At 55.4% G+C, this 57,312-nt stretch carries 57 protein-coding genes (1 of these 57 only partly in view); 25 read left to right on the forward strand and 32 right to left on the reverse strand.

All coding sequences use genetic code 11. From position 1 onward, the window contains the following. Positions 1–276, forward strand: a 276-nt coding sequence (locus CTZ24_RS20185; protein ID WP_208723593.1) for a transposase, incomplete at its 5' end; no start/stop codon positions are given. Between the two features lie 28 nt (positions 277–304). Here CTZ24_RS20185 and CTZ24_RS20190 read toward each other — a convergent pair. Beyond that, positions 305–766: a heme-degrading domain-containing protein gene (locus CTZ24_RS20190; protein WP_208725990.1), complete on the reverse strand. Its 462-nt coding sequence runs from the start codon at positions 764–766 to the stop codon at positions 305–307. A gap of 84 nt (positions 767–850) precedes the next feature. Further along, positions 851–1,864, reverse strand: coding sequence for a LacI family DNA-binding transcriptional regulator (locus CTZ24_RS20195; protein ID WP_208725991.1), 1,014 nt, complete (start codon positions 1,862–1,864; stop codon positions 851–853). A 190-nt stretch (positions 1,865–2,054) separates the two neighbouring features. Here CTZ24_RS20195 and CTZ24_RS20200 point away from each other — a divergent pair, with 190 nt between their 5' ends. Further along, positions 2,055–3,248, forward strand: a complete 1,194-nt coding sequence (locus CTZ24_RS20200) for an L-talarate/galactarate dehydratase (RefSeq protein ID WP_208725992.1) — start codon at positions 2,055–2,057, stop codon at positions 3,246–3,248. 49 nt (positions 3,249–3,297) lie between these two features. Here CTZ24_RS20200 and clcA read toward each other — a convergent pair whose 3' ends face one another. Then, entirely contained in the window at positions 3,298–4,692 is a 1,395-nt protein-coding gene (clcA, locus tag CTZ24_RS20205) for a H(+)/Cl(-) exchange transporter ClcA (protein WP_208725993.1), read from the reverse strand. A gap of 17 nt (positions 4,693–4,709) precedes the next feature. Further along, positions 4,710–5,060, reverse strand: coding sequence for a cupin domain-containing protein (locus tag CTZ24_RS20210; RefSeq protein WP_208725994.1), 351 nt, complete (start codon positions 5,058–5,060; stop codon positions 4,710–4,712). Between the two features lie 146 nt (positions 5,061–5,206). Between CTZ24_RS20210 and glsB the strand changes: the two genes are divergently transcribed. Continuing rightward, complete coding sequence (gene glsB / locus CTZ24_RS20215) at positions 5,207–6,130, forward strand: glutaminase B (RefSeq protein ID WP_208726551.1); 924 nt, start codon at positions 5,207–5,209, stop codon at positions 6,128–6,130. A 101-nt stretch (positions 6,131–6,231) separates the two neighbouring features. On the opposite strand, the gene CTZ24_RS20220 is transcribed toward glsB, so the two are convergent. Then, entirely contained in the window at positions 6,232–7,173 is a 942-nt protein-coding gene (locus CTZ24_RS20220; protein ID WP_208725995.1) for a D-2-hydroxyacid dehydrogenase, read from the reverse strand. A gap of 179 nt (positions 7,174–7,352) precedes the next feature. On the opposite strand from CTZ24_RS20220, the gene CTZ24_RS20225 reads away from it, so the two are divergent. From CTZ24_RS20225 to CTZ24_RS20235, 3 genes are all read left to right on the forward strand, one after another. Next, complete coding sequence (locus CTZ24_RS20225) at positions 7,353–7,751, forward strand: DUF2946 domain-containing protein (RefSeq protein ID WP_208725996.1); 399 nt, start codon at positions 7,353–7,355, stop codon at positions 7,749–7,751. A gap of 30 nt (positions 7,752–7,781) precedes the next feature. Beyond that, positions 7,782–9,533 carry a DUF2534 family protein gene (locus CTZ24_RS20230; protein ID WP_244634067.1) on the forward strand — a complete coding sequence of 584 codons (1,752 nt, stop codon included), beginning with the start codon at positions 7,782–7,784 and terminating at the stop codon, positions 9,531–9,533. 110 nt (positions 9,534–9,643) lie between these two features. Further along, positions 9,644–10,924, forward strand: coding sequence for an RHS repeat domain-containing protein (locus CTZ24_RS20235; protein ID WP_208725998.1), 1,281 nt, complete (start codon positions 9,644–9,646; stop codon positions 10,922–10,924). Positions 10,925–10,991: 67 nt separating this feature from the next. On the opposite strand, the gene ahr is transcribed toward CTZ24_RS20235, so the two are convergent. Further along, positions 10,992–12,008, reverse strand: a complete 1,017-nt coding sequence (gene ahr / locus CTZ24_RS20240; RefSeq protein ID WP_208725999.1) for an NADPH-dependent aldehyde reductase Ahr — start codon at positions 12,006–12,008, stop codon at positions 10,992–10,994. A 121-nt stretch (positions 12,009–12,129) separates the two neighbouring features. Beyond that, positions 12,130–12,399, reverse strand: coding sequence for a hypothetical protein (locus CTZ24_RS20245; protein ID WP_208726000.1), 270 nt, complete (start codon positions 12,397–12,399; stop codon positions 12,130–12,132). A gap of 286 nt (positions 12,400–12,685) precedes the next feature. Here CTZ24_RS20245 and CTZ24_RS20250 point away from each other — a divergent pair, with 286 nt between their 5' ends. The 3 genes from CTZ24_RS20250 to CTZ24_RS20260 all read left to right on the forward strand — a co-directional run bounded on the left by CTZ24_RS20250 (position 12,686) and on the right by CTZ24_RS20260 (position 15,062). Beyond that, positions 12,686–13,246: a DsbA family protein gene (locus CTZ24_RS20250; RefSeq protein WP_208726553.1), complete on the forward strand. Its 561-nt coding sequence runs from the start codon at positions 12,686–12,688 to the stop codon at positions 13,244–13,246. Between the two features lie 113 nt (positions 13,247–13,359). Further along, the gene (locus CTZ24_RS20255) at positions 13,360–14,286 is read left to right on the forward strand and encodes an extracellular solute-binding protein (protein WP_208726001.1); all 927 of its coding nucleotides are present in this window, start codon (positions 13,360–13,362) and stop codon (positions 14,284–14,286) included. Continuing rightward, complete coding sequence (locus CTZ24_RS20260) at positions 14,283–15,062, forward strand: molybdate ABC transporter permease subunit (protein ID WP_208726002.1); 780 nt, start codon at positions 14,283–14,285, stop codon at positions 15,060–15,062. Before CTZ24_RS20255 ends, CTZ24_RS20260 begins: the two co-directional genes overlap by 4 nt. Before the next feature lie 2 nt (positions 15,063–15,064). On the opposite strand, the gene CTZ24_RS20265 is transcribed toward CTZ24_RS20260, so the two are convergent. The 7 genes from CTZ24_RS20265 to CTZ24_RS20295 form a co-directional block, all read right to left on the reverse strand. Further along, the gene (locus tag CTZ24_RS20265) at positions 15,065–15,460 is read right to left on the reverse strand and encodes a response regulator transcription factor (RefSeq protein WP_208726003.1); all 396 of its coding nucleotides are present in this window, start codon (positions 15,458–15,460) and stop codon (positions 15,065–15,067) included. 389 nt (positions 15,461–15,849) lie between these two features. Beyond that, positions 15,850–16,626 (reverse strand): ABC transporter ATP-binding protein, encoded by a 777-nt coding sequence (locus CTZ24_RS20270; protein WP_208726004.1) that lies wholly within the window; start codon positions 16,624–16,626, stop codon positions 15,850–15,852. Continuing rightward, positions 16,626–17,309: an ABC transporter permease gene (locus CTZ24_RS20275; protein ID WP_208726005.1), complete on the reverse strand. Its 684-nt coding sequence runs from the start codon at positions 17,307–17,309 to the stop codon at positions 16,626–16,628. The genes CTZ24_RS20270 and CTZ24_RS20275 overlap by 1 nt, the downstream gene beginning before the upstream one ends. Before the next feature lie 9 nt (positions 17,310–17,318). Further along, positions 17,319–18,038 carry an ABC transporter permease gene (locus tag CTZ24_RS20280; RefSeq protein WP_208726006.1) on the reverse strand — a complete coding sequence of 240 codons (720 nt, stop codon included), beginning with the start codon at positions 18,036–18,038 and terminating at the stop codon, positions 17,319–17,321. Between the two features lie 12 nt (positions 18,039–18,050). Beyond that, positions 18,051–18,896 (reverse strand): transporter substrate-binding domain-containing protein, encoded by an 846-nt coding sequence (locus tag CTZ24_RS20285; protein WP_208726007.1) that lies wholly within the window; start codon positions 18,894–18,896, stop codon positions 18,051–18,053. A 16-nt stretch (positions 18,897–18,912) separates the two neighbouring features. After that, the gene (locus CTZ24_RS20290) at positions 18,913–20,109 is read right to left on the reverse strand and encodes a M20 metallopeptidase family protein (protein WP_208726008.1); all 1,197 of its coding nucleotides are present in this window, start codon (positions 20,107–20,109) and stop codon (positions 18,913–18,915) included. Between the two features lie 419 nt (positions 20,110–20,528). Further along, positions 20,529–21,314: an AraC family transcriptional regulator gene (locus CTZ24_RS20295; RefSeq protein WP_208726009.1), complete on the reverse strand. Its 786-nt coding sequence runs from the start codon at positions 21,312–21,314 to the stop codon at positions 20,529–20,531. Positions 21,315–21,472: 158 nt separating this feature from the next. Between CTZ24_RS20295 and CTZ24_RS20300 the strand changes: the two genes are divergently transcribed. From CTZ24_RS20300 to CTZ24_RS20315, 4 genes are read left to right on the forward strand one after another with little or no spacing between them, the layout of a single operon-like run. Further along, entirely contained in the window at positions 21,473–23,602 is a 2,130-nt protein-coding gene (locus CTZ24_RS20300) for a TonB-dependent siderophore receptor (RefSeq protein WP_208726010.1), read from the forward strand. Beyond that, positions 23,596–24,465, forward strand: a complete 870-nt coding sequence (locus CTZ24_RS20305; RefSeq protein WP_208726011.1) for an ABC transporter substrate-binding protein — start codon at positions 23,596–23,598, stop codon at positions 24,463–24,465. The genes CTZ24_RS20300 and CTZ24_RS20305 overlap by 7 nt, the downstream gene beginning before the upstream one ends. Continuing rightward, complete coding sequence (gene fhuB / locus CTZ24_RS20310; RefSeq protein ID WP_208726012.1) at positions 24,462–26,444, forward strand: Fe(3+)-hydroxamate ABC transporter permease FhuB; 1,983 nt, start codon at positions 24,462–24,464, stop codon at positions 26,442–26,444. Before CTZ24_RS20305 ends, fhuB begins: the two co-directional genes overlap by 4 nt. A gap of 8 nt (positions 26,445–26,452) precedes the next feature. Next, the gene (locus CTZ24_RS20315; RefSeq protein WP_208726013.1) at positions 26,453–28,045 is read left to right on the forward strand and encodes a cyclic peptide export ABC transporter; all 1,593 of its coding nucleotides are present in this window, start codon (positions 26,453–26,455) and stop codon (positions 28,043–28,045) included. Here CTZ24_RS20315 and CTZ24_RS20320 read toward each other — a convergent pair. The 10 genes from CTZ24_RS20320 to CTZ24_RS20365 form a co-directional block, all read right to left on the reverse strand. Next, positions 28,035–28,724 (reverse strand): DJ-1/PfpI family protein, encoded by a 690-nt coding sequence (locus tag CTZ24_RS20320; RefSeq protein ID WP_208726555.1) that lies wholly within the window; start codon positions 28,722–28,724, stop codon positions 28,035–28,037. The genes CTZ24_RS20315 and CTZ24_RS20320 overlap by 11 nt on opposite strands. Positions 28,725–28,863: 139 nt before the next feature. Continuing rightward, on the reverse strand, positions 28,864–30,390 hold the full coding sequence (locus CTZ24_RS20325; RefSeq protein WP_208726014.1) for a sodium:solute symporter family protein: 1,527 nt from the start codon (positions 30,388–30,390) through the stop codon (positions 28,864–28,866). Then, entirely contained in the window at positions 30,387–30,647 is a 261-nt protein-coding gene (locus tag CTZ24_RS20330; protein WP_437180281.1) for a hypothetical protein, read from the reverse strand. Before CTZ24_RS20330 ends, CTZ24_RS20325 begins: the two co-directional genes overlap by 4 nt. Positions 30,648–30,749: 102 nt before the next feature. Continuing rightward, positions 30,750–31,688 carry a choline kinase family protein gene (locus CTZ24_RS20335; RefSeq protein ID WP_208726016.1) on the reverse strand — a complete coding sequence of 313 codons (939 nt, stop codon included), beginning with the start codon at positions 31,686–31,688 and terminating at the stop codon, positions 30,750–30,752. Next, a complete protein-coding gene (locus CTZ24_RS20340; protein WP_208726017.1) occupies positions 31,685–32,620 on the reverse strand; it encodes a phosphotransferase in 936 nt (311 codons plus the stop codon). The genes CTZ24_RS20335 and CTZ24_RS20340 overlap by 4 nt, the downstream gene beginning before the upstream one ends. Further along, positions 32,617–33,891, reverse strand: coding sequence for a Zn-dependent hydrolase (locus CTZ24_RS20345; RefSeq protein WP_208726018.1), 1,275 nt, complete (start codon positions 33,889–33,891; stop codon positions 32,617–32,619). The genes CTZ24_RS20340 and CTZ24_RS20345 overlap by 4 nt, the downstream gene beginning before the upstream one ends. Beyond that, the gene (locus tag CTZ24_RS20350) at positions 33,830–34,627 is read right to left on the reverse strand and encodes a DeoR/GlpR family DNA-binding transcription regulator (protein ID WP_208726019.1); all 798 of its coding nucleotides are present in this window, start codon (positions 34,625–34,627) and stop codon (positions 33,830–33,832) included. The genes CTZ24_RS20345 and CTZ24_RS20350 overlap by 62 nt, the downstream gene beginning before the upstream one ends. Before the next feature lie 126 nt (positions 34,628–34,753). Continuing rightward, positions 34,754–36,148 carry an amidase gene (locus CTZ24_RS20355; RefSeq protein WP_208726557.1) on the reverse strand — a complete coding sequence of 465 codons (1,395 nt, stop codon included), beginning with the start codon at positions 36,146–36,148 and terminating at the stop codon, positions 34,754–34,756. Between the two features lie 325 nt (positions 36,149–36,473). Further along, positions 36,474–37,442 (reverse strand): magnesium/cobalt transporter CorA, encoded by a 969-nt coding sequence (gene corA / locus CTZ24_RS20360; protein ID WP_208726558.1) that lies wholly within the window; start codon positions 37,440–37,442, stop codon positions 36,474–36,476. Between the two features lie 43 nt (positions 37,443–37,485). Then, positions 37,486–37,956, reverse strand: coding sequence for a GNAT family N-acetyltransferase (locus CTZ24_RS20365; RefSeq protein ID WP_208726020.1), 471 nt, complete (start codon positions 37,954–37,956; stop codon positions 37,486–37,488). 61 nt (positions 37,957–38,017) lie between these two features. On the opposite strand from CTZ24_RS20365, the gene CTZ24_RS20370 reads away from it, so the two are divergent. Continuing rightward, positions 38,018–38,560 (forward strand): GNAT family N-acetyltransferase, encoded by a 543-nt coding sequence (locus tag CTZ24_RS20370; protein ID WP_208726560.1) that lies wholly within the window; start codon positions 38,018–38,020, stop codon positions 38,558–38,560. Here CTZ24_RS20370 and CTZ24_RS20375 read toward each other — a convergent pair. Then, positions 38,542–38,862: an AzlD domain-containing protein gene (locus CTZ24_RS20375; protein ID WP_013511191.1), complete on the reverse strand. Its 321-nt coding sequence runs from the start codon at positions 38,860–38,862 to the stop codon at positions 38,542–38,544. The genes CTZ24_RS20370 and CTZ24_RS20375 overlap by 19 nt on opposite strands. Continuing rightward, positions 38,862–39,527: an AzlC family ABC transporter permease gene (locus CTZ24_RS20380; protein ID WP_208726021.1), complete on the reverse strand. Its 666-nt coding sequence runs from the start codon at positions 39,525–39,527 to the stop codon at positions 38,862–38,864. The genes CTZ24_RS20375 and CTZ24_RS20380 overlap by 1 nt, the downstream gene beginning before the upstream one ends. Before the next feature lie 101 nt (positions 39,528–39,628). On the opposite strand from CTZ24_RS20380, the gene CTZ24_RS20385 reads away from it, so the two are divergent. Continuing rightward, positions 39,629–40,177: a helix-turn-helix domain-containing protein gene (locus CTZ24_RS20385; RefSeq protein ID WP_013511189.1), complete on the forward strand. Its 549-nt coding sequence runs from the start codon at positions 39,629–39,631 to the stop codon at positions 40,175–40,177. Positions 40,178–40,376: 199 nt separating this feature from the next. On the opposite strand, the gene CTZ24_RS20390 is transcribed toward CTZ24_RS20385, so the two are convergent. Next, positions 40,377–41,615 (reverse strand): L-dopachrome tautomerase-related protein, encoded by a 1,239-nt coding sequence (locus CTZ24_RS20390; protein WP_208726022.1) that lies wholly within the window; start codon positions 41,613–41,615, stop codon positions 40,377–40,379. 638 nt (positions 41,616–42,253) lie between these two features. On the opposite strand from CTZ24_RS20390, the gene CTZ24_RS20395 reads away from it, so the two are divergent. The 4 genes from CTZ24_RS20395 to CTZ24_RS20410 all read left to right on the forward strand — a co-directional run bounded on the left by CTZ24_RS20395 (position 42,254) and on the right by CTZ24_RS20410 (position 46,353). Beyond that, entirely contained in the window at positions 42,254–43,597 is a 1,344-nt protein-coding gene (locus tag CTZ24_RS20395; RefSeq protein WP_208726023.1) for an MFS transporter, read from the forward strand. Between the two features lie 127 nt (positions 43,598–43,724). Beyond that, positions 43,725–44,684 carry a C-terminal binding protein gene (locus CTZ24_RS20400; protein ID WP_208726024.1) on the forward strand — a complete coding sequence of 320 codons (960 nt, stop codon included), beginning with the start codon at positions 43,725–43,727 and terminating at the stop codon, positions 44,682–44,684. Positions 44,685–44,712: 28 nt separating this feature from the next. Continuing rightward, positions 44,713–45,369: an RraA family protein gene (locus CTZ24_RS20405; RefSeq protein WP_208726025.1), complete on the forward strand. Its 657-nt coding sequence runs from the start codon at positions 44,713–44,715 to the stop codon at positions 45,367–45,369. A gap of 51 nt (positions 45,370–45,420) precedes the next feature. Beyond that, positions 45,421–46,353, forward strand: coding sequence for a sugar kinase (locus tag CTZ24_RS20410; protein ID WP_208726026.1), 933 nt, complete (start codon positions 45,421–45,423; stop codon positions 46,351–46,353). 48 nt (positions 46,354–46,401) lie between these two features. On the opposite strand, the gene CTZ24_RS20415 is transcribed toward CTZ24_RS20410, so the two are convergent. Beyond that, a complete protein-coding gene (locus CTZ24_RS20415) occupies positions 46,402–47,529 on the reverse strand; it encodes an acyltransferase family protein (RefSeq protein ID WP_208726027.1) in 1,128 nt (375 codons plus the stop codon). A gap of 571 nt (positions 47,530–48,100) precedes the next feature. Between CTZ24_RS20415 and CTZ24_RS20420 the strand changes: the two genes are divergently transcribed. The 6 genes from CTZ24_RS20420 to CTZ24_RS20445 all read left to right on the forward strand — a co-directional run bounded on the left by CTZ24_RS20420 (position 48,101) and on the right by CTZ24_RS20445 (position 52,812). After that, positions 48,101–48,868, forward strand: a complete 768-nt coding sequence (locus CTZ24_RS20420; protein WP_208726028.1) for an SGNH/GDSL hydrolase family protein — start codon at positions 48,101–48,103, stop codon at positions 48,866–48,868. 149 nt (positions 48,869–49,017) lie between these two features. Continuing rightward, positions 49,018–49,653 carry a GntR family transcriptional regulator gene (locus CTZ24_RS20425; RefSeq protein ID WP_208726029.1) on the forward strand — a complete coding sequence of 212 codons (636 nt, stop codon included), beginning with the start codon at positions 49,018–49,020 and terminating at the stop codon, positions 49,651–49,653. A 120-nt stretch (positions 49,654–49,773) separates the two neighbouring features. After that, on the forward strand, positions 49,774–50,997 hold the full coding sequence (gene zigA / locus CTZ24_RS20430; RefSeq protein WP_208726030.1) for a zinc metallochaperone GTPase ZigA: 1,224 nt from the start codon (positions 49,774–49,776) through the stop codon (positions 50,995–50,997). Positions 50,998–51,086: 89 nt separating this feature from the next. After that, positions 51,087–51,272 (forward strand): tautomerase family protein, encoded by a 186-nt coding sequence (locus tag CTZ24_RS20435; protein WP_208726031.1) that lies wholly within the window; start codon positions 51,087–51,089, stop codon positions 51,270–51,272. Positions 51,273–51,480: 208 nt separating this feature from the next. Continuing rightward, complete coding sequence (locus CTZ24_RS20440; protein WP_208726032.1) at positions 51,481–51,972, forward strand: GNAT family N-acetyltransferase; 492 nt, start codon at positions 51,481–51,483, stop codon at positions 51,970–51,972. A gap of 96 nt (positions 51,973–52,068) precedes the next feature. Beyond that, positions 52,069–52,812 (forward strand): GntR family transcriptional regulator, encoded by a 744-nt coding sequence (locus tag CTZ24_RS20445; RefSeq protein WP_208726033.1) that lies wholly within the window; start codon positions 52,069–52,071, stop codon positions 52,810–52,812. On the opposite strand, the gene CTZ24_RS20450 is transcribed toward CTZ24_RS20445, so the two are convergent. The 4 genes from CTZ24_RS20450 to CTZ24_RS20465 form a co-directional block, all read right to left on the reverse strand. Continuing rightward, positions 52,799–53,779, reverse strand: coding sequence for a PfkB family carbohydrate kinase (locus CTZ24_RS20450; RefSeq protein WP_208726034.1), 981 nt, complete (start codon positions 53,777–53,779; stop codon positions 52,799–52,801). The two genes, CTZ24_RS20445 and CTZ24_RS20450, sit on opposite strands and share 14 nt — an antisense overlap. After that, positions 53,763–54,788 carry an ADP-ribosylglycohydrolase family protein gene (locus CTZ24_RS20455; RefSeq protein ID WP_208726562.1) on the reverse strand — a complete coding sequence of 342 codons (1,026 nt, stop codon included), beginning with the start codon at positions 54,786–54,788 and terminating at the stop codon, positions 53,763–53,765. The genes CTZ24_RS20450 and CTZ24_RS20455 overlap by 17 nt, the downstream gene beginning before the upstream one ends. 17 nt (positions 54,789–54,805) lie before the next feature. Further along, a complete protein-coding gene (locus CTZ24_RS20460; protein WP_208726035.1) occupies positions 54,806–56,080 on the reverse strand; it encodes a nucleoside permease in 1,275 nt (424 codons plus the stop codon). Between the two features lie 247 nt (positions 56,081–56,327). Beyond that, a protein-coding gene (locus CTZ24_RS20465) for an MFS transporter (RefSeq protein ID WP_208726036.1) crosses the window boundary here: on the reverse strand, positions 56,328–57,312 show its 3' portion. The gene runs 326 nt beyond the window's last position; only the last 985 of its 1,311 coding nucleotides appear in the window; its start codon lies off the right edge, out of view; its stop codon occupies positions 56,328–56,330.

A 57,312-nucleotide genomic window follows, 5' to 3' on the forward strand; every position in this document is an offset into this window, starting at 1 on the left:
GTGGTACCGGTGGAAAAAACGTCCGGGAGCTCAGTCAGGGGGCGTGCGCGGATGTCAAAAACAGGCCCGGCAGACGTAAGGGCGAAACTGTATATGGCGGCGATCGTAGCGATCAGGTGGAATGCCCCGGCGAAGGCGCTGTACCAGAGGCTAATCGCGAAGGGCAAAGCCAGCAAGGCCGCGCTTGGAGCGGTGATGCGCAAGCTGGTTCATCAGTGCTTCGGGGTGCTGAAAACGCGGATGAAGTGGGATGAAAATTACGCAGCTACCGCTTGACGTTCAAGACGGTAGCTACGGATTTTCATCACAGCAGTTGAGCAATGCCCCACAGCGCTAATGCGTGATCATCTTCTGACGGTAAACCGCTAACGCTTACCGCACCAAACACCGCGCCTTGCGGATTGAGCAGTGGGAAAGAACCACCGTGATCGGTGTAATCCGCCTGATTGATAAACGCCTGTTTTTCCATCCGTTCACCTTTCTGCTCATTGAGCATCCCGACGTACAGCGAAGAGTGACCGCTGCGCAGCACGGTATTACGTTTACGGCGCATCCACTCGAGATTTTCCGCACAGGAACCTGGCAACGCCGCCAGAAACAACACCTGACCAAACCCATAGACTTCGATGGACACCGGTGCCTGCGCTTCACGCGCACGCTGCTGAATGCGCTGGCCAATCTGCCAGGCGAGGTCAAAATCAAACTGCGGCAGACGATGTTCCGCTTCCTGCTGTAACAGGCTTTCCAGACTGGGCGATGATGACATAGTGACTTCCTCTCCATATGAAATATAATTTCCACATTTTATAACATGGAAAATATTTTTCATAAGTGAAAAGGATCACACGGCTTAACCGGAAGCGCGAGAAATCATCTCGAAGCCCATATCGATAATCGGGGTGGCGACAGCGCCCCCCTGCAAACACGTCAGAAGCTGCTGCGCCGCCAGTCGTCCCATTGCTTGTCGGTCAACTCTCACCGTCGAAATCGCTGGAAAGTTTGCAGCAGCAAAATCGAGATCGCCAAAACCAATCACCGCCAGTTGCTGCGGCACAGCCAAACCACGCGCCTGTGCCTCCATCAACGCCCCCTGTGCCAGGGTATCGGAACTGCACACCATCACATCCACCGTAGGATCGGCATTCAGCAACTCGGCACAGGCCTCACGTCCACGTACCATCAATGCCGGAAGCGCGACCGCCACATCCGCCAGCGGTGCTATACCCTGCGTCTGAAGCGCCTCCAGTAAGCCTTGCTTACGTTGCAGCGCACGACGGTCATCGGTCCAAATCAACGCCGGGCGTTGATAACCACGATCCGCAAGATAAGCCGCAACACGCGCCCCCACCTTTTCATGCGAGAAACCCACCAGCATATCTATCGGCGTCGGCGTCATGTCCCAAATTTCCACCACCGGCACATCAGCCTGAAGTAACACTTTCTTCAGTTGGCTGCTGTGATGGATACCGGTCAGAACGATGCCATCCGGCCGTCGCGACAGCAAAGTGGCGACGGTTTCTGCCTCGGTTTCGGTGCCATAACCGGTGACACACAGCAGCATATGGTAGCCGTTCGCACTCAACGTATCGTTCAGACTCTGGATGGTATCGACAAACATGTTGTTATTGATTTGCGGCACCACCACGGCAATCAGACGACTGCGATTGCTGGCCAGACTGCCTGCCTGCGCATTGGGGATATAACCGGTGGCATTCACCGCCGCCAGCACTTTCTCCACGGTAGCGGGACGTACCTGCTGGGGCGAATTTAACGCACGGCTGACGGTCATCGGCGAAATGCCGGCGACTCGCGCCACATCCTCCAGCGTAGGCGCACTTTTGCGCGCCGGGTTGCGTTGTTTCATGGCAGCTCAGAATCAGAATGGAAGGTGCACAGCATAACGCAAAACGAAACAACCCGGTTAATGTTAGGGCTATCATTAAAATCACAAGAATGATGAAAGTGTGATCTGCAATACATTAATGGTGGGTAACAATGGCGCATAGTCCTCTCAGCACAAAAATGTTAGCGCAATCATTTAACGGGAGAATCATATGTCAGGTGTTAATTCCACCGCAGTGAGTTATGCGAAAGCTCAGGGTTCAGGCACTGCTGCCGAGAGCGGCGATCGCATTGTCTGGGTCAATTTGTCGCTGGCCTTCCTGCCGCTGGCAACGCCGGTAAGCGATGCCAAGGTGCTGACCGGGCGCCAAAAACCGCTGACCGAAGTGGCGATCATCGTGGCGGAGATCGCCACCCGTGATGGTTTTGAAGGCATTGGTTTTAGCTACTCCAAACGTGCCGGGGGCCAGGGTATTTATGCTCACGCCTGTGAAATCGCAGATGCCCTGCTCGGGGAAGACCCCAACGATATCGACAAGATCTACACTAAACTGCTGTGGGCCGGTGCCTCGGTAGGCCGTAGTGGCATGGCGGTACAGGCGATTTCTCCGTTCGATATCGCGCTGTGGGATATGAAAGCACGCCGCGCCCAGCTCCCGCTGGCGAAACTACTCGGTGCGCATCGTGATTCGGTGCAGTGCTACAACACCTCTGGTGGCTTCCTGCACACCCCGCTTGATCAGGTGATCAAGAACGTGGCGATCTCACGCGAAAACGGCATTGGTGGCATCAAGATAAAAGTCGGACAGCCCAATACTGCCGAGGATCTGCGTCGCCTGACGGCAGTACGCCAGACATTAGGCGACGATTTCCCGCTGATGGTCGATGCCAATCAGCAGTGGGATCGTGAAACCGCCATCCGCATGGGCCGTAAAATGGAACAATTCAATCTGGTATGGATTGAAGAACCGCTGGACGCTTACGATGTGGAGGGGCACGCTGCCCTGACGGCCGCGCTGGATACCCCGATCGCCACCGGTGAGATGCTCACCAGCTTCCGCGAGCATGAACAATTGATCCTCGGTAACGCCAGCGACTTTGTGCAGCCCGATGCGCCGCGCGTCGGCGGTATCACGCCCTTTTTGAAGATTATGGATCTGGCCGCACGCCACGGACGCAAGCTGGCACCGCATTTTGCCATGGAAATCCATATTCACCTGGCGGCGACCTATCCGATTGAACCCTGGCTGGAACATTTTGAGTGGCTCAATCCGCTGTTTAATGAACAGCTGGAGCTGCGTGACGGGCGGATGTGGATCTCTGACCGCCACGGCCTCGGCTTCAGCCTGAGCGAACAGGCGCGGCGCTGGACCACATTGACGCACAGCGTGGGTAAACGCCCCTGATCGGTCGCCATTCGTAGCGGCGCGATTTATCGCGCCGATACGTGTGACATCACGCCTTATCAGGCATATTCTCGCTGCGTTGCGCTTTCGCCAACGTACGGGCCAGCAGCGAGGAATACAGGGGTTTGCCGCCGAAGAATTGCGCCGCCAGCGTTGCGCCAAGACAGGTGATGATCATCGGTAAAATCAGTTGATAGTTATTGGTCATCTCCAGTACCAGCACAATCCCGGTCAGTGGCGCACGCACCGACGCGGCAAACAACGCTCCCATTCCGGCGACAGCAAAGGTCGCCGCTTCCAGCTGATAGCCAGGAAACCAGTGGGCGCACAGCTGGCCGAAACAGGTGCCTAACAAGGTGCCGAGCGTCAACATCGGCGCGAAAATCCCACCAGGCGCACCGGAGGCAAAGCAGCAGATGGTGATCACCACACGCAGGGCGAACAAGGCAAACAAGCTAAGGGCAGTGAAATGACCGGCGGAGAAATCCGGGATCAAGGTAATACCACCGCTAATCGCCTCCGGCAGCACCAGCCCCAACACACCGCATATGCCTGCCAGCAGGCTGCCCCAGAGCACCCACGGGGTGGTGCGTCCGTGATGCAAACGCTGAAACTGATCCTGAGTCCAGAAAATCAGGCGATTAAACGCCACGCCGCAGCCCCCAAACACCACACCCAGCAGCAAATAAAGCCACAGCGTCTGCGTCGGCGCATCCTTTAACTGGCCGATATTGATAATCGCCTCATTGCCGTTAAACAACCGAAACACGATGCTCGACATAATGACACCGACAAACACCGCTTTAATTGAAATCAGGCTGTAGCGAAACTGCGGGCGCATCTCCTCGATGATAAACAGGATACCCGCCAGTGGCGCATTAAACGCCGCCGCGAGTCCTGCCGCCGCACCGGTTGCCAGCAGGGTATGACGCGATTCAGAAGACTTCACCCGGAACATATCCAGACACATGCGGCCAATATTGCCGCCCAGCTGCACCGTCGGCCCCTCGCGTCCCAGCACCATGCCGGAACCCAACGCCCCCATGCCGCCGATAAATTTAACCGGCAGCACGCGCCACCAGCGCACCGGCCTTAACTCCTCCAGCGCCCCTTCAATCTCAGGGATGCCGGAGCCTCCTGCCTCTGGCGCAAAACGTCGCACCAGCCAGTAACCTAACGCCCCGAGTAGCGCGGCGGCAAAGAAGGCACACAAGACATTCAACAGCGGATTATCCGCCTGGTCAGTCAGCCAGTTCACCCGCGAAGCAAAAATGAAGTTCACCGCTTTATCAAATGCCACCGCCACCAGCCCGGTCAGCACCCCAACCAGCGCCGCCAACAATAGCAACGCCACCGGTGTTTTATCGCGCCGCAATAAACGTTGCAGCAACAAAAAGCGTCCTTCACGCATGATCGGTTGTGCCGAATTTTCTGTAACAGACATACCCATCCTCAGTTTTTTCACGCCGCCGTGTCGGCGATGTCTCCGTAATGCACTGCCAGCCATACGGTTGGCGGTTCTGCTGACGTCCAGTTAACGCGATGACGGCAACCGGGCGGAATAGCAACGAAATCCCCCACCCGCAGGTGGCGCTCCTGTAACTCGCCTTCCAACTGCAATCCGGCTTCACCCTGGACGATCAACACCCACTCGCCCTGTGTCTGGCAATACCAGAAATCCGGCGGGCTGGCCTGACCGGTCGACACGATACGTTCGATAAGCAAATTGGGTGCGGAAAGCAGTTGTTCAAAAGTTTCGGCACTGCCTGCCTGAGCGACGGCGGGGAATGCCTGCAACAGGTTGGTTAACATGCGGGGATCTCATCATGGCTGCAAATATGCTGCACTGTAACGCAGGCTTCACCCTGATTGCTCACAGTTTTTTGTTGCACCAATTGACGTTCAGCACACAAATCCCGATCATCCCCGCCGAAAATGGCTATGCATGGAGCATCACGGTGTCAGAACTCAGTAACGCATTGCTGGAAGAAATTATTGAAGAAGTTCGGCCACTTACCCGCCAGGGAAAAGTCGCTGACTATATCCCGGCGCTGGCCGGTATCTCGCCCGATCAACTGGGGATGGCGGTTTATGCCGCCGATGGCAGCCATTATCAGGCCGGGGATGCCGATACGCGTTTTTCGATTCAGTCGATCTCGAAAGTGCTGTCGCTGACGGTAGCACTGACGTTATATGACGAACCAGAGATCTGGCAGCGTGTTGGCAAAGAGCCTTCGGGCCAGGCATTTAACTCGTTGGTGCAGCTGGAGCTGGAACAGGGCAAGCCGCGTAACCCGTTTATTAATGCCGGGGCGCTGGTGATGTGTGATCTGCTGGAGAGCCGTCTGACCGCACCGCGCCTGCGTATGCTGGAGATTGTACGGCGTCTGGCACAGCAGAATGACATCAACTATGACCGGGTGGTGGCACGTTCCGAGTATGAACATTCGGCGCGTAATGCGGCGATTGCCTGGCTGATGAAATCCTTCGGCAATTTCCACAATGATGTCAGCAAAGTGATGGAAACCTATTTCCACTACTGCTCGCTGGCAATGAGTTGCAATGAGCTGGCCCGCACCTTCTTCTATCTTGCCAATCAGGGGCGCAGCCTGGGTGAGGATGTCACGGTGATTTCTCCCCGCCATGCCCGTCAGGTGAACGCCCTGATGATGACCAGCGGAATGTATGACGGTGCCGGTGAATTCGCCTGGCGCGTGGGGATGCCGGCAAAATCAGGTGTGGGCGGCGGCATTGTCGCGGTGATCCCCGGCGTGATGAGTATCGCGGTGTGGTCACCCGCACTGGATAGTTCGGGCAACTCACTGGCGGGAACGGTGATGCTGGAGAAGCTAACGGAGCGTCTGGGGCGATCGATTTTTTAGTCACGCCCAGATACGCGCGATAAATCGCGCAGCTACGGTTTGCTGCGCATTCCGTATCACTCGTCCGTAACGGCGTGATTTATCACGCGGGTTTTAACACATTAACTCACCACATTCCGCGCCGTCCCCTGCCAAAACGCGTCCAGGTTGTTTTCAATGCCGCGCAGCAGGTTTGCGACGCCCTGTTGGCTGGCCCAGGCAATATGCGGGGTCAACAACAGGTTTGGCACATCTGCTTGCAACAGGGGATGAGAGGCTGCGGGGGGTTCGCTGCTCAACACATCCAGCGCCGCACCGGCAATCACGCCCTGCCGCAGCGCATGGGCCAGATCGGTTTCGTTAATCAACCCACCGCGCGCGGTGTTGATAAGCCAGGCAGACGGCTTCATCTGCGCCAGCGCCGCCAGATTGATAAGCTGTTTGGTTTCAGGCGTCAGCGGGCAGTGCAGCGTCACAACATCGCTCTGCGCCAGCACCTGTTCGAAAGAGGTATAGCCCGGACGGACTTCCTGACTGCCCTGGCGATCGGCATAAAGCACCTTCATCCCCAGCGCCTGTGCCATCTCCCCCACTGCGCGGCCAATGTCGCCTTTACCCACAACGCCAAGCGTTGCGCCACAGATATCCTGAATCGGCTGACGATGGACACAAAAATGCGTTGAGGCCGGCCAGGCGCTGCGCGTGTGGTTGATGTAATCGACCAGATGACGCCGCAGAGCAAACAAAAAGCCGATCACCCCCTCCGCCACGCTACGCGTCGAGTAACCGGGCACATTGCTCACCACCACACCGCGTTCACGACAGCTGGTCAGATCAATACAATCGTATCCAGTTGCCGCGACACACACGTAGCGTAACGCGGGTAACTGGCGGAGCGTGTCTGCACGCAGCGGCACCTTGTTGGTGATCACTATTTCCGCATCATGTAACACATGAACAATCTCCGCCAGCGAGGTGGTGCCACGATAGCGCCAGTCGGTACACCAATGTGGGCGTTGTGGCGCATGCGGCAAGGTATCGCCGTCGAGGGTAACAATCTTCATCGCGTTATTGTTTCCGTAGTGATCTGCTTAAGTTGCATTAAGGTTAACAAAAGCTGGGTGTTAAGTGATTATTTTCAAAAGGTGCGAATTTTTTCTTAAATGCCGCCAGTTTTTTTAACCCTTCCAGGGTAATCGCGTTACACTTCCGCCCAATTTAATCAGTCACCTCCGTTTTTACCATGACGTTTTCAGCCACATTTCGCCAGCGCCTGACTGCCTGCATCGCCATCGTGGCGGTGTTGCTGCTGTTTGTCGCCCCGGTGGTGTCGAAAACGCTGTTGGAACGAGAAAACCGTGCGCAAAGCATGATGGCTGATATGCCGATGCACCACGCGGCAATGCCGGATATGGCCATGCCTGGCATGGACCATCACAGGATGGACGAAGGTGAGTTCGCCTGCGGCTACTGTGACCTGCTGGTACATGTGCCGCTGATGATGTGGGTATTTATCCCCTTCATCTGGTTGATGCTGGTGATCTCCCGCGCGCCGCCTCTCCCCTGCCTTATCACCCCGGTGATCCGCCGCCCGACGGGCATCCACCGACCACGGGCACCGCCAGCAACATCCTTCTGCTGATACGATTTGATCCGCAGCGCATCCGCCAGGATGACGCTTACGTATTCTTTTATCGGAAGGAAGACGGCTTTGTCTGTTGTTCACTCTGCGGCACCGCGCGGCGCGGTGCTTAATCTGCTACGCCGCTTACATTTTTACATTGGCCTGTTTGTCGCTCCCTTTATCTTTGTTGCCGCCCTGAGCGGCACCTTATATGTGCTGACGCCGCAACTGGAAAACCTGTTGTATAAAGATGCGCTGTACGTGCAACCCAACGGCGAGGCGCAGCCGTTGTCGGCGCAAATCACGGCTGCCCGTGCTTATGCCGGAGAGAACAAACGCATCTATGCGGTACGCCCGGCCCCCGAAGCCCGCGATACCACGCGGGTGCAATTTAGCGACCCGACGCTGGGGGCGTCACAATCGCGAGCGGTGTTTATCGATCCTTATACCTTGCAGGTGAAAGGCGATATGACGGTGTACGGCACCAGCGGCGTGTTGCCACTGCGCACCACCCTGGACCTGCTTCACAGTAGCCTGCTGCTGGGTGATTTTGGGCGTAATTACAGTGAACTGGCGGCATCCTGGTTGTGGGTGGCCGCAGTGGGCGGCGTGCTGTTGTGGCTGGGTACGCGCCCGCGCCGTAAAGCGAAAGCACCGCGAGGACGTTTTGCCTTCAGCCGCCACTGGCATATCACCCTCGGCCTGACGTTGCTCCTTGGTTTGGTGTTTTTCTCGGTAACCGGGCTGACCTGGTCACAGTGGGCAGGCGGCAATATCGATCGCTGGCGTACCGAACTGAACTGGCTGACACCGCAGGTCAACACGGCGCTGAATAACGATGAACCGACTCGTCCTGCCGATCCCCATGCCGACCATCAAAGTATGCCGGGGATGGATATGTCGACGATGGTGATGTCCGTACAACAGGGACCGGTGAACCGAGCGGATGCTGACTGGGACCGCGTACTCAACGCCGCGCGTGCCAACGGTATCTCAGCCGCCAAAGTTGAACTGCGTCAGCCGAAAAGCGTCGGTAAAGCCTGGACGGTGAGCGAAATTGATCGTAGCTGGCCAACTCAGGTAGATGCCGTTTCGGTTAATCCGCAGGATTTCACCATTGTCGATCATGTCTGGTTTGATCGCTTCCCGCTGGTTGCCAGGCTAACGCGCTGGGGGGTGGATGCGCATATGGGCGTGTTGTTCGGTTTGGCAAATCAGTTGTTGTTAGCGGCGTTTGGTCTTGGGTTGTGCACCATGATTGTACTGGGTTACCGCATGTGGTGGCTGCGCCGCCCGCAGCAGGCCGAAGCCAGCCCAACCCAAACCCTCACCGCCGCCTGGCTGGCGCTACCTCATTACGTGCAAGGTGCCTGCCTGTTGGTAGCGCTGGCGCTGGGCTATGCGTTGCCGGTGATGGGGATCAGCCTGCTGGCATTTTTGCTGGTCGATATTCTGCGCTGGCGCAAACAACAGCGCCAGCCGGTTGATCAACAGACGTTGCTGGCTTCCCAGCAATCGCCGCTTGGCATTATTCGCGCGCGTTTTGCCGTGAAACGCAAGGAGATGCGCCATTTCCTTTATGGGCTGTGCGTGCTGGCGCTGATTGTGGGGACGGTGATCAGCAATGCCATCATTGGTGGGGTGATTGATCAATACGGTATTCCGTTCGGGCGTTGGTCGCTGGCAATGTATCTGACGCAGGGCTTTATGATTGCGCTGTATACCACGGTGTTTACCGCGCTGATGTCGATCCCACTGTGGTATTGGTTCCTTGGCGAGAAGGACGAGTCACAGCAATAAACTTAACTGGCCATAGCGGCGCGATAAAATCGCGTTGCTATGACCGGTTCAATATATTTAACAGACACCCGCTGATTTACGTTTGCTGCTTTCTCATCAGGAGAGAACGTATGTCCTACAATCAGGAGTGTTATCGCTATGCCGCACCCGGCGAGCGCATTTTAAAACGTCACCACACACACCAACAACAGCAGGTACGTTATCTGCAAGATCTGGAGATCCGTATATCCGCTACCCGCGCCAGAGAAGCGTCACGGCTACAGGTGCTGGTGTCAGGAAACTGCCGTATTTATCTACAAGGAAGCGATACCAGGGCGCATTTTAACCTGTGCGATCGCCTCGCAAATATCAGCCTGGTCATGGATTCACAAGGTGACAGGGTCAGCCAGGAAACCTGGTATCCCTTTGGCGGCACCGCCAGTTGGTTAACCGGAAATCAGACAGGTGCAGAGATAAAATTCCAGCGCTATGCGGGAAAAGAACGTGATGCGACCGGATTAATGGCTTATGGCTGGCGTTACTACGCCCCCTGGCTGATGCGTTGGTTGAATAGCGATCCGGCGGGCACCGTTGACGGGCTAAACCTGTTCCGCATGGTGAGCAACAATCCCGTCACCCTGTTTGATCGGGACGGAAGGATGGAAGAGGATTTGTTATTACAAGCTATAAAAGAATCATTCATTGAAGTGACGCCTGCCGGACGGCAATCTCTCCAGCCAGTAATTGAAACAGCACCAGAGCCGGGACCATCAACGTCAGAAACCAATGCTGTCAGTGTCGACAATGCCCAGTATTACCCGATCCTTAGAAAGGCCTTGAGCATAGAGCCACCTCAAGCAGAGTTACCCGCTGTGGTCGATCTCACTGACGACACCTCCCGGTCTACGTCTTCAGAACAGGCAGCCACGGTGGTTAAGAACAAGTATGTTTGTAGCCACTGCGCCGAATCTTTTTCTGCACTCAGCGCCTTACGTAATCATGGAAGAATGGAGCACCCGACGGAGGGTCACCTGTGCTCACAGGCTGGATGCGGTAAGAAATTCGACACCAAATATAAATTGAATAAACATGTGAAAATTGTACATGGAGAGAAGGCGTTTGCCTGCGACTGGCCATCATGCGACAGTCGGTTTACCAATCAAGCTTATTTAACAAACCATAAAAAAATACACGCTGCCCGTGAAAAGCTTCTTTGTTCACATCCTGGATGCAATAAGTATTACACCACCCCTGTTAGTTTGAACATTCACGCTAAAACACATCAGGAGCAGGAGAAATTGCTCTGCCTGGAGTGTGGTGCTGCCTTCAAGAACAAAGGTAATCTTACACGCCATCAATACAGAAATTGTCCTTTTCGTCCTTCCTCGTCCGGGCTCGGGCACCCCAGGTGATTTAAACCTGTTTGTTCTCTGGCATAGCGGCGCGCCGGAATCGCGCCGCTATGATTAACCTTAATGATTAAAAATCCGCTTTCAACACCACGCGATAATTGGCTTTACCAGCGCGTACGTGATCGAGCGCCTTATTCACCTGCGACATCGGAAACTCTTCCACCGTTGGCGCGATATCGGCACGCGATGCCAGCTTCAGCAGCGCACGTAATTGTCCCGGCGAACCGGTCGACGAACCCGTGACCGCACGATCGCCGACAATCAGGCTAAACGCAGGCACTTCGAACGGCTTCATCACCGCGCCCACGGTGTGGAACTTGCCCTGACGCGCCAGCGCCTGGAAATACGGTGCCCAATCCAGATCCACCGCGACTGTGCTGATAATCAGATCGAACTGCCCGGCCAGCGCTTTCAACGCTTCAGGATCGCGGCTGTTCACCACACGATCGGCCCCCATCGCCAGAATAGAGTCGGTTTTGGCCGCAGAGGAACTGAAAGCAGTGACTTCTGCCCCCATCGCGCGCAGCAATTTGATCGCCATATGCCCCAGGCCGCCAATACCAATCACTCCGACACGGCTGGTGGCGGTGATGTTGTTCATCAGCAACGGTTTGAATACGGTAATGCCGCCGCACAGCAACGGACCGGCTGTCGCGATGTCCAGCGCATCCGGTAGCGGAATCACCCATTGCCAGTTGGCACGCAAATGGCTGGCGAAACCACCGTGGTTATTAATGGTGGAGACTTTGCCATTCTCGCAGTTAACCTGATCGCCATTGATACAGGCGTCGCAGTGCTGGCAGCTTTTGGCCGTCCAGCCAATGCCAACACGCTGACCAAGGCGCAAGCCTTTATGCTGCGCCGCATCGCCCAATGCCACTACCCGGCCAATTACTTCGTGACCGGCAATCAACGGATAGGTTGAGCCGCCCCACTCGTTATCAATCATTGAAAGATCGGAATGGCAGACGCCACAGTAGTCCACCTCGACCTGCACATCCTCAGCAGCCAGTGGACCGGCATCGTATTCGTAAGGCACCAGCGCCTCACCCGCCTGCATGGCGGCATAGCTCGTAATTTTCATCGCTGTCCTCAGTGGTTGGTCTCTGATGACAGGAGTCTATCAAACCATCACCCATTTTTATGCCGAATAATCATGCGATTACGTCAGCACCTGCTGCTGTTGCGTTGAAAAGCACGCAGGGTTAAAGCGGATCGTGGTTGATTGGACTGCGAAAAGCATGACGTGCGGCTTCGATCAACTGGCTGGCGGTCACCGTAGGCGGTAACTGCGTCAACACCTTCATCGCCTGCCAGTAGCACAGCACCATCTCTTCATCGGTTTCGTTTTCGGCCATTTCCCTTAACCGCCCACGCAGGGTTAACACATCCAGCGTTTGCTGCTCATCCACCATCTCCGCGATCGTTTGACTGATTACCTGATGGATGTTTTTCCAGGAAATATCGGCAAACACAGTAAACCTCTTTTTTGCTATCGGCTCCGGGCAAGTGAGTTAAAAAGGCGCGGCGAACGCGGCGTCTGAAAGAGAGAAAGTAAGATAACTATAGTTGGTTATTTCACTCGCAGACGGCGCAGTGCCTGACTATTTCGTAGATCTCGGATCTGTAACCTGATTTTTCTTTGGTACGGATTATGACGGAAGAGAATGGCTTTGTAACAAAAAAGCCTTAGCTTGTGCTGGTCGTCACCGCAACGCTTTGTCAAAGTAGGAAAACTTTTTCTCACTCAAGGGAGTCATGATGAGTCAGTCAACCGCATTGCATGCCGATCCACTGGTGTGGGGCCACGGCCCGAAGGTGTTTGAAGTGTTTCTTGAACCCACCTGCCCGTATTCCGTTCGCGCCTTTAATAAGTTCGATGCCTTGCTGAATCTGGTCGGCGAAGATCAGATGACGTTGAAAATCCGTTTGCAATCACAACCCTGGCATATGTACTCCGGTCTGATTGTGCGCTATATCCTCGCGGCATCCACCTTGCCGGAAGGAAAAGCCGCCGCCAAAGCGGTGTTAAAAGCGGTGGCTGATCACCGTGAAGAGTTTGAGTTCGCCGATCACGCGCGTGGACCGAATATGGATACCACGCCAAATCAGATCATCGACCGTCTGGAGCAGTACAGCGGCATCAATGCCCGCGCGCCCTTTGACCGTGCCGAATTGCAGAATGAAATCAAATGGCACTGCAAATATTCGCGTCAGAACGGTATCCACGTTTCGCCAACCTTTATTGTCAACGGGCTGGTGCAACTGGATATTGGCAGCGGTGATGAGATTGAATCCTGGGCAAAACGCATCCTTGCCTGACCTTCAGGCCCGCCGGTGCGGGCCTTTCGCTATATTTCGCAATAGTTTACCCCTTGCCCTGAAGGGGTTATCCTGTTAATCGTTATTTACCTAATTATATAGCGAGAAATGGAATGCAATCTAAACTTCTTAGCGCGCTACTGCTCACCGCGGGCGCAACTGTCAGTCTCAATGCTCTGGCGAATACCGACATTCGCGTCACTTACGCCGGTTCGATGGGTAAAGTGATGGACCAGGCTTTAGGTCCAGCCTTTGCTAAAGAGCATAATGGCAACTATCAGGGTCAAGGTCAGGGCGCTTACGGTATGGCGCGGTTACTGGCGAGTAAGAAAATCACCGCCGATGTGTTTGTTTCCATCACCCCCGGCCCGATGCAGATCCTGAAGGATGCCGGATTGATTGATACCGCCGTCCCGGTCGCCAGTACCAGCATGGTGATCGCCTATAGCCCGAAAGGGAAATATGCCCAGCAATTCGCACACGCCAAAGGCAGCGATGCCAGCTGGCTGAAGGTACTGGCAACGCCAGGTCTGAAATTTGGCCGCACCGACCCCATTAACGATCCGAAAGGTCAGAACATCGTGTTTACCCTGCTGCTGGCTGAGAAGTATTACCATCAGCCGGGTATTGCAGAAAAAATCATGGGCGGCGTACAGAACCCGGCGCAAACTCACCTGGAAGGTGGCCTGCTGGCGCGTCTGGAAAGTGGACAGGTGGATGCCGCTGCCGGTTATGAAAGCGAAGTGATCTCCGCCCATCTGCCTTACATTGCACTGCCGGATGAGATCAACCTCAGTAACCCGGATCAAGCCAAACAGTGGTATGACACCGTCAGCTTCCAGGTGAAAGACAGCCAGGGCAACGATAAAACGCTGCATACCCAGCCGATGGTGTACTACGCAGCCGTGCTGAAGAATGCCCCGAATGGCACCGCCGCCGGGAAAGCCTTCGTCGACTTTATGTTGAGTCAGCCGGGCCAGGCGCTGTTTAAACAGAATGGCTATGCCGCACCGAAAGGCGGAGCCTTGTACCCGCAATGAGAAAACGCCAGCCCACCGCGCTGTGGCTCTCCCTCCCTGCCTTACTGCTGCTGGCGGTGCCGTTCGTCACCCTGATTGGTGTGACGCACTGGCAACATCTGCGGCTGGCGTGGGGCGATAGCCATGCCATCGCCACGTCGCTCAGTTTGGGGGCGGTGGCCTTGCTACTGATTTTTATCAGCGGTTTACCGGTGGCCTGGTGGCTGTCACAGGCGCGTGGCAAAGCGCGCCTGGTCGTGGAGTTGGTGGTGCTAATCCCTCTGTTGACGCCGCCGCTGGCAATGGGGATTTTGCTGGTCAGCGCCTATGGGCCTTACAGCCTGGCCGGCGAATTGCTTGGCCGTTTTGGGATGACGCTGGTGAATAACCCGGCAGCCTTTGTGCTGGCGCAATGGTATGGCGCACTGCCCTATTTTGTCACCGCCGCGCGTTCCGCCTTTGCCGGCGTACCAAAAGAGATTCTCGAAGCCGGACGTACCCTCGGCGCACCGCCCTGGCAACGTTTCTGGCGGCTTTCAGTACCGATTGCCGCGCCGGGTCTGGCTTCAGCGACCGCCCTCGCCTGGGTGCGCGCCATGGGTGAATTTGGCATTGTGATGATCTTTGCTTACTTTCCCCAAGGCATGCCGGTGCAACTGTACAACAACCTGCAAAATGACGGTGTCGATGCGGTTTACGTGCTGTTGTGGTTGCTGTTGTTTTTTACCCTGCCGGTGCCGCTGCTGTGTTTCGTCACTTCGCGACGGTTGCAGCAAGGGAAAAACGTGTTGGTTTAACATTATCCCGATCGCCAACTCTCAACACGTCGCGCGCTTTCCGCCATCGCCTGTTTGATACTCTCCAGCAGTTGCTCAACATCAAGCGGTTTGGTAAAGGCGGCAAAAGCATCCTGGCGAAAAGCTTCCGGGATATCATGATCGGCCATCATGATGACGGGCAGCAACGGATGCCGCCGCTTGTTCTCTTCCAGCCAACCGGGGCCATTAAAATCGGCGAGCGGGACATCAAGTAACAGACACCCCGAAAAAGGCTCCGCCTCAGGGTCGGGCAGACAGGCTTCAAATCCGCCGAGTTCGGCAAAATCCACCACGTCGTAACCGAGCGTTTTTAACAGGAACGCGATGGATTCGCGTAATGGTGTATCGTCGTCCACCAGCCAGATTAATGCACTCATCAAACTACCCCGCAGTTGAAATATCAGCCTAATCCCGCGCCGCGAGGGCTGATAATAGTCTGCGCGTAGCCGCATCTCCACCAGATAAACAACCTGCCGCCGCGCTTAGTTTTCCGTGGTGACCATAACCGGTCGCAATAATAGTTCCACCTTAAAAAACAGTGACTTCGCCTAGGGTCAACAATAATGGACGTGTTGGTGCCTGACTCCAGCACCTCAGTGGTCGCGTTATTTCCGCGCTACGCTGATGAGATAAATGTCACTTTTTTTTATAACGAAATTTTTCAGACAACAGGAAGGTGAGGCGCGGGGATAAAAGCCCTCCCTGCACCGGAGGTATCATCGTGTGGCGGCGCGATTTATTGCGCGATAAATCGCGCCGCTACATATTAACTGTTACGGTGCAGATGGCTGCTGACAAAGGCCTTACAACGTGGCGAGATCGGGTCACTGAACACCTGCTGCGGTGAGCCGGATTCTTCAATTTTACCCTGATGCAAAAACACCGCTTTATTGGAAACATCACGGGCAAAACCCATTTCATGGGTGACGATAATCATCGTACGCCCCTCTTCCGCCAGACCACGGATTACGCGCAGCACTTCACCCACCAGTTCCGGGTCCAGTGCTGAGGTGGGTTCATCGAACAGAATCGCCTTGGGCTGTTGCGCCAGGGCACGGGCAATCGCCACCCGCTGTTGCTGACCACCCGAAAGCTGCGACGGCCAGGCGTTGCGTTTCTCATACAGGCCAACTTTATGCAGCAACGCTTCGGCTTCCTCCAGCGCTTCTTTCTGGCTGCGTTTCTGCACATGGACCGGCGCTTCCATGATGTTTTGCAACACAGTTTTATGCGGCCACAGGTTGAAACTCTGGAAGACAAAACCAAGCTGCATACGCATCAATTTGATGCTGCGACGCTGCTCGCGATTCAGCTTTTCATGCGGGTTATCGATGGTGACCAACTCATCACCCACCGCAATTTCACCGCCCTGCGGCACTTCGAGGAACGGAATACAGCGCAGCAAGGTACTTTTGCCCGAGCCGCTGGCACCAATCAGCGAAATCACGTCGCCGTCCTGCGCCGTCAGACTGATGTCGTGCAGCACTTCATGGCCACCGTAACTTTTTCTGAGATGGCTCAGGGCGATAGTCGGTTTGCTCATTAACGTGCTCCAGCGTAGTAAGGGGACAAACGGCGCTCCAGCAGCGCCACACCTTTGCTCACCAGCACGGTCAGCAGCAGGTAAATAATCGCCGCGCTGAGAAACACCTCCAGCGCGCGGAACGTCTCGGAGACAATCGAATCGGCAATTCCAGTCATCTCCATCAGGCTGATGGTACTGACCAGAGAGGTCGATTTGATCATCGAGATGATTTCATTGCTATACGCCGGCAGCGCCTGACGGATGGCAATCGGCAGCGTGATGCGCCGCAGGGTGGTGAAGCGCGACATGCCGCACACCTTCGCCGCTTCCAGCGATTGCACGCTTACCGCGTTCAAACCACCGCGCAGAATTTCTGAGGTATAAGCCGCATCATTAAGAATTAACGCGATCAGGCCACACCAGTAAGGATCACGCAGCAGCGGCCAGAAAATACTTTCGCGCACCGCCGGTAAGCTGCCGAGTCCGTAGTAGATCATAAAAATCTGGATCAGCAGCGGCGTACCACGAAACAGCCAGACGTAAAAACGCGCCAGGTAACTGCCTGCTCGGTTCTGACGTAGCAGATTAAGCAGCAGCGCCAGCACGCCACCGCCAACCAGCGACAGCACGGCAAGATTGAGCGTCAGCGGTAATCCGCGCAGCAGCGCCACCAGAGTGTGCTGCAAAAAGGAAAAATCCATCAGGCCTCCTTACAACCGGGCGCGTTGTTGCCCGCGCATGGCCACTTTTTCCACATAGCGGAAGACAAAATCGGAACAGGTGGTGATGATCAGATAAATCACCGCTCCCACGCTGTAAAAGAAGAACGGCATTTGCGTTGAGTTGGAGGCGGTCGAAATCTGGTTCATGGTTTCCACCAGGCCAGTGACCGAAACCAGGGCCGACTCTTTAATCACCGATTGCCACTGATTACCCATGCCGGGCAGCGCCGTTTTCAGCGCCTGCGGCACAATCATGCGGCGAAACATCATTAAACGGCCCATACCGGTGACGGTGGCCGCTTCCAGCGTGCCTTTTGGGATGGCGTAATACGCACCGCGAAACACGCCGCTTTGATAAGCACCGGAGATCAGGCCGATAGCGATGGCCCCGGCTACAAAGCCGTTTACATCGTAGGGGCCGGGGATATCGAGGATTTCACCAAAGAAGGCCACCACCTGGCGGCCACCAAAGTAAAACAGGTAAATCACCAACAGTTCCGGCACACCGCGAAACAGCGTGATGTAACCACCCGCCAGCTTTTGTTGCCAGCGCGATCCACCAATCTGCATCCAGCACAACAGGCTGCCAAGAATTGCGCCCAGCAGCCAGGCGCAGAGAGAAACGGTCACGGTGACGGTGGCGGCATTGAGCAGCACGCCGCCCCAGCCTTCGTCACCAAACCCTAACAGTTGCCAGTCGATAGTCATAAGCGTCAGGCATTACTCCGCAGGTGCGACGTTCTCGCCGAACCACTTGATAGAAAGCTGTTTCAGGGTGCCGTCTTTGATCATCGATACCAGCGCAGCATCCAGCGCGGCTTTCAGTTCCGGGTTGTTTTTACGCAAGGCAATAGCCGAACCCTGACCCAGCACACCGCCGACAAAACCGTAGCCGGTGCTGTTTACGGTATCAGCGTGCTTTTTCACATAGGCGTTGAGGTTGGTGCGTGACGCCATTACCGCATCAACACGACCATTCAGCAGGTCAGCGAAGGTTTCCGGGCCGCCCTGATAAGTACGGATGGTGGCAACATCGGCCAGGTATTTATTCAGGAAGTCAGCCTGAATGGTGGCAACCTGCACGGCAATGGTTTTGCCTTTGAATTTCGCGCGCAGCGCGTCGATGGCTTTGGTCATACCCGCTTCATCGCCCGCCGTGACCACTTCGTTGTTACCCGGCAGGGTATCCAGCGCACTGCCCTTCAGGGTCACGAAACCTGAAACGCTCACGGTGTACTGATGGGTAAAATCCACCACCTCTTCACGCTTTGGCGTAACGGTAACCGCATCAACCACTGCGTCATATTTGCCGTCTACCAGGCCTGGGATCATGCCAGACCATTTCTGCGCCACCAGCTCATATTTAAAGCCAACGCGCTTTGCCAGCTCCGCCACCATATCCGGCTCATAACCGACAATTTTGCCGCTCGGTGTGGACTGGTTAAACGGAGGATAAGCCGCCTCAGTAGCAAATTTCAGGGTGCCGAAATCTTTCGCCTGGACCAGAGCAGAAGAGGCAAGCAGCAGCATGCCAACGGAAGCAGTAAAAAGCCCTTTACGCATCATAAAACCTCAAAGTTTGTTATTGATTGTTGGAGAGTAGATCGATGGCTAAACGGGCTAAAGCCTGAGTGCCTGCGTGAATACTGCGCTCGTCGGGCTGGTAGTCCGAGTTGTGCAGATGATCGTCGCGACCCGGTGCGCCAGAACCGATATGGATCTGGCAACCCGGCGCACGTTCGGTAAACAGCGAGAAATCCTCGGCACCGAAACTGGCACTGGGTTTCGCCACAATCGTTTTACCGAACTGGTGCGACAGAATGGTTTCCAGCTGATCAATCAACGCATCATCATTCATCAGGGGCGGCACGCCGCGCTGATAATTGACCTCGATACGCGTGTTCAGCGCCAGCGCCACCCCGGCACAAATACGTTTAAACGCCGTCTCGATATGCGCGCGCGTGGCCGGTGATTTGGCACGTACCGTGCCCTGAATCAGGCAGCTATCAGGGACGATATTATGCGTGGTACCACCGTGAATATGGCCAACGGTCAGTACCGCTGAGTTCGACGGATCGACTTCACGCGAGATGATGGTCTGCAACTGGGTAATCAGATGCACGGCAGCGATAATCGGGTCGGTCCCCATATGCGGGCGTGCCGCATGGGTAGAGACGCCGTGCACTACCAAATCAAACTCATCGCTGGATGCCGTGCTGGCCCCGCGCGTCAGACCGATTTCACCGGCCGCCAGCTCAGGTTTGTTGTGCAGCGTCACCGCCAGATCGATGCCATCGGCAGCACCGTCAGCAATCATCGCTTCCGCGCCACTTTCCGGCGTCTCTTCGGCGGGTTGAAAAATCAGGCGTACAGTGCCATGCAACTGGTGGCGGTAATGCGGCAGGATCGCCGCCACGCCCAACATGGTTGCGGTATGAATATCGTGCCCGCAGGCGTGCATTTTACCGGGATAGTTGCTGCTGAAGGGCAATCCGGTTTGTTCGTGAATCGGCAACGCGTCCATATCGGCGCGCAGCAGCAAGGTCTTACCGGGATACTCACCTTTGATATCCACCATCACACCGGTTTTGCCGACGCCGGTTTGTGGCGTCAGGCCCAGTGCCAGCAGTTCCTGCTCAACAATTTTTGCGGTGCGGATGGTATCGAAACCCAGTTCCGGGTGGGCGTGAATATCACGGCGGATAGCGATGAGATGCGCTTCGAGGCTTTCGCTTCTGGCGCTGATTTCCCGAGCCAACGTGGCTTTATGGTCTGTCATAAGTGCGGTGTTCTTTTCTCAGGCTTACGCCCGGCCTTTATGGCATTTTTATGAAGAAAGTCTCTGTATTTATTCACAGCCCCTGGCAGAATGCAACGCGCAATCTCGCGGGTTACTTGCTGAATTTTCGTGATATTTTGCTAATCCCCTGCGAAGGCAGGATAAAAAACCGCGTCAGGCAAATGAACCAGTTATAACATTCATAACTGGCCCGGAATCATCAGCATTTCTGATTTTGTTACTGAACAAAAAAAACCCATCGCAATCGGACCCGCTCGGCCACTCATTTCACGCTCTATCGACGGTGGCGTGACGCGCGGCGTGTAAAATCCATGCCACACTGCTGGCGAGCCTGAGAGCGCCATCCCTGGGTTCAACCGCGTGATACGCGGGGACGACCGACTTTCCGGCTGGCGATTTCAGCCTGAAATTCGCAAAAAGCGTTGCGGTGTATCGCCGAGTAAACGGCGGAACATGGAGATAAAGGCGCTGGGGCTTTGATAGCCAAGCTGACTGGCAATGCGTAACACCGGCTGGCCCTGCGCCAGTTGGACCAACGCTTCCGACAAACGCAACTGCTGTCGCCATTGGGTAAAGGTGATACCGGTTTGATCGCGGAACAACCGCGCGAGAGTCCGTGAACTGGCGCCAACACGACTGCCCCACTCCTCCAGCGTGTCACTGCTGGCCGGGCTTTGCAGTAGCTGCTGGCAAATGTTCATCAGGCGACGATCCGCGGGTAACGGTAATACACACACCGGACCCTCCGGGGCGCGGCGCAATTCATCCAGTAGCAACGGCGTTACCAGTTCAACACGCTGTAGATCGGGATGTGGCTGCAACCCAATCTCCACCAGCGTCTGCATCAACGCCTGGAGTAGCGGCGAAATCATCATGCTGTGCGCTTCCGGCCAAAAGGCGCGTGCCACTACCGGTTCCAGATACAAACTCAGACTGCGAATATCGCTTAACGCCGTCAGCGCATGAGGAACCGTGCCCGGCAGCCACAACGCCCTGCCAGGCGTTAAGGTCCAGGATGCGGTGTGCGTCTGTACCCGCATCACACCCTGTAAACACAACACCAGTTGTGCCACTTCATGCGCATGCCAGCGCTCCTCACGTCCCGCGTGATAATGCATTTCCCGTGTGGTCAATAACGGTAGCGCCGGGGAATCGTCAGCTAACCGTGGTTTGTTCAATACCATCTCACCCAATCCTGTCAGATTGCCGATTGCTGTCTGCTCTGCGTCATTCCGGTGTGTGATCTCGCAAAGCCGCCAGCGGGGCGCTATGAAATAAAATAGGAATGATTATCATTTGTATCACTATTTTAGGGTATTGGACTATATCGGGGATTAATTTAATGCGTCATCGCACTTTTCAGCGCACACCGCTGAGCGCAATGCTGCTGATTCTGTTTAGCAGCGCACCTGCATGGGCCGCAGATAACAATAATACGCACGACACCACGCTGACCGTCACCGCCAATAATAATGTCGATAGCGATGGCGGCGATGCCGATAGCTGGAACCAGGTGGCGAAGAAAGCCGATTCTGTCACCAAAAGCAGCCGTCCGTTAATCGAAACGCCGCAAAGTATTTCGGTGATCACCCAGGCGCAGATGGCCTCACAAGGTGCGTTGAACGTGGCGCAGGCGTTGCGCTACAACAGCGGGATCGGCTCAGAGGGCGGCGGTGCGGATTATCGTTTTGATGACATCACCATTCGCGGCTTTTCAGCCGATGAGTTTCTCGATGGCCTGCGCTTGCCTACGGTGACGTACTGGTCGCGTCCGAATTTCGATACTTTCCTGCTGGATCGCGTCGAAGTGGTCAAAGGCCCGGACTCCGTCACCTTTGGTCAGGCCAGTCCTGGCGGTGTGGTCAATATGGTAAGCAAGCGCCCCACCGCCGAACCGATCCACCAGATTTTTGTCAGTACCGGCAGCCATAATCTGTTTGAAACCGGGTTAGATCTCTCAGGCGCACTGGATAATGATGAACATTGGTTAGGACGCATTACCGGAACCTGGTCACGCAGCGATACTCAGGTCGATTACACCAAATACAAGCACTATGACATCGCCCCGGCGCTGACCTGGCAGCCCAATGATGACACGCGGCTAACGCTGCTTTCCCAATTCCGCAAAGACCCTTACACCGGTTTTTACAACCAAATGCCGCTGGAAGGCAGCCTGATCCACCTGGCACAGGGGAATTTCTCCGACAACTTCTACGGCGGTCAGCCCGGTTTTGATTACTACCGCCGTGAGCAGGCCAGTGTTGGCTACGACTTTATGCACAAATTCGATGACACCTGGAGCGTGCATCAGAATCTGCGTTATCTGCATACCAGCAGCGATTATCAGATGGTCTATCCCACCGGCACCAACGTCGATGGATCGGCCACCGTCAGCCGCGACAGTATGCGCATCATCGAGTCCTTTAACGCCTTTGATGTTGATACCAATGTGCAGGGCAACCTCTACACCGGCCCGGTTAATCATGCCGTCACGCTGGGGATGGATTATGTACATGACGATCTGCGACAAAACAGCGGCTACGGTACTGCGTCCGATATCAGCTATCTCAACCCGGATTACAGTACTCCGGTGGCCAGCCCATCGATTGACTACCACAACCGTTCCTTTATGACCCAGCTTGGTTTCTACGTGCAGGACAGCATGAAGTGGAACCACTGGATCCTGAACCTCGGTGGCCGTTATGACCAGGCGCAGAGTCGGGCGCAGAACTGGAACACCGGAACCCGCACCGAGTTGAACGACTATGCAACCACCGGTCGTGCCGGACTGATGTACCATTTTGATAACGGTATCGCCCCCTATATCAGCTACGGTACGTCGTTCCAGCCACAGTCGGGCACCACTTACGGCGGGGACCCCTTCAAACCGACCAAAGGCAAACAGTCGGAAGTGGGTATCAAGTATCAGCCGAATGGCTTTAATGCGTTGTTCAGCGCTGCGCTTTACGACCTGCGTCAGACCAATGTACTGACTGCTGATCCGGATCACGTCAACTACTCGGTGCAGACCGGTGAGATTCGTTCGCAGGGCTTCGAGCTGGAAGGCAAAGCCAATATTACTTCGCGCTGGCTGGTGAATGCGTCATATGCATTGACCAACCCGAAAGTGATCTCAGCAAACGATGATACCGAAGGCAAACAGCCGGTGGCGATTGCGCGCCAGACCGCCAGTCTGTGGACCGAGTACGCGTTACCCGGCATCTTCGATGGCATCACCCTCGGCGGCGGTGCCCGCTATGTTGGCACCAACTACGCGACCACCGACAACAGCCTGAAAGTCCCGGCCAGAACCATCTACGATGCGATGATGCGTTATCGCTGGCAGGAGTGGCAGTTGGCGCTGAATCTGCAAAACCTGACGGATAAACAGTACATCAGCAACTGTAACGATCTTGGTTGCCACTTTGGCCTGCGCCGCCAGTTGATCGCCACGGTGAGTTATCAGTGGTAATCCGTCGTCGGCAACTGATCCAGGGCGCGCTGGCAAGCGCTGCCCTGCTTTCATATCCACTGCGGGCCGCCAACGCGCCCCGCTGGGTGATCCTCGATTGGGGATTAACCGAAATGGCGCTACTGCTGGGTATCACACCGGTGGGGGTTGCGGCGACCGACTGGTATCGCCGCCTGTTTAGCCAGCCAACATTGCCGCCACAGGTGGTCGATGTCGGCCTGCTATTTCAGCCCAACTATGAAACCTTGTTTGAGTTGCGCCCCACTCAGTTGCTGGTGACGCCCGCGCACCGCATGGCTGAAGCGCAGTTATCGCGTATCGCCCCGCTGCATTACTTTGCGACTTACAGCCCACATCCCTGGCAACAGGCGCAGCAAAATCTGCACGCATTAGCCGAGCTGGCAGGGGATCCTGGTCGGGCGGATCGCGTGATGGCCCCCCTGCTGGCACGTCTTGATCAGGCGCGTCAGCGCGCCGCGCATTTTCAGCCTCGCCCCCTCTATCTGCTGCATCCGCTGGATACCCTGCATGTGCTGGCGTTCGGACCGGGCAGTTTGTTCAATGACATGCTGGCGTTGCTGGGCCTGGGTCATCACGTCCCGTTTGCCGTAGGTGCGCAGGGCGTGGCAACGCTGGAACTGGAGCAACTGGCGCAAATGCCACCTGGCTGGCTGGTGCTGCTGCCGTCCTGGCCGGAAGTGGATCTTAGCCCGATGCTGACCTCTCCGTTGTGGCATACCCTGATGCGTGGCGGCCATCAGAGAGTGGTTCTGCCAGATGGGCTATCGACGGAAGGCGGCGTACTCACGGCGGTGCGTTTTGCCGAAACGCTGGTGAACGCGCTACAGGAAGCCCACGCATGACAGGACGACATCCAGGCTGGCTCTGTGGTTTGCTGTTTGCCGTCGCGCTGGCCCTCAGCCTGCACCAAAGCCATCAACAACTGACGTGGTCAGCCGCCTGGCAAGCGCTACAGGGCAATGCACAACTCAGCCTTGCACAACAGATCTTCAGCCAGATGTGGCTACCGCGCCAGGGCATGGCGTGGCTGTGCGGACTGGCGCTCGGCTTTACCGGCGTGGTGATGCAACAAGCATTACGTAACCCACTGGCCGAACCGATGACGTTAGGTATCGCCTCCGGGGCCACCCTGGCATTGTCGCTGGCCGCGCTGGTTGGTCCGTCATGGTTGCTGGCCGGGCGTGAATGGGTGGCGTTCAGCGGTGCGCTGCTCGCCTTTGCCGTGGTGTTTCTGCTGAGTTTGCGCCAGGGTTTCACCCCCCTGGCGCTGACGCTGGCGGGTATGCTGGTCAATCTCTATTGCGGATCGGTCAATCTGCTGTTGTCAGTGATTTATGACCGTTCGCTGGCCGCCGTATTTATCTGGGGGGGTGGCACGCTGGCGCAGGAAAACGCCAGCCAGCTAGCGTGGTTACTGCCAAGGGTCGTGATAGCCGCGCTGCCAGTATGCTTTATTCTGCGCCCGCTGCGGCTGTTGACACTGAATGAACAGGTGAGCCGCTCCATTGGTCTGCCTGCCGGCATCGTGCGCGGCGTGGCGTTGTTGTCGGCGTTAGTGATCAGCAGCCTGGTCATCAGTGTGGTGGGTGTGATTGGTTTTATTGGCCTCGCCGCCCCCCATCTTGCCGTGCTGGCCGGGGCAAAAACTTTACGACAAAAACTGATCTGGTCACCGTTGCTGGCCGCCGGTCTGCTGTGGTTAACCGATCAGGGCGTTAGCCGTCTTAACGGTATTGGCGGCCTCCTGTTGCCCACCGGGATGATGACGGCGCTGGCGGGTGGCCCGTTGCTGTTGTGGTTTTTACCCCGTCTGCGCCATATTTTCCAACCCGATGTCAGTGAACCACACCAGCCCCCCTATCCTGGCGCTCGCTATACGCTGCTGCCGGTCGCGCTGCTCTTTTTTCTGATGCTGGCGGTGTCGCTCGATTTTGCCCGTGGTATTCACGGCTGGCACTGGAGTTCCCTTAACGAACTGCGGGCGATGCTACCGTTCCGCCTGCCACGTCTGCTGGCGGCGATCTCCGCCGGGATGTTGCTGGCGGCAGCAGGCGTGATTATTCAGCGCATCAGCCGCAACCCGATGGCCAGCCCGGAACTGTTGGGGATTGGCGCGGGTGCTGCGCTCGGAATCACCGTGCAGTTGCTGCTGTGGCCGCTGGGTGGCGTCGTCGCCATGCTGGCAAGCAGTGCGGTGGGTGCATTACTGACGCTGGCGCTGACCTTGTGGCAGGCGCGCCACTACGCGCTGAATCCACAACGGATGTTATTGAGCGGGTTGGCGATCACGGCGTTGTTCCAGTCAGTCGCAGCGGTGGTACTGAGTAATAACGGCATGGCAGCCGCGATGTTGCGCCAACTGATGACCGGTTCAACCTACTATGTTAACGCCAGTACCGCGGGTATTGCGCTGGTGCTGGCACTGCTGTTGCTGGCGCTGACGCCGTTGCTGAGGCGGGCTTTACTGTTGTTACCCTTGAGCAGCGTGTCCCCCTCGCTGGGGCTTGATGTGACGCAGGCGCGCCTGCTGTTGATGGTGTTGGCGGCCGCCATGACCGGCGTCGCAACCTTAATCGTCGGCCCGCTGTCGTTTATTGGCCTGCTCGGCCCACAACTGGCACGGCAACTGGGCGCGCGCCGACCGCTCCAACAACTGACGCTGGCAGTGCTGATCGCGGCAGTGTTAATGATGCTGGCTGACTGGGCAGGCAATAATCTTTTGTATCCACGACAAATTCCGGCCGGACTGATGGCAACGTTGATTGGTGGCCCGTGGCTGGCGCTGCTGCTATGGCGTCCGCTGAATAGTACAAACTCATAGGAGATGAGGTGGCGATTTACCTGATGTTACTGCGCACCACCGGTGCGCTGTTTTTTCTCGCGCTCGGTTGTAGCGTGGTGGGCGGTTTAAGCAATGCCGGACTACTGGCGCTGATCAATCAGGGACTCAACGCCAGCGATGCGCAACGTTTACAGCTGGCGTGGCAATTTGCCCTGCTGGCGTTACTGATGCTTGGTACCCGCACCCTGAGTCAGTCGCTGTTTATGGCAATGGGGCAGCGTAGCAAAGCACAGTTGCGCCGGATGCTGGTGCAGCAGGTGGCCGATGCACGCTACGCCGATCTGGAGACACACGGCATGCCGCGCGCGCTCAGTATCCTGACGCAGGATCTCGATCAGGTGGTGGTGTTTTTTGTCTCGCTGCCCGCGTTCATTATGTCGCTGGCGGTGATTGTCGGCTGCATGGCGTATTTGGGCTATCTGTCGCTGCCGGTGATGGCGATTGCTATCGTGACCGTATTTATCGGCTCGCTGGGTTACAGTTGGGTGCATCGCCGCGCTCTGCAACTGATGCGTCAGTCACGCCAGCGCGAAGAAACCCTGACTGGCGATGTTAACGCGCTGTTCAGCGGAGCCAAAGAACTGCGCCTGCACGCCGCACGCAAACAAGCGTTTCTGCACAACCGCTTGTTTACCACCATTGAACAGGTACGCGTCGAGCGCACACGCGGTTATGTGTTGTACTCGCTGGCGAACATCTGGGCCAGTGTGTTCTTTTTTGCTTTTATCGGCGTGGTGATGTTTTTGCTGGCGCAGGTGCTGGATCTGCGTGGCGCAGTGCTTTCGGGTTTCGCGATGGTGTTTCTTTATATGATTGTGCCGATTGAGAGCACCCTCTCCACTTTGCCAAGCCTGACGCTGACCCAGGTTGCCCTGAAACGCATCAATACCATGCAGCAGCAACTGCCGCCGGAGCAAACTCACTTCGACACACCACCGTCGACCTTTCACACGCTGGCGCTGCGCGACCTGATCTATCATCACGGCACACCAAACGGCTTTCAGGTTGGGCCGATTTCATTGCAATTCACCCCCGGCGAGCTTGTATATCTCACCGGGGGCAACGGTAGCGGCAAAACGACCCTCGCCCGGCTTATCACCGGCCTGTATCAACCTGATGGCGGCGCGTTGCTGCTCGACAATGTCGCCGTCACCGACGCCAACCGCGCGCGCTATCGCCAGTTGTTCTCGGCGGTGTTTAACGATTTTCATCTGTTTGATGATTTACAGGGGATTGCGACTGCGCGCTGGAATGACGAGGCGCAGCAATTGCTGACGGCCTTGCAGCTACAGCACAAGGTCACACTGGAAAACGGCGTGTTTTCCACGCTGGCGCTTTCCACCGGACAGCGCAAACGGCTGGCGCTGCTGGTGGCATGGCTGGAAGATCGTCCGTTCTATCTGTTTGACGAGTGGGCCGCCGATCAGGACCCGGCGTTTCGCGAGGTGTTTTATCATCAACTGTTGCCCGCGCTTAAAGCCCGCGGCAAGACGGTGCTGGTGATCACCCATGACGATCGCTATTTTCACCTCGCCGATCGCTGCCTGAAACTGGAACTGGGCCAATTGATTAACGCTTAAGGCGCTCCCCTGCCTTTTCGCTCGCCGCACGACGGCGGGCGATGAACGCGGCCATCTGCTGTTGGGCCTGTGTCAGCCTTTCCGCTGAAGCGCTGCGCGGTGAACCGCTATCGAAAGGCGGTGCGGGGTCGTATTCCATCTGCAACTGAATAGCCTCCGCCGCATCACGTCCCAGGAGTTCCTCAGCCACCGTCAGCGCAAAATCGATGCCCGAGGTGACACCCGCACCGGTAATACGGTTGCGGTCACGCACCACTCGCTCTTGCACCGGCGTTGCGCCAAACAAACTGAGCTGATCAATCGATCCCCAATGTGAAGTGGCGCGATAGCCCTGCAACAACCCTGCCGCCCCTAACACCAGCGACCCGGTACAAACCGACGTGACCCACTGCGCGTTTTCCGCCACACGACGCACAAAGGCCAACGTCTCTTCATCGTCCATCAGGGCAATCTGGCCCGGCCCGCCGGGGATACAGATCAGATCCAGCGGTGGGCAATCCGCGAAGGTGGTCGTCGGCAACATAGTCAGACCACGGTCAGACATCACGGGCTGACGGTCTTTCCATACCAGATAGTTGCTGACGCCTGGCATACGGGCAAACACTTCCCACGGACCAGTCAGATCAAGTTGCGTCAGTTCCGGGAAAAGCAGCAGACCAATATTGAAGGGGGTGGACATTGCCATGAGCGACTCCAGGGAGGGAATTATCGACTTATCATGGACTTGTTTGGGGAAAGTTGCATCCTGATTCGTAGCGGCGCGATTTATCGCGCGTTGTTTAAACAGCGCGATAAATCGCGCCGCTACGCAATACACGTTAATTCAGTACCGGTTTCGCCATCGGTTGGGCCGGGCGTTCTGCCAGCGCAAACAGCTCATCAACCCGCGCTTTCTCTTTTGCATCCACCGGCACCAGCACACCGCAGGCGACAAACACCAGCAGGTTACCCGCCAGGCCAACAATGCCGCTGGTAAGTGAGCCAAGCACCGGGATGTCATCCGGGAAAAACACCGTCAGCACGATCGCAATAATGATGCCGGTCATCATCCCCAGCAGCGCGCCCTGCTTGTTGCCAAAGCGACTGAAGATACCGAAGAACAGCGGCACCGCCAGTTGGATGATCCCCTGATAGGAGATCTGCGCCAGCAACTGCAAACGCGAGTAGTTAAAGGTGAAATAAGCCAGCAGCGCTGCCGCTGCAATAAACACCACCATGCCGGACTTCGCCAGTACCGTCAGTTGACGATCGCTGCGCGGCTTATTCCAGGTAGCAAGATCGTTGGCAAATTGCGTACCGCACACCTGCACACAACCATCAACATGGCCGATACTCGCCGCCAGCACAATCACCAGCGCCAGTGCCAGCAACCACGGACCGCCCTGATCAAACAACGCCGTGAAGAAACCGTTCTGCGGATTGGCCTGCACATTGGGATCCTGGCTCACCGCCGTAGCGAACAACATCAGAATGGCGTAGAAACCGCCCACCAGCAGGATTGTCAGCAATGTCCCCTTCTTTACCGCACGAATACCGCTGGCGGTGTAAATGCGCTGGAAACTCATTGGCCAACACATCGAACCAACCACACCGGTAAAAATCAGGCTGAACATATACCAGGGGCCGTAATGGGAGCCTTCTGCACCCGGAATCTGCAACATCGCAGGCGGCAGTGACGATAGCTGACCAAAGCTGTGATCACCGCTGAACAGCAGTACTACGCAAACCAGCGCACCGAGGCCATAGGCGATAATCCCCTGATACATGTCGGTCATAATCAAACCACGCATACCCATGCTGACGGTCCAGTACTGACGCACCAGGATCAGCAGCACGCCGGCGATCAGACAGGTGGTCACGCCCCAGCGGCCAAAGCTGGCGAACTCCACCAACAGCGCCAGTGCCTGAATTCCCATCACCACCCACGGGAAGACACAAATGATGCCGATAATTGACGCCACTCGTTTCACCGCCGGGCTGTTGTAGCGCATACCCAGCAGGTCGGGCTGCGTGGTCAAATTAAAGTGTTGCCCCCACTTCCAGGCACGCCGCGCCATCAGGTACATCGCGGTGACGCCGAGCGTTGAGTAAACCGCGCCATAGAAGCCAATCACGCCGCTGACCGACAGCGCAAAAAACGCGGTAAAGGTTGCGCCCGGCCACCAGGAGTTGGTGTAGCTCATGGCGATGTACCAGGGACCGTAAGAGCGTCCACCCACTGCATAATCGGAAAACGAGGTGCTTTTACGGTTCGTGGTATACAGGACAGCAATCATGATCGCCAGAAATAAACCGATCATGCCAAAGGTAATTAAATAATGTGGTTCTGCGGTGCTAATTTTCATGATACTTCCTCATCCGCGGGAATTTCGCCAAAAGCACATTCAGCGAGATACATCACCCATAATCCGACGCCAAGAAATACCGCAATAGAAAGCCAGTAGATAATTGGCAACGGAACGCCAAGAAATAACGCACCGCTTCCGCTGACGCTTAAATATAACGGTGGACAAAGCGCCAGAAGTAATAACGCCAGCAGATAGATGGCAAAGATTTTATTTTTGATGCTTATGCGGGCACGCAACTGTTGTGCCATGATCATGGTACTCATAATCCCCTCCGAAATTTACAATGACGGTGTGCGCACTCCTTTACCTGCTGTCAGACAGCCTTCCCCTGTGGTGTTAAAAAATAAATAAGATGATTACAGTGCGCGCAACCAATTTTCCCAGTCGGGATGGTTTAATACGCTACGGGCGCGCAACTCTTTCCAGCGGCCATATTTAGAAAAATCGAAATCAATATCCGCGACCTGATGCTGAATAATTGCCCAGGTTGACCACTTCATATCGGCAAGATATTTATGGATTTGCACGCGAGCAAATATCGCGCCATCCACCCTACCAAAATAATCCTCCAGCAATTCAAGCTCAATTTGTGGCGTAAAGAACATCTCACCGAACCATAATGCCAGTTCATAACAACGATCGTTATTCGAGGCATATTCAAAATCGACCAGCCGAATATCATTGCTGGCATTGAGCATAAAATTGCCCGCCAGAGTGTCATTCATACAGGGCACGCGATCAATACCCGCCGCTTCCAACGCCTGTTGTGCACGTTGTGCCTGTTTATGCAGCCACACCGCATCGGCAGAGAATGGCGCATTCAGGGCGCGCACCTGTTCGATATGTTCGTTCAACATAGCAAACACCGTTTTGTCCTCGGTGAGCAGCGGCTGATCGTTAAAACTCTTCAACGCGTGCAGCGCCCGATGGCGAACCGCCTGCTGTTGAAAGTCGAGATTGGAGGAGGCACGCCAGCCGTCGATAAACTCAAAAACCTCGACCCCCAGCTCGCGCAGATAAGCGACCACCGGCACGCCGTAACCGGTTTGTGCCGCTTTCAGGCTGGCTTCATGTGCCGTGTCGCGGTTAATAAAACGTTCCGTGCCTTCGCCGGGAATTTTGACGAAATAAGCACAGGGCGCACCTTCCACCGCAACATGCCAGTTGGCGTTGGAAATCCCGCCGCTTACCGGACGATAGTGGATGGTTTTATTCTGCCAGCCTGACATCGCGGCGATCGCCTGTTCCAGACGCTGTTCCTGCCAACTGACGGCTTGTCCGGGTTGTTTACTCATGCTGTCTGCTCCGCTGTCAGGGTTAACCAACGTTCGAATCGGGGATCGCGTGCGCTCTGGCGACAGCGCAATAACATCCACTGACCCAGCTTGGCAAATTCCAGCCCACGCAGGCTGGTATGGCCGTTCAGCATGCCCCACAGCGTCCAGTGATAATCATCCACCAGCGCATACAGGCGGCAGCGCGCCACATCGGCTTCGCGGCATTCACCACGCCAGCTACGGATGGCATCGCGCCAGCGGTCATCGGTTGGCAACTGTTCATGGATTAAGGTGGCGATATCGTGCCAGGCATCACCCTGCGCCGCGTAATCGAAGTCCAGCAGACGCCACTCCCCCTGGCTGTTCACCATCCAGTTGCTGGCGATCGGATCGCCGTGAATCAATACCGGGGTAAAAGCCGATGCATTTAACGCCTGCCAGGCGAGATCCACGCACTCGCCCAGCCACACCATCTCCTCCGGCAGTACCACTTGTGCCTGCTGAAGTTGCTGGCGCAGGGCCAGCATGTCCTGTTGACGCGAGTGCTGAGGCAGCGGCAATGCCGCTTCATGCAAACGATCCAGGGTACGGGTCAGCGCACCAAACTGTCTCGGATCGCTGAAGTGCGCCAGCTTCGCCCAGCGAAAATCATCATCCAGCGCCGCAAAAATCAGGACGCCCGCCGCCTCATCGGCATGGCACAGCACCGGAGCAATCCCCAGCTCACCGGCCTGACGGCTGATTTCTGCGCTGCGGTGTACGTCGAGCAATGCGCGTTGGTCATCACATAACACCTTGGCATAGAAACGTTGACCGGCGCTCTCCAGCCAGAACCCCGTCCACTCGGTCGCCAGACGATGGGGGGAAGCGACACCAGCGGTGCCGGGCTGAATAATGAAGCGCTGGCCGGGCTGCCATTGCTGCAACACCTGTTCTAAACGCGCGTTCATGCCGTCTCCTCCAGAAGCAGATCACTCAACAACGCCATCAGCAAATCCAGGCCACGGTGGAGATCTTCAGTGGCGGTGAATTCACGCTCGTTATGCGATAAGCCACCCACGCTCGGCACAAACAACAAGGCGCTTGGGCAGTGATAACTCAGGCTGATGGCATCATGCCCCGCCACGCTGCGCAGCGGTATGGCGCTCAGGCCGATGCGCTCCGCCAGGTGCAGGGCGCGTTGTGCCAGCAAGCTATCCAACTGCTGGCGGGGACGGAACTGCGCCCGATCCAGGCTGACATCGGTCGCCGTTGCCAGAGCAATCGATTGCATCTGCTGGCTGAAACTGGCGCGCAACTGATGCAGTAACGCCTCGTCGGCGGAGCGAAATTCGATCCAGACCGTTGCTTCGGAGGTGACCACGTTGGGCGAATTGGGGGTGGTGGCAAGACGCCCCACCGAGGTATGCAGCACCTCGCCGTGACGATCTGCTTCCGCCCGCACCGCTACGATAGTCTGGGCCGCCGCCAGCAACGCATCGCGCCGACGGCTCATCAACGCCGGACCGGTATGGTTCTGCTCACCGCGAAACGTCACCTGCCATTTCAGCGCCGCCCAGGTTTCGGTCACCACGCCAATTTGCTTACGTTGCTGTTCCAGGTGCGGGCCTTGTTCCACATGCAGCTCAAGATAGGCGCGCAACGGCAACGGGGGTAACGCCGTGCCGCGATAACCAATCGCCTGTAATGCCGCATCCAGCGTGAAGCCATCGGCGTCGGTGCAGGCCAGTGCCTCATCCAGCGTCACCGCGCCGGTGAAAAATGAACTACCAATCAGGCTGGGCTGGAAACGTGCGCCCTCTTCATTGGTCCAGTTGACCACCGCCAGGTTGTATTGCGCCGGTTCGTTCTGCTCACGCAGTTGTCGCGCCAGCGACACGAGGGTGGCTGCCGCCGCAGTGACACCGTAGGCACCATCGAAGCGACCACCGAGCGGTTGGCTGTCGAGATGCGAGCCGCACAGCAACCAGGGAGCCCCCGGCCGCAAGGTGATCAGGCCAAAAATATTACCGATTTCATCAATCTTTACGTCAAAACCCTGCCGGGTCAGCCAGGTGCAAAAGGCATCACGCACCTGTTGATCTTCGGCGCTGGCTGTCAGGCGGTGCAGACCACCCGCCGCCGTGGCACCAATGCGGCTGCTGAGTTCAAACAGCGCATCAAATGCCTGATAGTCGCGTGGCGTCATCCGCAGCGTTGCCGGGATGGAGGATGTTGACATGTGCGTTCTCCAGACTTGCTACAAAAGCTGCCGGTGGCGGCACGTTGGTCACTAAGGTGTCCACCGCGCTGAACGGCAACGTGTTAATAAAAGTGCGCAGTCCAAATTTGCCTTCATCCGCCAGAATCACGCTCTGGCGGCAGTGCGTGCTCAGCACGCGCCGTAATAGCGCCTCCGGTTCTTCGTAGTCCATAAAGCCATTTTCCCGGTCCACCGCACCGATCCCCATAAAGGCGATGTCGTAATGGAACTGCCGGGCAAAATCCAGCGTATGGGGACCGATAAGTGCGTTATCGTTTCGCCTGACGCGCCCTGGTGTTAGCGTCACAGCGTTTTCGCTCTGCTGCGTCAGCAGCGTGGCAATATCCAGTGAATTGGTGACAATCTTCAGCCGCGAGAAGCGCGTCAGTTGCTGTGCCAGTGCCAGCGTAGAGGTGCCGGTATCAAGAAACAGCGCCATACCCTCCTCCACCAGCTCACTTGCCAACTGCCCCATGCGCAGTTTGGCGCGCGGTTTGATACGGCTGCGAATTTGCAGCGGCTGTTCCTCGCTTGGCACCGGCAAAATCGCCCCACCGTGCACCCGGCGCAGCACGCCCTGCTCCTCCAGATACTTCAAATCGCGGCGGATGGTCTCTTCCGATACCACAAACTTCTGCGCCAGTTCAGTGACGCGCACCCGTTTGTCGTGGCTCAATACCCGTTTGATCTCATCGAGTCGCGGCTGGTTAATCATACTTACCCTTCTGTTTCTGCGGCGAAAACCGCAGTATACCCGTCCCCTGCCTCTGCCTTGCGCGATAAATCGCGCCGCTACAAAAGATCGCGCGTTATGGTCGCGGCGCGATTTATCGCGCGACGTTTATAATTTGGGCTGATGCTGATCCCACGGCATTAACGCTTCCAGCGCGGCACAGAACTGCAACACCTCCCCTTCGGCATAACGACGACCGATCACCTGTAACCCTACTGGCAAGCCTTCCGGGGTAAATCCGCACGGCACCGTGGCGGCCGGATTGCCGCTCAGGTTGAACGGCCAGGTAAAGGGCGTCCAGCGCGCCCACTCGACACCGCTGTCGCCATCCGCCTGGCCTTCAGGAACGTGACGATCGGCAGCAAACGGCAGCACCGGCAGCGTCGGGGTGATCAGCAAATCCACTTCGTCAAAGAGCGCATGCACCTGACCGGCAAAGGCGGCGCGCTGTTTTTGCGCAGCCAGGTAATCCGCCAGTTCAATCCGTTGTGCGCGTTCAATCAGCGCGGCAAAACCGGGGTCCAGCTGATGATGTTGGTGTTGCAGGGCCGCGCCATACGCCACCCCTCGCCCACCGCTCCACAACGTGTCAAAGGTGGCAAACGGGCTTTGCCAGCTCAGCGCTTTGGCCGTCAGCGTCACGGGCAGCGCGTGTGCCATGTGTTCAACCGCCTGCTCAACACAGGCGGCGATGCGATCATCCACCGGCGTATTGAATAAGGTCGGGCTGTAATGCACGCGCAGACGGGGCAGTGGCGCATCACACCTTGCCAGCCAGCTTTCCGTTTTGGCAGGCAGCGCCTGGTGATCTCGCGCATCCGGGCCGGAAAGCAAGTCAAACAGCAACGCGCTGTCGCGCACCGTGCGGGTCATCGGCCCGGCATGGCTGAGCATCTCGGTGGCTGACCACGGCCAGGTGGGGATTCGCCCCAACGAGGCTTTGAGCGCAAAAATGCCACAAAATGCGCCGGGAATGCGTACCGATCCTCCACCATCCGATCCCAGTGCGGCTGGCACCATCCGCGCCGCCACGCTGATCGCCGACCCGGAACTGGAGCCGCCGCTGGTCAATGTGGGATCCCACGGATTGCGGCCGTGACCAAACACGCGCGAATAACTGGAACCGGTCCAGCCGAATTCAGTGGTGGCGGTTTTGCCAATAATGATCGCCCCTGCCGCTTTGAGGCGCGCAATAATCGGCGCATCGCTGTCCGGTACGTTATCCAGCGCCGTCAGCGAACCTTTTGTGGTACGTAATCCGGCAGTGGCAAACAGGTCTTTAATGCCAAACGGTACACCGTGCAACGGACCGCGCAATTTTCCTTGCTGCCGCTCACGGTCACAGATTTCCGCTTCCGCCAGCGCCTGCTGGTCATAAACATCGCCAAATGCATTCAATGTGGGATTGTGGGTTTTTATCTGACGTAAACAACCTTCCACCAATGCCACGCTGCTGCTTTTACCCTGACTAATCTGCGCCGCAGCGGTCAACAAATCCGGCATATCCTGCATATTTCACACTCTTCACGGCTGACTAACTGTTGAGCAGATAGTGGCATAGTCGCAGCAGGATGCAAGACCGAATTATGTTGTTAATGTGGGATATGTTGTATTTATTGTGGGTAAGTAATAAGAAAGCGTGATGACGGGAAACAGCAGGAAATGTTATTCAGGTGACGGTTAGCTGTATGTTTCGCTGGCGAGAAGGCAGCGACCGGGACAGATGTCAGCCAGCCTGTTGCCAGGTGGATAATTGCGCGGAGTATGCGGCGACACGCAAATCGCCGCTTTACCGTGCACAGTGATAACAAAATCGTTTGATGGCCGATCACAACCAACCCGAACGTTTAAGTCGCCACCACATAAAACCACATATCGTCAGGGTGACGCCCAGTGCCACCGGATAACCAAAATGGGTATGTAACTCCGGCATATCGGCGAAATTCATGCCGTACATGCTGAAAATGATGGTGGGGACAATCAATACCGCGCCCCAGCCCGCCAACTTTTTGTTCACTTCACTCTGCTGCACCGACACCAGCGCCAGATTCACCTGCATGGCGCTGGTCAGCATTTCGCGCATATCTTCAGCATCGATCATGACATGGTGCGCATGGTCCTGCACATCACGCAGGTAGGCACGCAGATTTTTGGGCACCAGATCTTCATGGAAGCGCACCAGTTGCGGGCAGATTTCGGTCACCGGCATCGCCGCATTGCGCAGCGACAGCAGTTCGCGTCGCAGGTGGTAAACCTCCTCCAGCGTATCGCGGTGAAAACGGGTGCTGAACATCTCATCTTCCATCGCGCTGATGCGCTGGCTCAGGCTGGCGGTGATTTTGCTGTAGTTATCTACGATACAGTCCAGGATGCAGTACATCGCATACGCCGGACCTTCGCTCATCATCGCCTGGTTTTTTTCCGCACGCGCCCGGATACCACCGTAACCATCAGTCGAACCATGTCGCACGGTGATCAGGAAATTTTTACCGAGGAAGAAGTGCGTTTCACCGAAGCTGATCCGTTGCTGAGCATCCAGGTGGGCCGTTTTGACCACCACAAATACCGATTCGCCGTATTGTTCAATCTTCGGACGCTGATGCGCCACCAGCGCGTCCTCAATCGCCAGTTCATGCAGACTGAACTCCTGTTGCAGAGTCTGCATAAAGGCCGCATCGGGCTGGTATAAACCCAGCCAGACAAAGGTGTTGTCTTCTTTCAGCACCTCACTGATGTCACTGATATCGACATTTTCTTCACGCTGTCCGTGGCGGTAGACCACGCAGTTAATCACCATCTTTTTCAGATCCTTCCAGGGCTGACGTCCTGTAATCATAGTCTTAAAGCTCCCGCACCATCTCAACACAGGGCAACGCCGCCCCCGCCAACGCCGAATGATAAAGGCTTTCCCTTACGATGCTGAAGCCATGACGTTGATAAAAGCCACAGGCGTTAGGGGTCGCCGCCAGCGTCAATTGGCTGAATCCACGCTGCCGTGCTTCCATCATCAGGGTCTGCATAATGGCGCTGGCGTAACCTTTACCGTTGCACACCGGCAAGGTGAAAATCGCCTCCACGCTACCGCCAGTCAGATCGAGAAAACCGGTCGCCGCCACACCGTAATCGGGGTCGTCCACCACATAGAAGGGATTACCGCGTACGGCCTCGAAGTATCCCTCTGGCAGAGCATCGGGTGTCCATGCGGTGATCACCTCTGCGGGATAAACCGACTGGCAACCGTGACGGATGGCAAGATTTCGAATCCGCCACAACGCGGCGGTTTCATCGGTGCGGGCTAAACGAGGTGTCATGGTGTCTCCTGGTGTGCCTATAATCGAAAACCGCTATCAGGAAGATGAACGAGGCCATCCTATGCAACTGTTGTCATCGCGATTGTTTTTGCGCCCGGTTGAAGCGCGCGACCTGCATACGCTGTTCGCCATCTATGGTGATCCCGGCACGCAAATGTTTAATCCTGCCGGCCCCTTTCCTGATCTCGCTTTTACCGAAGAAGTGTTAACACGCTGGCTGGCGCACTGGCAATGCTATCCGTTTGGCAACTGGGCGATTTGCCTGCGCGAGCGATCCGACGAGGTACTGGGATTTGGTGGTTTAACGGTGCGGGAGTTTGCTGGCAGGCCGGTAAACAATTTGGGCTACCGGCTGGCAAAAACAGCGTGGGGTAACGGTTACGCCACCGAGTTTGCCCGTACGGTGATTGCTTATGGCTTTGATCACTGCCAGCTGCCGGTGATTGATGCTGCGGTGCGGGAAGATCATCTCGCCTCGCAACAGGTGCTGGAGAAGGCGGGTTTGCGCTGTTATGACCGGGTTGAAGATATACCGGGCGCACCCGCCAGTCTGGTTTATGAGTTACGTGCGCAGAGCTGGCGCGATCAGGGCACACCGAGATAACGCAGGATCGCCGTCATCAGCGCCGCACCGATGATCACCACAATCAACGGGGCTTTGCGCCAGGCGAGGAACACCGCAAACAACACCCCGGCGATTCGCGCGACACCAGCAAAATGCGTACCTTCAAACAGCGCGGTGGTGACCGCTACCGCCAGCAGCAACACGGTGGCGGCATCGGATAACATGCTGCGCGCCCGCTCTGACATCTGCATACGACTACCGAGACGAAAACCGGCGAAGCGGATCAGGTAAGTTCCGGTTGCCAGCAGCGCAATCCCCGCAATGACTAATCCATTTTCCATTATTTACGCTCCCTCCAGCTCAGCAAACCTAACAACGAAAACAGCACCGGCATACCGGCAGGGACAAACGGGGTTGCCAGCACCGAAAGCAACGCACCGAGCGATGCCGGGATACGGGTGCGGCGCTGGCGCAGGGCCGGGAAAATCAATGCGATCAGGATGGCAGGAAACACCGCATCCAGACCGATCACCGAGACATCCGGGATAAAACGCCCAATCACCGCGCCGCTGATCACGCTGAGCGGCCAAATCGCGAAGATACCCAGGCCACAAATCCAGTAGGCCGCGCGACGCTGCGCCAGTTTGGGTTGCGAGATGCCAAAGACCACGCTTTCATCATTCATGATGTGGCAGCCAAACAACGCCCGCCCACCCTGTCCAACCAAATCCTTAACCGCAATGCCAAACGGCAGATGACGGGCATTGACCAATAAACCCGCTGCGGCGGCGGTAAACGGACTGCCGCCACCGGCAACAATCCCGATGAACAGAAATTCGGATGCGCCAGCCAGCACCAGGGTAGACAGCGCCATTGGCACCCACAACGGGAAACCATCTGCCACCGCCAGTGAACCATAAGAAAGTCCGACGATACCGTCAGCCAGACAGACGAGGAATATCGCTTTTATTACCCCTTTATCCAGAGGCACTGCTCCCAGACGCATAACAAAATCATCTCATATCGAACAAGAAAGCCGTTATAATGAACGGCTCGATACCGTTTTACAAGATGAACGTTTGTTCGCTATAACGAACAGGAGTAGCTGTGACCCCGCCGATTGACATTATCGCCGCCGGATTAGTGCGTGAACGCCAGCGCGCCGGGCTTTCGCTGACAGAAGTGGCACGCCGCGCCGGTGTCGCTAAATCTACCCTCTCTCAGTTGGAAGCAGGCAACGGCAATCCCAGCATCGAAACACTGTGGTCGTTATGTGTCGCGCTGAATATTCCGTTTGCCCGACTGATGGAGCCGGAAGTGAAGCGTTTGCAGGTGATCCGCAAAGGCGAAGGGATGGTGGTGTCTGCCGAACTGGCCGATTATCAGGCCGCATTGCTGGCCAGTTGCCCACCGGGCGGCCGCCGCGACCTTTATCTGATCACCAGCCAGCCAGGCGCACCGCGTGCCTCTAAACCCCATCCGCCGGGTTCGGTGGAACATGTGATTATCGCGCAGGGTCGCGCACTGGTCGGTCCCAGCGATGCGCCAGTGCTGCTCGGCCCCGGCGATTATATTTGTTATCCCGCAGATGAACCGCATCTGTTTGAAGCGCTGGAGCCAAACACCCTGGCCGTGCAGTTGTCGGAGCAAAATTAATGACTGACACGTAGCAGCGCGGTTTACCGCGCGGGTTTGCCGACATCATGCACAGAATCGCGCAATAAATTGCGCCGCTACGGTTACGTTCAGCCCTTAGCGGCGCGGTTTACCGCGCGAGGTTTCCGACATAATGCACAGCATTGCGCAATAAATTGCGCCGCTACGGAATCAGCCAATATTTCCCGTCAGTACAGGATTATTTTGCGGTATAAGGTGTGCCACCCACATGCACTTTATAGATGCGGAAATTCGGCACCGGCGGATTATCAAAATTCATCTCACCACCGACCCAGCTGTTAAGGTGATTGCTGACAAAATAGAGATCGCCGTGCGGTCCCCAACCAATGGTATCGGGCCAGGCAATCGCATCGCTGGTGACGAAAGGCGTGACCTTACCGGTTTTGCCATCCCGTTTCATCAGGCCGTTAAGCGTCAGCGCCGTCAGGTAAAGATTGCCCTGACGGTCTGCCGTGATGCCATCGGTATTGGACGGCAGCACCGTGTCCACTTTGATCGCCTTTTCGATTTGCGCTTCGCTGTTGCTGAAATTGCGCAGCACTGAAGTCGGTACTTTCAGCAGCCGATTGCCGGTAAGGTTAGTCCAGTAGAGCGTTTTCTTATCGCCAGACAGCGCGATACCGTCAGCACCGGTCAACATCGGATTGGCTTTGCCGTCTTTGTCCTTCAGTACCTTTTCGCCGTGGATGCTGAAGGTGAAACCGGGTTGATCGTTAACCCATTCCGGCGCAGATAACACCCGTTTTGCCTCCCCGGTCTTCATTTTATACACCAGCAAACCGCCTTTCAGCGGATGACACATGATGCCGGAATCGGTGATGTACACCACGCCTGCGTCGTTATCCACTGCGACGTCATTCAGGAACGAACAGGTAAAGTCGACTTGATCGTTAGTAAAGGTATAACGCGCCACTTCTTTATTTTTATTCAAATCCCAGGCGATCAGCTTTTCATCACCCGCTTTATTGGGTGCACCCGCAATATGCCCTTGATCGAGAATCCACATCACGTTGTTGCGATCAATTTCAAATCCCAGCACCGCTTTTAAACCCTGTGGATTATGTACGTCGTTCATCGCTTCGCTGGGAAAGGGTTGCAGCAGCCATTGCCCGTCCTTTTTCACCAGTTTCGACAAGGTTGCCGGGACTTCCGGGCCGCCCCAGCGGGCGGTGCTGACGTACAGGTTACCCTGTGCATCAACCTTCACGCCGTGCAGCATAGCCTTGGTGTCATTGTTTTTCCACGCGGCCGCCGCTGCCGGATCGCTCAGGTCATACGGCAGGCGATTCCATTCTGCGACCACATCCAGTTTAGGTTGCGTCGCCGCCAGTGCCGGTAAGCCAACGCCGGCTGCGGTCAACAGCAGGAGAGATGCAGACCATTTTTTTAGCGGATAGGAGGGAGATGCATAGAACATAGTTTTACCCCTGAAGGATGGTTTTATTGTGATTATTTGTCGAATTCTGACATGTCAGAATCTAGCATTCATTGGCAACAGGTAAAGGGGGTAACTGGCGATTTTGCATACGGCCTCACAAAATCGATTGCAGACATCAGCGTGGCTTATAGCGGCCATCAGTCGGGGTGATATGAGAGAATATACCCACTTCTGTTTGCTGGCGGCATTTGCTCACCTGGTCGGCTCGGTGAATTTAAAGAAACAAAAAATAATCTATCGATATGATAAAAAAGGAAATTAATGAAATTATAAAACTAACATGTTACTGATCATTTTCTGAATTTTTCCTGATCCTGCAAAATCCATGCTCAACCCGTCTCTCTGCGTGATAAGCATCACACTAACGCGTTAACCGCTGCCGTTTTTGTGATCAATTTAGCAAATGACTAACATGTAGCTAACTTTATGTCCGCCACCTGATAGATTTGTGACATGTCAGTTTTAACCCAGTGACATTCAGCGCGAAGTTAACGTCAGCGCAAAGCAAAGGGATTACCTCAACCTTGCTTTGTACCGCCACCCACCAGGGAGCAGACGTTCGCTTTTCGCGGCTTCTCACGCTGTCATTCAATCGTATAAGAATCAGGAAAGCAGCCATGAGCACTTTGACAGAGAATAAGGCGCGCGACCTCGTTAGCGACCTTGAACACAGTACCATCCGTAAAATCATCACCATGCTGGTCCCGTTGATGGTGGCGATGTATGTGGTGGCCTATATCGATCGACAAAACATCAGTTTCGCCAAGTTGCAGATGGTCAGCAGCCTCGGCTGGAGTGAATCGGCTTTTGGCTTAGGGTCGTCGTTATTTTTTATCGGCTACCTGATTTTTAGCGTTCCGGGCAACCTGATCCTGTCGAAGGTCGGGGCAAAACGCTGGTTTGCCTTAAGCCTTGCCGCCTGGGGCATCATCACTGTCGCCCTCGCCTTCACGCAAAGCCTGACCATGTTCTACAGCCTGCGTTTCGTGCTAGGTCTGGCGGAAGCCAGCTTCTACCCAGGTCTGATTTACTACTCAACGCAGTGGTTCCCGACTAAATATCGCCCACGCATCGTCGGTTTTCTGGTTACCGCCAGCATGTTCGCCAATATGATTGGCGCACCGCTGAACGGCGCGTTGCTGAGTATGCACGGCATTATGGGTTATGAGGGTTGGCAGTGGTTGTTCCTGATGACCGGTTTGCTGGCGATTTTGCTGATCATCCCGGTGATGGCCTGGTTCCCGATTAGCCCGACCCATGCCACCTTCCTGACACGCGAGCAGAAGCAGTGGCTGTCGCAGCGCCTGGAGGAAGAACGCCGCCAGGAGAGCGATAAGTCCGTCGATACCCTGTTTAAATCGCTGACCGATAAACGCGTGCTGTCGCTGGCGCTGGTGTACGGTTTTATCTGCTTCGGTGCCTATGGCATCAGCTACTGGATGCCCACCATCGTCAAATCCTTCGGCGTCTCTGATATGACCAACGGCTTCGTCAATATGATCCCCTGGGCGTTGGTGATGATCATGTTGCGTTGGCTGACGCACAAACCGGAACGCACCAATAACCCGTTCGTTAACGTCGCCCTGCCGATGTTCACTTCCGCCGCCTGTCTGATTGGTTCAGTGTGGTTCGCCAGCCAGCCGGTCATTAGTTTCGCCTTTATCTGCGGGGTGGTGCTGTCGGTGTTCGCTATCCAGCCCTGCTTCTGGAATCTGACCAAATTCCTTTCCGGTGCTTCAGCGGCGGCGGGAATCGCGATTATCAACTCGCTGGCTAACCTCGGCGGCTTCTTCGCCCAGAACACCATTCCACTGGTACGTGACCAAATGCAAAGCGCGACCGCACCGATGGTGTATCTGAGCATCGTCATGTTGGTCGGTGGGATCAGCACCGTGATGATCATCAAATGGCTGCAACGCCAGCGCGAACCCGCCACCGCCGCCCCCATGCCAGGTCACTAATCTGACATTTCAGATTAAAACAATAAATGTGAAGTAAATCACCATTATCAGAATAACCCGTTGCTGATACCGGTTGGTATCGGCAACATAAATTAAAACTAACATGTCAGTTTTTAAGAAGGTCGTCATGAAAAAGATTGTGGTTCTTGAACCGGGTTACGAGCATTACCGCGAAGAAGAAGCCATTCTCGCCGCCTTTCATCCTGAATTTGTGGTCGTCCCTGCCAATGCCTCCCAGGAAACGAAACGGGAGCAGCTGCGTGACGCCGATGCCGTGATGCTGCGTGAAGCGCGTCTTGATAGCAGCCTGATCGCCGCACTCGATAAATGTCAGGTGATTGTGCGCTACGGCGTGGGGGTCGATAACGTCGACCTCGTGGCCGCCAAAGCGAAAGGGATTTATGTCGCGAACGTACCGGATTACGGCTCCGAAGACGTGGCCGAACACGCGCTGGCGTTGTTGCTGGCCGCTACGCGCCGCATAACCTCGCGCGATCATCAGGTCCATCACGGCCAGTGGAATATTGGTCAGGCCGAGCCGATGTTTCGCATGAGCGGCAAAGTGCTGGGCATTGTTGGCTTTGGCCGCATCGCGCGCTGCCTCGCCGCCAAAGCGCGTGGCATCGGTTTTCGCTCCCTGCTGGTGTGCGATCCGCTGCTGGATGCGCAAGCCGCTGAAGATGCCGGTGTGGTGCGTGTCTCGCTGGAAACGCTGTGTCGCGAAGCCGATTTCATCTCCCTCCATGTCCCGTTGTCGGAGAAAACCCGCCATCTGATCGGTGCTGAACAGTTGGCGCTGATGAAACCCTCCAGTGTGCTGGTGAACACGTCGCGCGGCGGCCTGATCGATGAAACTGCCCTGTTCCACGCACTGCAAAACCGTCAGTTATTTGCTGCTGGCCTTGACGTGTTCGAACAGGAACCGATCCGCGCCGACCATCCGCTGCTGACGTTATCCAACGTGATCTGTACCGACCATACCGCCTGGTTCACCGAAGAGTCGGTGATTGAACTGCAACGCAAAGCCGCGCAGGAAGTGCTGCGTGTCTTTGAAGGCAACAAACCCCTGAATTGGGTGAATCGCTAATCACCCGCCCTGCCAAGAGGAAAACAAGATGTATAGCAAAGAGATTATTGACGGTTATCGCGCCATTTTTTCTACCGCATCGATTGCCGATGCCTGCGACCAGATTGTCGGTCAAACCATGTTTCTGCCGTTTGAGGTGAAAAACCGTATCAATGACAAGAAGATCGTCGGCCCGGCCGTCACGATTCTGGAAGATGTCACAGACGAAAAATTACCACCGCAACACGCACTGGATGCCATTGATGAGTCCGAAGCGGGTTCAGTGATTGTCATTGGCGGCAGCCCGGCGCTGGAGAACGTTGCCGTCTGGGGTGGACTGATGACCGCAGGTGCGGTCGCCAATAAACATGAAGGCGCGGTGCTGATGGGCGGTGTACGCGACCTTACTGAGATCCGCCGTGATTACGATTTCCCGGTTTACGCCAAAACCGTCACCCCTGGCACCACGTTGGGTCGTTTCAAAACCCTTGATGCGAATGTCGCGCTGAAGCTGGGTGAAGTGACCATTCACCCTGGTGACCTGATTGTTGGTGATGTTGATGGCGTGGTTTGTGTGCCGAAAGCCCACGTTGATGCGGTGCTGGAACTGTCCAAATCCATCGACCAGCGCGAGCTGGAGCAGGCTAAGCTGATTATCCAGTCAGGATCGCTGCGCGAAGGCCTGGCTAAATACGGCCGCATTTAACCGTGAGAAGCGGCCCGGTACCCTGCTGTGGCCGCCTGACAGGACAACATAATGAAAGATCTGGATATTCTCTCCTTCGGTGAACCACTGTACGAATTCAGTCAGTTACCGCAGGCACAACAACCGGTCAGCTATCTTAGCGGTTATGGCGGCGACACCTCGAACTTTGCCGTCAGCGCCGCTCGTCAGGGTGCCAGGGTGGCGATGTTTACACAGCTCGGCAACGATGTGTTTGGCGATCAATTTGTCGCGTTGTGGCAGCAGGAAAATGTCCGATGCGACTGGGTGCTGCGCCACGAAGAGGCGCCGACCGGTATCTATTTTATCAGTCACGACGCCAGCGGCCACCATTTCACCTTTTATCGCAAAGGCTCTGCGGCTTCACGTCTGCGTCCGAAGGACTTACCGGAAGCCGCGATTGCCGCGGCAAAACTGCTGCATACCTCCGCCATTACCCTGGCGATCAGTGACAACGCCTGCGACAGCGTCTTTGCCGCACTGGAACTGGCATGTAACCATCAAACGTTGACTTCTTTCGATACCAATCTGCGCCTGAAACTGTGGCCGCTGGCCCGCGCTCGTGCGGTGATCCATGAGGTTGCGCGTCTGGTGGATATTTGTATGCCAAGCCTTGATGAGGCGCGACTGTTGACCGGCTTACAGGATGCCGATGCCATTGCCGATTTTTATCTGCATCTTGGCGTGAAACACGTCGTATTGAAAATGGGCAGTGAAGGCGCGATGTATGCCAGCGCAGAGGAACGCGTGGTGGCGACCGGGCACCAGGTCGCCACTGTCGATGCAACCGGCGCGGGCGATTGCTTCTCGGGTGCCTTCCTGACTCGATTGCTGGCGGGCGATGCCGCGCGAAACGCCCTGCACTACGCTAACGCCGCCGCCGCGCTTACCACCACCGGCTATGGCGCAGTCGCGCCAATTCCCACCCGTGCGCAGGTTGAGGCCTTTTTGCACCAGGCGCGTTAAATCCTGTGCCAGCCCATTCTCACCACTTTCGACAGGGCTGGCACGGTCTCAAAGTCTTGCCGCCACCGGCACTGCGGCTTTCTTCGTCTTCACCTTTAACCCGAACAACATTGATGCGATACGCGATCGTTTGATGAGCAAATAGCACAGGGTACTGAAAGCGACGCCAATGAAGCAGTTGATCAGGACATAGATAATCGACAGATTGGCTGGCAACCAGACATCCATCAGCCAGGAGAAAGTGATCACCACCGGATAATGCAACAGATAAATAATCAGCGCGGAATCGACCACGCCGGTAAGTAACGGATTTTCCTTTACCGGCAGGCGTTCAAAGATAAATACCAGCCAGTAAGCAAGCTGGAACGAGAGAACGCTACCTGCCAGCACCGGCAGATATTTTAACGCGCTGGCAATATGATGATGAGCAACGACGTAAAATCCCAGCCAGGTAACCAGCGCCATTCCCGCAATCAACCACTTATTTATTATCCAGGAATTGACGTAAGTGGCTATTTTCTCGCGATTAACGTACAACGCATAGCCAGCCGCATAGTACACCAGAAAACGCGCAGTCACCGGCACCAACTCGATAAACTCCCCCTGCCCTTTAACCAGGAACTTAAGAAAGAAGCAGATGTTGGCAAGCGCAATCAGGGTCACCAGTAGCCACGGCAGTGATAATCGTTCGAGCTGTCTGGCAGCAAATTGATAAAATACCGGGGGGATGACTAATGACATCACTGACAGTGAAACCAGGAACCACAAGTGATGCATCATTGAATAACTGTGTAACCAGCCAGCTAACGTTAACGGCGTTCCTTTCATTTGCCAGGCAATAATATACATCAGCGGTGGCAGGAATAAATACGCGGTAATAAGCGGAGCCAGAACTCGCTTCAAGCGATTATCACGAAACATCTGCTGCCCTTTACGTAATACCACCAGGGCAGAAAACATCCCCGAAAGAAAGAAAAACACCTCCATCCTGAAAGTATGGAACATGCTGAGGAAAGCGGTAAATAACTCCGATGGATCACGCTGCGCAACATAATACCAGCCATTTTCACCCGGAAGACTTCTTGAAGCATGTAAGAGAACACCCTCAAGAATTAATCCCGCGCGCAGCAAATCCAGGCCGATGTTTCGGCCAGACAAAAACGACGGCGTATTCATGTTCACACCTCGAAGATGAATTATTTAAAGGACGTGATACTGATGAGATTGATGCTAACAGTTCGTATGGTTGTTTAGCGTTCGTTTACACATTTTAGGAAAATCGCTATTGCAAAATCTTGTCAACTCTAAAGAAAAATTAATCCTGATAAGATTAACCTGATAAAGCGAAGCGTAACTTGATGAATTAATGTGATATCATCGAGGTTAAGATAAAACTCACTAACTGGATGATTTATCTAATGTGACAAAAGCATTTCACTAAAAAGCAGGTATCCTTACAATAGGTTTGCATATGATTACAATGTAAAGAATATATAATCAGTTTTCGATCAAAATAAAATAATAAAAATAAATACCGCTAAACAAATAATTCAAAAAGGAAAGGGGAAATAATCGTATCACCATGATTTTAAATAAAATAATAAAAAATCACCAGGTTCAATTAACAATATCTTTAGAATTGCGCAAGGTTTAGGAATGCTCTTATGGTATTTATTATGCCTGAACGTGGCATATATACTCTTTTCATCAGAAGCTATTCACACTCCAAAGAAAAGGCAGATTAGCGATGAAAGCGATATTTTACTTCCTTAGCGCGTTATCTCTTGTCATCACAGCATTGAGTCCGTTTGTTTATGCAGCAAACAATACCGAAAATAAGTTTATTATTGAAGCCTATGGTGGTTCCAGCACTCAGGGTGCAATGGCGGTGCGGGAAAATGGCAAAGTACACCCCATTTTTATAAAAAATAATGAAATAGGCCTGATCAACCAATTTATCAAAGACAAATACGGCGATGGGATTCAGGTTGTGAATAAAGGCGCATCGTCATCCCAGGCGATGGATCTGTTGAACGGTAAATACTTTTATAAGAACAATAAAAGCTGGCGCGAGGAGATGAAAAAGTCTCCAGCCAGAATCATCCTGTTGAACTTTGCCACTAACGATGCCAGACATTTCCATTACCAGGATATTGAACCTGACTATCGCGTCAGCCCGGATCAATACATTAAGGTCATGGCGCAACTGGTGAATATTGCTCGTGCTGCCGGTAAGGAGGTGATTTTACAGGAACCCCACCCTATTTGCGGCGGTGCAGCCAGGTGGAATATCGGACCTTATGTCACACAACTGGATAAGCTGGCGCGCGCAGAATCCGTACCATTGTCGAGACAATACCAACGTATCCTGAACATGAATAACTGGCAGTCTTTGTTATCACCAGATTGTGTTCATCCTTCGGAGCAACTTTATCGCATCAAAGCGGAAGAGACGTTCTCGGTTTTGGTGGCGCATTATGGCGCGCAGCTAGCGGCGGCAGGCACACACCGGTAGCGGCGCAATTTATTGCGCGTATTTTTACCGCGCGATAAATCGCGTCGCTACGTAATCTGCCTGCACATAGCGCGATTTCCTCCATGTCCGTGTGGCAACATTTCTGGTATACATACTCCTCTAATCAGTGTGGAGCAGATAGCAGAACTATGGCGCAGGATCTTCTGAAAGATGTGGTGTACAAACGAATCAAGGACATGATCGTTAATGGTTCGCTGCCGATGGGCGGTAAGCTTTCAGAATCTGCCCTTGCTACTCGCTTAGCCGCCAGTAAAGCCCCGGTACGCGATGCCTTACGTCGTTTGCAAAGCGAAGGCCTGGTGCAGATTAAGCCCAAAAGCGGCACCTTTGTGTTTAGTCTTAATGACCTGGAATTTAAAGATTTGCTCGAATTTCGCTTCTATGTGGAATCGAAAGCGATGGAACTGGCCCTGAAAAAGAACCCGAAACAGCTGGTGCAGGAGATTTCGGCGATTCTTGATAACATGGAGTTCTGCATCAATAACGGCTCCAGCGTCGAATATATCCGCCTGGATAACCTGTTCCATCAGGCGTTGTTTACCTGGTGCCAGAATCCCTATCTTGAGCAAGCCTACACCCTGATCTCATCGCGCATGGCGACTATCCGTAATTATCTCGGCAGTAACGACGAACATATGCATCGTTCATGGGATCAGCACGTCACTATCGTTACCGCGCTGCGTAATAACGACTACGACAGCGCGTTGGTGGCATTGCAGGGACATATCCTGCCGGAATTCGGCGCTTACTGGGGTCTGCTGTAATCCTGCCTGTGCCGGGTCTGCTCCCGGCGTAACGGCAACGCGACAAACAATCTCCCTTGTCATCTCTGGGTTATTATTGTTATGTTATAACATAACAATATGTACTTCAGAGGTCATGCTATGTCGTTAATTCAGGATTCACGTCTCCCCGTCACAGTTCTTTCTGGCTTTCTCGGTGCCGGGAAGACCACGCTGCTTAACCATATTCTCAATAACCGCGCTGGCCGCCGGGTAGCGGTGATCGTCAATGATATGTCGGAAGTGAATATTGATGCCGCGCTGGTTCGCAATGGTGGTGCGGAGCTTTCCCGTACCGATGAAAAGCTGGTGGAGATGAGCAACGGTTGCATTTGCTGCACGTTGCGCGAGGATTTGCTGCTGGAAGTGCGCCGCCTGGCCGAGGCAGGCCGCTTTGATCAGTTGGTGATCGAATCCACCGGAATTTCCGAACCTCTGCCGGTCGCGGAAACCTTCACATTCGCGGATGAAGACGGTCAGAGCCTGTCACAATTCGCCCGACTGGATACCATGGTCACGGTGGTGGATGGTTTTAATTTCCTGCGTGATTACCGTTCAACCGACTCCCTGCAAGCGCGAGGCGAATCACTGGGCGAGGCCGATGCCCGCTCGGTGGTCGATTTGTTAGTCGATCAAATTGAGTTTTGCGATATGCTGGTGGTGAATAAAACCGATTTGATTAATCAGGACGATCAGCAAACGCTGTACGCCATGCTGCGTTCACTTAATCCACGCGCCCGGATTGTATTTTCACACTTTGGGCAGGTGCCGCTGGATGAGGTGCTGGAAACCGGGCGTTTTGATTTCGACGCTGCATCCCAGGCGCCCGGTTGGTTGCAGGAACTGCGCGGCGAACATCAACCAGAAACGGAGGAGTACGGCATCCGCAGTTTTGTCTATCGTGCACGTCGCCCGTTCCATCCACAGCGTTTCTGGCATGCGGTGAATCATCAACTGGAAGGGGTAATCCGTTCAAAAGGTTATTTCTGGCTGGCAAGCCGCCCGGAGTATGCGGCAATGTGGTCACAGGCTGGAGCCGTGGCGCGCCACGGCTATGCCGGTCACTGGTGGGCCAGTATCCCGCGTGAACGCTGGCCGCAGGATGAAGAATCGCTGGCGTTTATTGCCCGTCACTGGCAGGAAGGCATCGGTGATGCGCGTCAGGAACTGGTGTTTATCGGTATCGAGATGGATGAAGATCAGGTACGCAATGCGCTGGAGCACGCCCTGCTGACCCCCGCAGAGATGGCGGCTGGCCCGGCAAGTTGGGTGACATTGCCTGATCCTCTGCCGGAATGGTTCGAGCATGACGCCGTGGACGCGTAATCGCACAGAAAGCAACAAATGGCTACGCTTTTCCATCAAGGTCAGGAGTATGCTGAATTGCAGCATTTACCCTTACAGGAGAAGACGTTATGCCAGAAGTTGTTGTCTATGCCGCGGAAGGCCGCACCACTGAACAGAAAAAGAAACTGCTGAAAGCTATCACCACTGCCGTGTCTGATTCGTTTGAGATCGATGCCAATTCCGTGGTGGTGTCAATTGTCGAAACGCCGTTACATATGAAATCGAAGGGTGGCATTCCGTTTGACGAGCGTTAACGGATACCCCCTCTCCTGCCCATGATCCTGATGGGCAGGATTTCCCTTTCTTACCTTTATCCCGTCTGCAAATATCGCTACCCTAGGGCCGCTTAACTTGTACAACTTCGTAGCGGCGTGATTTATCGCGCAATTCTGTGCGTGGGGTGTGAAAACCCGCGCGATAAATCACGCCGCCACACGCACTTTTCTTTCTTCTGGAGTCTCAATGTCCCTGCCGTTGTTCCGCCGCCCCACTCTGAATGATGTTGACCGTTGCTTTGAAATTGAAATCACCGCCTATGAGGGTGATGAAGCCGCAACCCGCGAGAAGATCGCCACCCGCATCGCTGACTATCCGCAAGGCTTTTTACTGCTGGAAGTGGACGGCCAGGCCGTTGGTTTTATCAACTCAGGCTGTGCCTGGGAAGTGGTGATGTCCGACGAAGCCTTTAAGGAACTGGTGGGACACGATGCAGCCGCGCCTAATGTGGTGATTATGTCGGTGGTGGTTGACCCGCAATGGCAGGGCAAGGGTTATGCGGCGCAGCTGATGCATACCTTTATTGATGAGCAGCGAGCGCTGGGCAAGCAGAGTATTCACCTGATGTGCAAGACCCAACATATCGAGCTGTACCGCAAGTTTGGTTTCGCTTATATCAAACCGTCGGAATCTGACCACGGCGGCATGGCGTGGCATGAGATGATTAAAACGCTGTAACGGTTGTACTGGCAAAGATGCGTAGCGGCGCAATTCCGCTTCGCAGCCAGCGAATTTTCAGTATCATAGCCCGATCTGTCGTTTTCTGGATTGAGTATGACCCATCAACACAGTTCCCTGTTTGCACAGCTTGCCGCCATTCTGGCGGAGGAAAGCCGCACGCCGCTGTATAAACGCTTTGCCGCTGCCATTAAAGACGCCGTGCGCGCAGGCCAGCTGGTCCATGAAGAGATCCTGCCGGGAGAACGCGAATTCAGCCAGTCGCTGGGAATTTCGCGCATTACCGTGCGTAAGGCGATGGATGAACTGGAAAAAGAGGGCGTGGTGTTTCGTTCGCGTGGCTACGGTACGCAAATCTGTAGCCAGTTTGAATATTCGCTGAAAGAACCCAAAGGTTTGTCGCAGCAGGCGGTATTACGCGGCAAAAAGCCCGATACGGTATGGATCAACAAAAGCAAAATCCGTTGCAACGCGGAGATTGCGGAGAAACTGGGGCTGAGCAACGGCAGCGATGTCTGGCAGTTGAAACGCATTCGCTATGTGGATCAACAGGCGGTGTCGGTTGAAGAGTCGTGGGTTTCAACCCAGCTGATTGCCGATGCTGACGATATCGGTATATCGCTGTACGACTATTTTCGTGAGCGACAAATCCTGCCGGTGAAGTCACAAAGCCGTGTCAGCGCACGTATGCCGGATGAGGCACTGCAACAGCAAATTGCCCTGCCCGCCAATGTGCCGGTGTTGGTGATTAAGCAACTGGCACTCGACGCACAGGGCAATCCGCTGGAGTACAGCATCAGCTACTGTCGCAGCGATATGTACGTGTTTATTGCCGAGTAAGACGCTGCTGCCAGTAAGCGGTCAGCGTTGCGCGATCCGGCGCGCAGTCCCCACCGCGCTGTGAGACAACATAGGACGCCACCGCATTGCCCAGCGCCACGCTGTCGGCCAGCGACCAACCGGACGCCAGACCAGCCAGCAGTCCACCCGCATGGCTGTCGCCGGCACCAATGGTATCCACCACCGTGGTCGCCAGCGCAGGCACCCAACCCTGGGTTGCCGCATCGCTGTATCCTGCCCCATCGCTGTCGAGCCGCACCACCATTGCGCTGCCAAAACGTTGCTGCCAGCGCGCCAGCAGCGCATGCGCATCAAAGAGTTCGGATGCACCAAGGCGCTCCCGCCACAGCAACTCCGCCTCTTGTCTGTTCACTGTAATCAGTGGATTGAGCGCCATGATACGTGCGAATTGTGCATCCGCGATATCCGCCAGGCGAGGTCCAAAATCCACCAGCAGCTGCCAGGGTTGTGGCTGCCGTTCCAGCCAGCTAATCAACACCTCGCCACTTTTACTGGTGAGTTGATAACCGGAGAGATAAATCCAGCGATGCGCCGGTTGCGGTAGCGTATCAAGCAACGCCGCGTCCCACTGATTTTCCACGCCGCTGACCGAAAGAAAGGTACGTTCACCATCCGGCTCCACCAGCGCCAGGCACCAACCGTTATCACCGGATGCCGTTTCCAGCACGCTTTCGATGCCATATTCCACCAGTTTCTGGCGCACAATCCCGGCCCAGACGCCGTTACCCAGCGGCAAAGCATTGATCGACGGTACACCAAGTCGATGCAGCGCAATCGCCACATTCAGGGCGCAACCGCCGACATTGACGCCCTGCTGATGCAGTTCGATATCACTGCCGCGATGCGGCAGTGAGTAAGCATCGGCAATCACATCCACCACCGCCGCACCCACCACGCAAACCGGCAGGCGACCAGCCAGTCGTGTCAGATCATCTGGCGTCAGCATAGGCGGCCTCACGCTGCTGACGGAAACGACTGAACGCACTGCTGTAGCGGGTGAAATCCAGATTATTGGCAGCATCCAGTTCAGCTTTTAATGCCGGATCGATGCCGTCAATTCCCTGCAATGCACCGCAAATCGCCACCGCCATTGCACCGATGGTATCGGTGTCGCCACCGAGGTTGGCACAGAGAATGGCGCAACGGTTAGGATCGCAGGCAGCCAGTTCCACCATCGCAATCGCGGCGGGCACTGATTCAATGGTGCTGGTCCCCGTCCCGACCAGATTATAAATCTGTTGCAGGGTCGATTCTGTCCCCCTGCCCTGCGCCACAACCTGCAACGCCAGTTCCACGCGCGCCGCCATCGAAGCACTGAAGGTGGTGACACGTTTTTCCTGCGCTGCTCGGGCAATCGACGGCAACTCATCGCGGATAGTTGCCCAGTTTGCCCCATCAATGGCACGCGAAACCGCCCAGGCGATAACCGTGGCCCCGGCAATCGCCACATCGGATTTATGCGTCGGGCTGGACGCCAGCGCCACGGCATCAATAAAGCCCGCCAGATCGCGCGCCGGTAGCAGGCAGCCCAGCGGCGATACACGCATCGCCGCGCCGTTGGTCATGCCGTTATTTTCCAGTTGCGCGACAGGTGTTCCGGCTTTCAACGCGTTGAGGGCAATTTTCGAGGTTGGCCCGAGCACGTTTTTGTTGAAGGCATCAAACGCTTCTGCCCAGCGCAAAATATTGGCCCCAATGGTTTCGGCATTGATGTCGCCATCATGGGTGATGATAGCGTCGGCCAGTGCCAGCGCCATCGAGGTGTCGTCGGTAAAGGCCGCCCGGCCAAAATAGCAGGCGGCATTGTTTTCGGCCGGGCCGGGCAGAAAGCGATCGATCCAGCCAAAATGCTGTTTCACGCGGCTGCGCGGCCAGAGTTCCGACGGCATACCCATCGCGTCGCCCAGTGCCTGGCCATAGAAGGCGCCCAAAATCCGTTTTTCCTGGAGTGTCATTGTCATCGCTACTTCTCTTATTTATGGCTTTCAGCGGGTGCTGAAGTATCAAAAGCGGTTAATTCATCACTGCGTTTTTTGCCGTCACGGAACAACACGATAAAGGCGAGGGTGATAATCACAATCATCACGCTACCGAACATCCACATCCCGGCCCAGTTGAAGGTCTGACCGTTGATCGGCTTATCGTAAGCAAACATCTCCTGCATCAGATAGCCGCCAAGACGGTAGCCCAGCAGGCTGCCGATACCCTGACAGGCAAGCGTAATCAGGCCCTGCGCCGCGTTACGCATCGCTACCGGCGCTTTCTTATCCACGTAAATGTAGGCGGTGATGAAGTAGAAGTCATAGCTGACGCCATGCAGCAGGATACCCATAAACAGCAGGCCGAAGGTTAGCAGGTTCTGATCGCCGCCGAACACGAAGAAGACATAGCGCAGCGCGGCAGTCACCAGTCCCAACAGCAGCACTTTGCCGATGCCGAAACGTTTGATAAAGAACGGCAGCGCCAGCAGGAAAAAGATTTCCGATACCTGGCCGAGGGTCATCCAGCCGGTGGCATGCGGCAGACCCACTTCGGTCAGATAACCTTCAGCAAAGATGTAGTAGAAGGCCAGCGGCATGCTGAACAGGAACGAGCAGACAAAGAACACGAGGAAGCTACGATCTTTCAACAGATGCAACGCATCCAGACCGAGTGCCACGCGCAGGCTGAATTTGCCGGTGCTTTTCGGTTCTGTGGCCGGCAACATCAGGGCAAAGATACCCAGCAGCAGCGAACTGGCAGCGGTGATCAGCAACGGAACATTACTCGCCGAGATATCGCCAAAACCAAGCAGCGGCGGCAGGAAGCCGCAGGCAATGCCGGAAGCGATCCAGCCGATGGTCCCCATCACGCGCACGCGTGGATAATCGCGTTCAACATCACCAACGTGGGAGAAGGCAATGCTGTTGGTCAGCGCAATGGTCGGCATATAGGTCAGCGCATATAACAGCAGCAGCGGGAAGAAGCTGCCGAAGTGCGTCTGTTGCGCGGCGAAGAACATCAGAATCGCGCCAACAATCATCAGCAGCGACAAGACTTTCTGTGCCTGGAAGAAGCGGTCTGCCAGCGAGCCAACCAGAATCGGTGACAGGATGGCGGCGATGGAGGTGCAGGCATAGCACCAGGCAATCTCCATCGGGGTGAAGCCATTTTTACTCAGAAAGGCCCAGAGCGGCACGAACCATGCCCCCCAGATAAACCATTCAAGGAACATCATGAACGACAGTTTTGGCATTGTATTTTTCATCGAACTTACTCCCCGGTGTTGGTAGAACCAATCTAACACCACTAACAATACCTTTGTAATACCTTTAGCTGATAGTTTGACCTCATCCACATAATTTTAACCGATGGTTAACAGGGTTGGAGATGATAAAACGCGCGATAAATCGCGCCGCTACAGGTAAGCATTGGCCCGTGGCGGTGCGATTTATCGCGCGAATTTTTATAGCAGGCAGCGTGTGAACCAGTATCACACGCTGAAAAGGAAGGAATTAACGGTTAACCAGTTTGGCCGGTAAAGCGATCACCAGCAGGCAGCTCAACAGCAGACAGACCGCAAAGAACCACAGCGCGCCATTGCCGCTGCCAGTAAGATCCAGTGCGATCCCCATCACCGAGTTACTCACCAGTCCGGCGATATTGGCGATGGAGCAGGCCAGCGCAAACCCGGCCGCTGCCGCCGTGCCTTTCAGGAAGGTCGCAGGCAGGCTGAAGAACACCGGCACCGCGCCAATGATCATCGCCTGGGCAATCGAGAATAACAGCACCGTCATCATCACGTTATGGGAGAAAAAGGTGCTGGCTCCCATCGCCGCTGCGCCAATGATAAATGGTACAATGATATGCCAGCGGCGTTCACGCGTCCGGTCCGAGCTGCTGCCAATGGCCAGCATACCGATCAACGCCGCCAGGCTGGGAATGGCCGTCAGGTAACCGATGGTGCTGATATCGGTGGTGCCAGCGTTTTTAATAAAGGTCGGCATCCAGAAGCCCATCGCATAGGCACTGAGCAGAATGGAGAAGTCGATCCCGCCGAGCATCACCACACGGATATTCAGCAGACCATCACGCAGGCGATGCTTCACCCCTTTCGCCTCGCCTTCATCTCTGTCAAGGTCGTTTTGCACCGCCTGCTTTTCTTCCGCACTCAGCCAGTTTGCACTTTCCACGCTGTTCGGCAGCAACCAGAAAGTCATCACCCCCAGCAGCACGCTCGGGATACCCTCCAGCAGGAACAGCCATTGCCAGCCGCGCATCCCGTACACCTCATGGAAATGGCCCATGATCCAACCGGAAAGCGGTCCGCCAATCAGACTGGAGAGCGGCAGACCAATCATAAACAGCGCGATGATGCGGCTGCGACGCCAGGAGGGGAACCATTTAGTGAGATAGAACAACACGCCCGGCAGAAACCCGGCTTCCGCCGCGCCCAGTAAAAAACGAATGATGTAGAACTGCATCGGCGTTTGCACCAGT

It is taken from the genome of Pantoea phytobeneficialis (genome assembly GCF_009728735.1).
GTDB classification, from domain to species: Bacteria; Pseudomonadota; Gammaproteobacteria; order Enterobacterales; family Enterobacteriaceae; genus Pantoea; species Pantoea phytobeneficialis.

Coding starts and splice junctions, on each gene's coding strand:
- CTZ24_RS20340 (WP_208726017.1), bottom strand. CDS start 32,620: ATGAACGCGCGTTTAGAACAGGTGTTGCAGCAATGGCAGCCCGGCCAG.
- CTZ24_RS20195 (WP_208725991.1), bottom strand. CDS start 1,864: ATGAAACAACGCAACCCGGCGCGCAAAAGTGCGCCTACGCTGGAGGAT.
- CTZ24_RS20345 (WP_208726018.1), bottom strand. CDS start 33,891: ATGTCAACATCCTCCATCCCGGCAACGCTGCGGATGACGCCACGCGAC.
- CTZ24_RS20325 (WP_208726014.1), bottom strand. CDS start 30,390: ATGAAAATTAGCACCGCAGAACCACATTATTTAATTACCTTTGGCATG.
- CTZ24_RS20335 (WP_208726016.1), bottom strand. CDS start 31,688: ATGAGTAAACAACCCGGACAAGCCGTCAGTTGGCAGGAACAGCGTCTG.
- CTZ24_RS20275 (WP_208726005.1), bottom strand. CDS start 17,309: ATGGATTTTTCCTTTTTGCAGCACACTCTGGTGGCGCTGCTGCGCGGA.
- corA (WP_208726558.1), bottom strand. CDS start 37,442: ATGGTGATTAACTGCGTGGTCTACCGCCACGGACAGCGTGAAGAAAAT.
- CTZ24_RS20400 (WP_208726024.1), top strand. CDS start 43,725: ATGAAAAAGATTGTGGTTCTTGAACCGGGTTACGAGCATTACCGCGAA.
- CTZ24_RS20405 (WP_208726025.1), top strand. CDS start 44,713: ATGTATAGCAAAGAGATTATTGACGGTTATCGCGCCATTTTTTCTACC.
- CTZ24_RS20210 (WP_208725994.1), bottom strand. CDS start 5,060: ATGTTAACCAACCTGTTGCAGGCATTCCCCGCCGTCGCTCAGGCAGGC.
- CTZ24_RS20190 (WP_208725990.1), bottom strand. CDS start 766: ATGTCATCATCGCCCAGTCTGGAAAGCCTGTTACAGCAGGAAGCGGAA.
- CTZ24_RS20320 (WP_208726555.1), bottom strand. CDS start 28,724: ATGTCCACCCCCTTCAATATTGGTCTGCTGCTTTTCCCGGAACTGACG.
- CTZ24_RS20250 (WP_208726553.1), top strand. CDS start 12,686: ATGAGTCAGTCAACCGCATTGCATGCCGATCCACTGGTGTGGGGCCAC.
- CTZ24_RS20350 (WP_208726019.1), bottom strand. CDS start 34,627: ATGATTAACCAGCCGCGACTCGATGAGATCAAACGGGTATTGAGCCAC.
- CTZ24_RS20410 (WP_208726026.1), top strand. CDS start 45,421: ATGAAAGATCTGGATATTCTCTCCTTCGGTGAACCACTGTACGAATTC.
- CTZ24_RS20375 (WP_013511191.1), bottom strand. CDS start 38,862: ATGGAAAATGGATTAGTCATTGCGGGGATTGCGCTGCTGGCAACCGGA.
- CTZ24_RS20295 (WP_208726009.1), bottom strand. CDS start 21,314: ATGGTATTGAACAAACCACGGTTAGCTGACGATTCCCCGGCGCTACCG.
- clcA (WP_208725993.1), bottom strand. CDS start 4,692: ATGTCTGTTACAGAAAATTCGGCACAACCGATCATGCGTGAAGGACGC.
- CTZ24_RS20220 (WP_208725995.1), bottom strand. CDS start 7,173: ATGAAGATTGTTACCCTCGACGGCGATACCTTGCCGCATGCGCCACAA.
- zigA (WP_208726030.1), top strand. CDS start 49,774: ATGTCGTTAATTCAGGATTCACGTCTCCCCGTCACAGTTCTTTCTGGC.
- CTZ24_RS20355 (WP_208726557.1), bottom strand. CDS start 36,148: ATGCCGGATTTGTTGACCGCTGCGGCGCAGATTAGTCAGGGTAAAAGC.
- CTZ24_RS20450 (WP_208726034.1), bottom strand. CDS start 53,779: ATGCTGACGCCAGATGATCTGACACGACTGGCTGGTCGCCTGCCGGTT.
- CTZ24_RS20270 (WP_208726004.1), bottom strand. CDS start 16,626: ATGAGCAAACCGACTATCGCCCTGAGCCATCTCAGAAAAAGTTACGGT.
- CTZ24_RS20370 (WP_208726560.1), top strand. CDS start 38,018: ATGCAACTGTTGTCATCGCGATTGTTTTTGCGCCCGGTTGAAGCGCGC.
- CTZ24_RS20435 (WP_208726031.1), top strand. CDS start 51,087: ATGCCAGAAGTTGTTGTCTATGCCGCGGAAGGCCGCACCACTGAACAG.
- CTZ24_RS20365 (WP_208726020.1), bottom strand. CDS start 37,956: ATGACACCTCGTTTAGCCCGCACCGATGAAACCGCCGCGTTGTGGCGG.
- CTZ24_RS20440 (WP_208726032.1), top strand. CDS start 51,481: ATGTCCCTGCCGTTGTTCCGCCGCCCCACTCTGAATGATGTTGACCGT.
- CTZ24_RS20300 (WP_208726010.1), top strand. CDS start 21,473: ATGCGTCATCGCACTTTTCAGCGCACACCGCTGAGCGCAATGCTGCTG.
- CTZ24_RS20390 (WP_208726022.1), bottom strand. CDS start 41,615: ATGTTCTATGCATCTCCCTCCTATCCGCTAAAAAAATGGTCTGCATCT.
- fhuB (WP_208726012.1), top strand. CDS start 24,462: ATGACAGGACGACATCCAGGCTGGCTCTGTGGTTTGCTGTTTGCCGTC.
- CTZ24_RS20455 (WP_208726562.1), bottom strand. CDS start 54,788: ATGACACTCCAGGAAAAACGGATTTTGGGCGCCTTCTATGGCCAGGCA.
- CTZ24_RS20280 (WP_208726006.1), bottom strand. CDS start 18,038: ATGACTATCGACTGGCAACTGTTAGGGTTTGGTGACGAAGGCTGGGGC.
- CTZ24_RS20265 (WP_208726003.1), bottom strand. CDS start 15,460: ATGAGTGCATTAATCTGGCTGGTGGACGACGATACACCATTACGCGAA.
- CTZ24_RS20460 (WP_208726035.1), bottom strand. CDS start 56,080: ATGAAAAATACAATGCCAAAACTGTCGTTCATGATGTTCCTTGAATGG.
- CTZ24_RS20255 (WP_208726001.1), top strand. CDS start 13,360: ATGCAATCTAAACTTCTTAGCGCGCTACTGCTCACCGCGGGCGCAACT.
- CTZ24_RS20415 (WP_208726027.1), bottom strand. CDS start 47,529: ATGAATACGCCGTCGTTTTTGTCTGGCCGAAACATCGGCCTGGATTTG.
- CTZ24_RS20380 (WP_208726021.1), bottom strand. CDS start 39,527: ATGCGTCTGGGAGCAGTGCCTCTGGATAAAGGGGTAATAAAAGCGATA.
- CTZ24_RS20260 (WP_208726002.1), top strand. CDS start 14,283: ATGAGAAAACGCCAGCCCACCGCGCTGTGGCTCTCCCTCCCTGCCTTA.
- CTZ24_RS20425 (WP_208726029.1), top strand. CDS start 49,018: ATGGCGCAGGATCTTCTGAAAGATGTGGTGTACAAACGAATCAAGGAC.
- CTZ24_RS20200 (WP_208725992.1), top strand. CDS start 2,055: ATGTCAGGTGTTAATTCCACCGCAGTGAGTTATGCGAAAGCTCAGGGT.
- CTZ24_RS20230 (WP_244634067.1), top strand. CDS start 7,782: ATGACGCTTACGTATTCTTTTATCGGAAGGAAGACGGCTTTGTCTGTT.
- CTZ24_RS20395 (WP_208726023.1), top strand. CDS start 42,254: ATGAGCACTTTGACAGAGAATAAGGCGCGCGACCTCGTTAGCGACCTT.
- CTZ24_RS20420 (WP_208726028.1), top strand. CDS start 48,101: ATGAAAGCGATATTTTACTTCCTTAGCGCGTTATCTCTTGTCATCACA.
- CTZ24_RS20285 (WP_208726007.1), bottom strand. CDS start 18,896: ATGATGCGTAAAGGGCTTTTTACTGCTTCCGTTGGCATGCTGCTGCTT.
- CTZ24_RS20290 (WP_208726008.1), bottom strand. CDS start 20,109: ATGACAGACCATAAAGCCACGTTGGCTCGGGAAATCAGCGCCAGAAGC.
- CTZ24_RS20225 (WP_208725996.1), top strand. CDS start 7,353: ATGACGTTTTCAGCCACATTTCGCCAGCGCCTGACTGCCTGCATCGCC.
- CTZ24_RS20445 (WP_208726033.1), top strand. CDS start 52,069: ATGACCCATCAACACAGTTCCCTGTTTGCACAGCTTGCCGCCATTCTG.
- CTZ24_RS20330 (WP_437180281.1), bottom strand. CDS start 30,647: ATGATCATGGCACAACAGTTGCGTGCCCGCATAAGCATCAAAAATAAA.
- CTZ24_RS20235 (WP_208725998.1), top strand. CDS start 9,644: ATGTCCTACAATCAGGAGTGTTATCGCTATGCCGCACCCGGCGAGCGC.
- ahr (WP_208725999.1), bottom strand. CDS start 12,008: ATGAAAATTACGAGCTATGCCGCCATGCAGGCGGGTGAGGCGCTGGTG.